A 47,277-nucleotide genomic window follows, 5' to 3' on the forward strand; every position below is an offset into this window, starting at 1 on the left:
GACGGCCGGCCTGTGGTGTGCGCCACTCACCCGATCCTCCTTCCTCCGGGTATCCGCCCGTACGCGTTGCGTGGTCGCGGGTCGGCGGCGCGGCCGGGCGGCTACGGCGCCGGGAGCCGGGCCCGCGAGACTGTCGGGGTGAACGACACGCCCGTGACCCCCGAGACCGATGTGACCGAGCCGCCCCCGGAGCCCTCCCGACTCCGGCGGGCCGCCCCCGCCCTGGCGGCCTTCGCGGCCGTCCGCCTGCTCGGCCTCGCCGTCCTCGCGGTCTGGGGGGCGGTGGCCGGCAGCAGTCCCCACACGCTGCTCTCGGCCCGCTGGGATTCGCTCTGGTACGCCCGGATCGCCGCCGAGGGCTACGGGTACGAGGTGGTCCTGCCGAGCGGGGCCGTCCATTCCAACCTGGCGTTCTTCCCTCTCCTGCCGTGGCTGGAGCGGCTGGTGGCGGCGGTCACGGGGCTCTCGTACGGGTCGGCGGGACTGGTCGTCTCGGTGGTGGCGGGGTTCGCCGCCGCCTGGGGGATCTTCGCGGTGGCCGACCTGCTCCTCGGGCGCCGCGCCGGGATCCTCGCGGTGGCGCTGTGGGCGGCGCTGCCCGTCGGCGTCGTGCAGTCCATGGCGTACAGCGAGGCCCTGTTCACGGCGCTGGCCGCGTGGGCGCTGTACGGGGTGCTGCGCGGGCACTGGATCACGGCCGGCCTGCTCGCGGCCGGGGCGGGACTGACCCGCCCGGTCGGCGCCGCCGTCGTCGCGGCGCTCTGGGTGGGGGCCGCCCTGGCGTGGCGGCGCGGCGAGGGTTCCCGGCGGACGGCCGTCGGGGTGCTGCTGGCTCCGCTGGGGGCGGCCGCGTACGTGCTGTGGGTGGGGCACCGGACCGGCGGCGGGCTGTTGGGGTACCTGGACGTACAGGCCGGCTGGGGCAACGGCTTCGACGGGGGCTGGGCCTTCGCCCGGTTCATCGGGGCGCGGCTCGCCTCCTCCGCCTTCCTCGCCGGTGCGGGCCTGATCGTCGGCGTGCTGCTGGTGCTGTGGCTGTACCGGCTGTGCGTCCGGCAGCGGCAGCCCGCCGCGCTGCTCGTGTACTGCGGGATCGTCGTGGCGCTGGCCCTGTGCGCCTCCGGGTACTTCGGTTCCAAGCCCCGGCTGCTGCTGCCGGCGTTCCCGCTGTTGCTGCCGGTGGCGGCGGCCCTGGGCCGGTGGGGGACGCGACGGGCGGCGGCGGTGCTGGGCGCGGTGGCCGTCGGATCGGCGGTGTACGGAGCCTTCTGGCTCAACGGGTCCGGACCTCCGTAGGACGGCCGCGGGACGGCCTCCGTACCGGTCAGGCGGACACGACCACGGAACGGATCATTCCAATCCATGATTGGGCAAAGGAATTGACCTGCGGCAATAAGTGTCGGGTAAGTATGCAGATAATTACGCCGCCGGGGTCGCGGGAGTTGAATCCCCGGAGTTCCAACCGGTGCCGCAATAACGGGAATTAAGTACTGCGTGAGACGCACTCCACATCACATGGTCATCACAAAGCCCGCGATTCGACCGGGCTGCCCTTCGACGCGCGGTAACGTCGATTGAGTGCGTACCGACCAATTGCTGACCCGGCTGGAGCCGGTGTTCGCCCGGCTGGACCGGGAACCGGAGCGACCGGCTCATCTGCAAACCCCGCGGATGAGCCGGCACCGCGTCGTGCTCCTCGCCTCGACCCTCGCGTTCTACCTCGCGATCGTCGTGGCCGTGCTGATGACGTCCTGGCTCGTCCGGCTGGACTGGCAGATCATGTTCTTCCGGCCCTACGAGCAGTGGCCGCAGTTGCACGCCTTCCTCGACTACCTCGTCGTACTGGGCCAGCGCGGTCCCACCGCGGTGATGGTCGCGGCCTGGCTCGGCTGGCGCTCCTGGCGCCAGCACACGCTGCGTCCGTTGATCACCCTCGGCGTGGCCCTGCTGCTGCTGAACATCACCGTCGGCGCCGTGAAGCTCGGCCTCGGCCGGCTCGGCCCCCACTACGCGACCAGGATCGGCTCCGCCGAGCTCTTCGCGGGCGGCGATATATTTCCTTCCGGCCACACCGCCAATGCCGTCGTGACCTGGGGAATCCTGGCCTACCTGGCATCCACCACGGTCACCCGGCGGGTGCTGTCCATCGTCTCCGCGGTGGTCTCCCTGAGCGTCGGCGCCACCACCGTGTACCTCGGCACGCACTGGGTGTCCGACGTCCTGCTCGGCTGGACGGCCGGTCTCCTGATCATGCTGGCGCTGCCCTGGTTCGAGCCGCTCATCGCCCGCGCCGAGGCCTACGTCTTCGAGCTGCGCGAGATGCTCCGGCGTCGGCTGGAGGAGGGGCGGATCTCCGAGCCCGTCGCGGCTGCGCTCACCCCGCTGCTCTCCGCGGGCGGCAAGTGGCAGCCCCGGCGCGCCACCGGGTCGGACTCCCCGGCCACCGCGCCGGTCACCTCCCCGGCCGCCACGCCGGCCGCCGCGCCGGTCGCCGCGGCGGCCGCGCACTCCCCCACGCTGCGCCCCGCGGCCCACACGTCGCCCCGGCCGCACCTGATCCGCTCCGAGCGCACTCCGGTCACCCCGGCCGGCAGCCGCCGACCGGCGCACACCGAGCGGGCGGGCAGCCGGGGCACCGCGGCCCGTCCGGCCACCGGGGGCTGAGAACACCGCGCGGGACGGTACGCACGCCCTCCCCGCGCCCACGAAGGCGGGCCGGTCACCTGACCGGCCCGCCTTCGTCGTTCATATACCCGGCCCGTCAGCCTCGCGCCCGGATGTTCCTCCGTACCGGGTCACGCTTGTGTCACGGGTTGTCGACGGTCGAATGCCCGCCGGGCGCGGCGCGCGATCCGCCCGCCGAGGCCGAGCGGCATTCTTTCCCGCCTCCCGCCCACCATCATCGGAACCCCTTTCGAATTCCGGTCGCGAGGCGCCGAATTACCCCCGCGCATTGGGCGGTGCCGCACCCTCGGAGACCCGACCTCCGCCCTCACCTTTTGTCCGTTACGCCTTCCAGGGAGCGGCCGAGAAGGTCCCGCGCGGACCTGATCCGATCGGTCAGCTCGACCGGCTCCACCACCTCGAACTCACAGCCGAGCAGCATCAGGTGAATCACCAGGACGTCGAGGCTGACCGCCCCGGTGCGCAGCAGACAGCTCCGCGCGTCGAGCGGCTCCAACGCCCCGTCCGCGGGGCCCACGAACCGGGCGGCCTCCTCGGCCGGGATCCGCAGCCGGACCAGGGCCTGGGCCGCCCAGGCCCGTTGTGAGACGCCCCGCGAGACGTACGCGGCCAGGTCCTCGGCGGGACCCGGCCGCGCGGGGAAACGCGGACCGTGCGGCGGGCGGGGTTCGATCCGGTCCGCCCGGAAGGTCCGCCAGTCCTCCCGGTCGACGTCCCAGGCGACGAGGTACCAGCGGCGCTCGGTGCACACCAGCCGGTGCGGCTCCACGGTGCGCCGGCTGACGTTCCCCTCGTGGTCGCGGTATCCGAAGCGCAGCCGCTCGGCGTCCCGGCACACGGCGGCCAGCTCGGTCAGCACCGACGGGTCGACGGTGGAGGGGGCGGGCCCGCGCAGCATCGACACGGTGAACTCGTTGAGGGCCGACACCCGCCGCCGCAGTCGCGCCGGCAGTACTTGTTCCAGCTTGGCCAGGGCCCGTACGGAGGCCTCCCCGATCCCCTCGACCCCGTTGCCCGCCGCCGTCCTCAGACCCACGGCCACCGCGACGGCCTCGTCGTCGTCGAGGAGCAGCGGCGGCAGTTCGGCCCCCGCCCCCAGCTGGTACCCGCCGCCGGTGCCGGGGCTGGCGTTCACCGGGTACCCGAGTTCGCGCAGCCGGTCCACGTCCCGACGGACGGTACGCGGCGTGACGCCGAGCCGGTCGGCCAGATCGGCCCCGGTCCATTCTCGGTGGGCCTGCAACAGGGACAGCAGACGCAGCAGTCGTGCGGAGGTCTCCAGCATCCCCGTAGTCTCGCCGACCACCGCGGCGACCCTGCCGGGCCCCCGCGGGGCGTACGGGGTCCGGGCTCGGCTCAGCGTCCCGGCGCGGGCGCGGGCGCGGGCGGCGTGGCGGGCGCGGGCGGTTTCGCGGGCGCGGCGGGGGTCGACACCGACGGCGCGGGAGCCGGGGTCGGGGCCGCGGTCGGGGCCGGGGTCGGCCGCGCGGCGGGCGGCGTCGCGGGCGGGAGGGCCAGCAGGGTGCCCACCGTCAGGTGCTGCGGCCGCTCGCCGAGCGCCGCCCGGTTCGCCTCGTGGAGCGCCCGCCAACCGCCCGGTACCCGGCGCTCGTTCGCGATGCCCGTCAGGGTGTCCCCCGGCCGCACCACGTGCATCCGCCCGGCCAGCCCGTACCGTTTCGCGCACACCGGCCAGGCCTCCCACCCCTGGGTGCCGAGGAGTTCCTCGGCGACCCGGATCTGTTGGGTGCGGGTGGCCAGGTCCGCGCGGGCCGCGTACGCGAGGCCGCCGTGGTCCTCCCAGGTCGGCTGCCAGAACTGCAACCCCCCGTAGAAGCCGTTGCCCGTGTTGACCGACCAGCGTCCGCCGCTCTCGCAGTCGGCGACGCAGTCCCAGGGCCACTCGCCGCCCGGTCCGCAGTCCCCCGGCCCCTGCCCGATCACCCCGGGCGAGCCGGGGTGCGCGGCGCCGGCGGGTCCGGGTGCGGGAGGTGGCGGTGCGAGGGAGCCGGGGGCGGGGACGGCCACCGCCGCGCCCGGCGGGAGGACGAGCACCAGCGCGGCGGCGGCGCGGGCCGCGGCCCACCGCATCCGAAGACGGAGGTCGGGCATCGGCACACGCTACGCAGCGCCCGTCGGCGGCCCGCCCCGCCACGCGGCGCGCCCGTCGGCCCCACCCGTACGGCGGACCGGCCGCCACCGCCGAAACGACCGGCGGCGGCCATCAACTGTGCACAACCGGGCAAGAGTTGACGCGAATGCGAAGCGGGCCTCGGACGGTTCACTCTTCCGGGTGTCAGGTTCGATTCCGTTCCCTCAAACGGCGTGACCCCGGCCGCCGCTCCCGCGTTGAGCCCGGCGAGCCGGGAGCCTCCCGGCCTCCGCACGAATGAGGAGCCACCCCGTGCCGCGCATGCTCGACGTCAGTCTTGAGGTACGTGCCGAGATCGGTGACGAAGAAGCCGACAGGCTGCTCACCGGCGACGACGCCCCGCGCAGTTACGACTGCACCTCCTGCCGTACCCCCGGCGACCCCGAGAGCGACCCCACCAGCACGGTGCTGTTCGTCGGCGAGGAGACCGCCGTCCTCGCGTTCGCCCACGCCAACTGCATCCCCTCGCAGGTGGTCACCGTCTCCGAGGAGCAGCTCCAGGGCGCGGTCCGCAGCATCACCGGGGACAGCCCGGCTCCCGCCCCGGCGCCCGAGGGCGAGGTCCCGCAGGCGGTGCCCGGCGGTCAGGCCGTCCTCGGCATCACCAGCGGTCTGGTCCTGATCAACGGTGACCTGCACCCGGCGCTGGTCGTCGAGCCGACCGCGCCGATCGCCCGCCCCGGCACCACCGGCCCCGGCGACGACTTCCTCCCGCTCCTCATCGAGCAGGGCTTCATCCCGGTCACCGACACCGCCGAGGTCCCCTCCGCGCTGAGCGGCTGGTCCGTGCTGCTCGCGGGCGGCCAGCTGCACGCCGTCCTCCAGCCGGGCGTCGACGGCGGGCCCCAGGTGGCCTGGTGGCAGGCGCACCAGGCGCTGAGCGTCACCGACGGCTGGCGGGCCGCCGTGAACAAGACCCAGCGCGTGCTGATCTACGCCGCCCCGGTCGGCTCCATCGGCCAGCAGCCCCGCGAGGACCTGCTCCGCGACGCCCTGGACAAGGCCGCGAGCAACGGCAAGCTGGTCGCCGCCTCCATGCCGCTGGCCGGTACGCCGGGCGCCTGACCCGCCCCCTCCCACCTTCCCCGCCGAAACGGCCGCCCGCCCCTCCCGCAGGGGCCGGGCGGCATGCGCCGGGGGTGCGCGGTCCGTCCCGCGCACCCCCGGCGATCTGCGTTTTCCGTCCCGTCACCCCGCATCCGCACGGCCTCGGGTTCGTTGGCTGATACGTGCATTCATACGACCCATCCCGCGCCCCGTCCTTTCCGAGCAGCGTCCCCCCGATGCGCCCTTCACGGGACCGGGAGAGCGCTCCGGCCGCCTCGCACACCCCGATCTACGACACGCTCTACTCGGAGTACCGGCGCGCCTTCCGGGCCCTGCCGGGTGACCGGTCGGGCGAGGAGCACCTCGGCTTCACGGCGTTCTCCCAGGGTGGCTCGTACAGCTCGTACGGCACCGGCGGATGGAGCGGCTCCGCCTGGCAGAGCGATCCCTGGCAGCCCGTCCACGCGCCGCTCCCGGTCCCGGCCACGCCCTCCCCGCAGGCCTCGTACGCCCACGCCGGAACCATCGGGTCCGGATATGCCGGCGGGCGGCAGCACCAGACCGGGACGCACCACGTCCCGGCGGCCCTGCCGCCCGCTCCGCGCCGGGGTTACTGACCCCGAGGTCGGCTACTTCTTCTTCTTGTACTGCGCTCCGCGCTTCTCGCGCACCCGCACCGAGATGTGGATCGGGGTGCCCTCGAAGCCGAACTCCTCGCGCAGGCGGCGCTCGATGAAGCGGCGGTAGCCGTGCTCCAGGAAGCCGGAGGCGAAGAGGACGAACCGCGGCGGCTTGCTGCCCGCCTGGGTGCCGAACAGGATGCGGGGCTGCTTGCCGCCGCGGATCGGGTGCGGGTGGGCCGCCACGACCTCACCGAGGAAGGCGTTCAGCCGGCCGGTGGGAATACGGGTCTCCCAGCCGGCGAGCGCGGTCTCGATCGCCGGGACCAGCTTCTCCATGTGGCGGCCGGTGAGCGCCGAGACGTTCACCCGGGGCGCCCAGGCGACCTGCTGCATCTCGGTCTCGATCTCGCGTTCGAGGTAGTAGCGGCGCTCCTCGTCGAGGTCGTCCCACTTGTTGTAGGCGATCACGATGGCGCGTCCGGCCTCGACGGCCATGGTGATGATGCGCTGGTCCTGGACGCTGATGTTCTCGGTCGTGTCGATCAGGATGACCGCGACCTCCGCCTTCTCGACGGCGGCGGCCGTGCGCAGGGAGGCGTAGTAGTCGGCGCCCTGCTGGAGGTGCACCTTCTTGCGGATGCCCGCGGTGTCGACGAACTTCCAGGTGACGCCGCCGAGCTCGATCAGCTCGTCGACCGGGTCGCGGGTGGTGCCGGCCAGCTCGTTGACGACGACCCGGTCCTCCTTGGCGACCTTGTTCAGGAGGGAGGACTTGCCGACGTTCGGGCGGCCGATCAGGGCGATGCGGCGGGGGCCGCCGACGGCGGTGCCGAAGGTCTGCGCGGGGGCCTCCGGCAGGGCTTCCAGTACGGCGTCGAGCATGTCACCCGTACCGCGGCCGTGCAGGGAGGACACCGGGTGCGGCTGGCCGAGGCCCAGCGACCACAGGGAGGCCGCGTCGGCCTCGCCGCTCTGGCCGTCGACCTTGTTGGCGCACAGCACGACGGGCTTGCCGGCGCGGCGCAGCAGCCGGACGACGGCCTCGTCGGTGTCGGTGGCGCCGACCTTGGCGTCGACGACGAAGACGACCGCGTCGGCGGCCTCGATGGCGTACTCGGCCTGGGCGGCGACGGAGGCGTCGAGGCCGAGGACGTCCTGCTCCCAGCCGCCGGTGTCGACGACCTTGAAGCGGCGCCCGGCCCACTCGGCCTCGTAGGTCACGCGGTCGCGGGTGACGCCCGGCTTGTCCTCGACGACCGCCTCGCGGCGGCCGATGATGCGGTTCACCAGGGTCGACTTGCCGACGTTCGGGCGGCCGACGACGGCGAGAACGGGGAGCGGGCCGTGGCCCGCCTCCTGGATCGCGCCCTCGACGTCCTCGACGTCGAAGCCTTCCTCCGCGGCGAGCTCCATGAACTCCGCGTACTCGGCGTCGCCAAGTGCTCCGTGGTCGTGCTGGTCGTTCATGAAGTCCGTTCCTCGTCGTTCGTGGTGATCGGTGGCACCCGCGCAGCGCGGTTCCACTACTGGTTCAAGTCTCGCTCAGCGCCCGGTGAGGCGCTTGGCGTCGGCCAGGTGGGCGGTCAGCCGGTCCTGGATGCGTACGGTGGCCGCGTCCAGCGCGGTCCGCGTGCGGCGGCCCGTGCCGTCCCCGGCGTCGAAGGCGGAGCCGAAGACGACGTCGACCCGGCTCCGCAGTGGTGGCAGTCCCTTGACGACGCGGCCCTTGGCCTCGGTGCTGCCCAGGACGGCGACGGGCACTATCGGGGCGCCGCTGCGGACCGCGAAGTACGCGAGGCCGGCGCGCAGGGACGCGAAGTCGCCTTCGCCCCGGCTGCCCTCGGGGAAGATCCCCAGGGCGCCGCCGCCGTCGAGCACGCCGAGCGCGCGGGTGATGGCGGTCCGGTCCGCGCCGCCGCGGTCCACCTTCACCTGCCCGATGCCGTCGAGGAAGGGGCCCAGCGGCCCCACGTACGCTTCCTTCTTGATCAGGAAGTGCAGGGGGCGCGGGGCGGTGCCCATGACCATGGGCCCGTCGATGTTGTGGGCGTGGTTCACCGCGAGGATGACGGGGCCGGAGATGGGCACCTTCCAGGCCCCCAGCACGCGCGGCTTCCACAGCCCGTACATGAGTCCGATGCCGATGCGCCTGCCGACCGCCGCCCCCTTGAAGGAGGGTGTTGCCCTCACCTGGCGCGCCGCTCTTCGACCAGGGTCACGACGCACTCGATGACCTGGTCGAGGGTGAGCTCGGTGGTGTCGACCTCGACGGCGTCGTCGGCCTTGGCCAGCGGGGACGTCTTGCGGCCGGAGTCGGCCGCGTCCCGCTTGATCAGGGCTTCCCGGGTGGCCGCGAGGTCCGTGGCATCCTTGCCGCGCAGTTCGCCGCTGCGGCGGGCGGCGCGCGCCTCGGCCGAGGCGGTCAGGAAGACCTTGAGGTCGGCGGCGGGCAGCACGGTGGTGCCGATGTCCCGGCCCTCGACGACGATCCCCTCGCCCGCGTCGGCCGCCTCGGCGGCGATGGTGCGCTGGAGGTCGGTGATCAGGGTGCGCACCTCGGGTACGGCGCTGACGGCGCTGACCTTGGAGGTGACCTCCCGGGTGCGGATGGGGGCGGCGGCGTCCAGGCCGTCCACGGTGATCGTGGGGGCGGCCGGATCCGTACCGGACACGAGGGTGGGCTTGCCCGCGGCGACGGCGATGGCCTGCGGGTCGTCGGTGTCGACGCCGTTGGTGATCATCCACCAGGTGATGGCCCGGTACTGGGCGCCGGTGTCCAGGTAGCGGAGTCCGAGCTTGGCGGCCACGGCCTTGGAGGTGCTGGACTTGCCCGTGCCGGAGGGACCGTCGATGGCGACGATCACGGCGGACGGAGCTGCGGTTTCCACGGTGCGGGCACCTTCCTGGTTGCGCGTACGTGTCCGGGCGCGCCAAAAAGCGCCCCTCCCCCAGGTTACCGGGCCCCGGCACCCGCCGGCTCCGCCCGTGACGGAGGCTCCCTCGGGGCCCCCGCGGCCGGTCCGGTGCGGGGCTACTGCTGGCGCAGGGCCCAGCCCCGCTCGCGCAGCTCCGCCTCCAGGCCGGGGACGGCGCGGGGCTCCACCATCAGCTGGACCAGGCCCGCCTGCTGGCCGGTGGCGTGCTCGATGCGCACGTCCTCGATGTTGACGCCGGCCCGGCCCGCGTCCGCGAAGATCCGGGCCAGCTCGCCGGGGCGGTCGCTGATGAAGACCCCGACCGTTTCGTACGCGGTGGGGGCCGCGCCGTGCTTGCCGGGGACCCGGACGCGGCCGGCGTTGCCGCGGCGCAGGACGTCCTCGATGCCGGCGGCGCCGCCGCGGCGCTTGGCCTCGTCGGCGGACTGGAGTCCGCGCAGGGCCTCCACGGTCTCCTCCAGGTCGGCGGCGATCCCGGAGAGGACGTCGGCGACGGGTCCGGGGTTCGCGGAGAGGATCTCCACCCACATCCGGGGGTCGGACGCCGCGATCCGGGTCACGTCCCGGATGCCCTGACCGCACAGCCGGACCGCGGTCTCGTCGGCCTCCTCCAGCCGGGCCGCGACCATGCTCGACACGAGCTGCGGAGTGTGCGAGACGAGGGCCACCGCCCGGTCGTGGGCGTCCGCGTCCATCACGACGGGGACGGCCCGGCACAGCGCGACCAGCTCCAGCGCCAGGTTCAACACCTCGTGGTCGGTGTCGCGGGTGGGGGTCAGCACCCAGGGGCGGCCCTCGAAGAGGTCGGCCGTCGCGGCCAGCGGCCCGGAGCGCTCCTTGCCCGCCATCGGGTGGGTGCCGATGTACGCGGTGGCGTCGACGCCCAGCGCGGCGAGCTCCCGGCGCGGTCCGCCCTTGACGCTGGCTACGTCCACGTACGCCCGGGCGAGGCCGCGGCCGATCGCGTCGGCGAGGGCGGCCGCCACGTGCGCCGGGGGGACGGCCACGATCGCCAGGTCGACGCGGTTCTCGGGGGCCTCGTCGGTGCCGGCGCCGAGGGCGGCGGCCGTCCGGGCCTGGGAGGGGTCGTGGTCGACGAGGTGGACGGTGATGCCGCGGGCGGTCAGCGCGAGCGCCGCGGAGGTGCCGATCAGTCCGGTTCCGATGACGACGGCGGTTCTCACGGGTGCTCCAGGGTGATCGCGGACGGCGGGCCCCACTCAGGGTAGCCGGCCGGCACGGCTCGAGGGCCCGGCGGTCACCCCGTGGACGGCCGCCGGGCCCAGCTCGTGCTGCCGCCTACAGCTTCTGCTGCTTGATGATGTCCTCCAGCGAGCCCGACGGGAGGGAGCCCTGCGGGGTCAGCTTGTCCACCGCCGTGGGCAGTGCCTGGGCGATCTGGTCGGCGGCCTGCTCCGGGCTGACGCCCGCCTGCTGGGCGACCTTCTGGAGGGCCTCGTCCGGCAGGGCCTGGGCGATCTCCGCCCCGCTGACGGCCTTGTTCTCGCCGGTGCCGACCCAGGACTGGGCCTGGTCGACCAGGCCTGACTTGGTCAGCATGTCCAGCAGCCCGCCCAGCGGGTTGCCGCCGCCGCCCGCGGCCTGGGCCCCCTGGCCGCCGCCGGCGCCGCCGAGGGCTCCGAGCAGTGCGCCGAGGATGTTGCCCGCGCCGCCGCCCTGGCCGCCTTGACCGCCGCCGCCGCCGAGGAGGGAGCCGAGCAGGGAGCCGAGGTCATTACCCGCCATGGTCACGCCTTTCGAAGAGGGACCGGGCGCTCACCCAGTGGAGGGCCCGGCATCAAGACACGGACAATGTCACCCGAATCGCCCCTCCCCGCCACTTGTCGTACACGCCCCCCGGGTCGTACGGGCTTCCCGCGCCGTCATCCCGCGCCGTGCGGTAGAACGACCGGCATGATCTTCCACATCGTTGCGCTCGCCGACTGGACCACCGCGCCGGAACTCCCGTACGCCCCCGCCTCGCTCGCCTCCGAGGGGTTCGTCCACTGCTCCGCGGACCGCCCCACCCTGCTGGCCATCGCGGAGGCCCACTACCGGGAGACGCCCGGCACCCTGCTCGCCGTGGAGCTGGACGAGGCGGCGCTGACGGCCGAGGTCCGCCGCTCGGGTGAATCGGACGGCCGTTACCCCCACGTCCACGGTCCGTTGAACCGGAACGCGGTGGCCCGCGTGTGGGAAGTCGTACGAGCCCCCGGCCGCCCGGCGGAACTCACGCCGTGGCAGCCGGTGGGATGAACCGGTGTGGCGGGCTTCACCTGGGGCCCGCCACGCGCCAGGATGCTCCACGCCATCCCGGCACCCCAGCGAGGAGATCACATGAGCGACCCCACGCAGACCGCCCGGCGCACCGTACTCGCGGCCGGCGCCGCCGCCCTGGCGGCCGGCACGATCACCGCCTGCGGCGGCGGCTCGGAGAAGCCGGCGAGCGAGCCGGGCAGCGCCTCCACCGGGGAGCCGGGCGGGTCCTCCGCCGCCCCCGCGGCGAAGGCCCTGCTCAAGTCCTCCGAGGTACCGGTCGGCGGCGGCAAGGTCCTGAAGGAGGAGAAGGTGGTGGTCACCCAGCCGACCGCCGGGTCCTTCCGCTGCTTCTCGGCCGTGTGCACGCACCAGGGCTGCCTCGTCGACAAGGTCCGGGACGGGCAGATCGACTGCCCCTGCCACGGCAGTACGTTCAGCGTGACGGACGGCGCGGCCACCAAGGGCCCGGCCACCCGCCCGCTGCCCGAGAAGAAGATCACAGTGGCGGCGGACGGCAGTATCTCGCTCGCCTAGCGGGCGCCGCCCCGCCTAACCTCCCGGGATGGACGACCTCACCCTGGTACGGGACCACACGATCTACAGCTGCGTCATGGGCTCCCGTGCCTTCGGTCTGGCGACGGAGGCGAGCGACACCGACGTGCGCGGTGTCTTCCTCGCCCCCACGCCGCTGTTCTGGCGGTTCGAGAAGCCGCCGACGCATGTCGACGGGCCCCGGGAGGAGGAGTTTTCCTGGGAGTTGGAACGCTTCTGCGAGCTCGCCCTGCGGTCCAATCCGAACGTCCTGGAGTGCCTGCACTCCCCCCTGGTCGAGCGGGTCACCCCGGTGGGGGAGGAACTCCTCGCCCTGCGCGGGGCCTTCCTCTCCCGCCGGGCCCACACCAGCTTCACCCAGTACGCGAAGTCCCAGCACGGCAAGCTGCTCGCCGACGTCCGCGTCCACGGCGCCCCGCGCTGGAAGCACGCCATGCACCTGCTGCGGCTCCTCGGCTCCTGCCGCGACCTGCTCCGTACGGGACGCCTCACGATCGACGCGGGCCCCGACCGCGAACGCCTCCTCGCGGTCAGGCGGGGCGAGGTCGGCTGGGACGAGGTCGACTCCTGGATGAACCGCCTCGCGGCGGAGTCCGACGCCGCCCTCACCACCGGCCCGCTCCCCGCCGAGCCGGACCGGGCCCGCGTCGAGGACTTCCTGCGGCGCACCCGCCGCGCCTCGGCCGCGGCCGCGTAGCGCGGGCGGGACGGCCGGGCCCCGGCGGGGCGGGGCCGCCTACGCGCCGCGCGCGCGGACGACGAACGCGTCGAGCGCGTCGAACGCGCTCCCCCGCTCGGGCAGGGCCGTCGCGGCCTGCGCCGCGTCCAGTACCTCGTGCAGCGCCTCGTATGCGGCCGTCGGCGGCTCTCCGGCGTACCCGCCGTGCTCCGCCGCCACCTTCGCCGCCACCAGGTCGGCCAGGTGCGCCGGTGCCTCGGGAACCTCGCCGAGCAGGGTCGGCAGGTGCGCCTGGACCTCGCCGGAGCGCATCAGGTGGATGCCGGTGAGCAGGGCGCGGAACGCGTAGAGCAGCGGCTTGAGTTCACCGCTCCTGCCGAACAGCCGCCACTGGGTGCCGGCGAACCCCCGGTAGTGGTGGGCGTGGTGGGAGGTCAGTACGCCCGGGGCGAGCGCCACGAGTTCCTCGTGCGCCGGCGTGGTGTGCACCACGAGCGGCGACAACAGCTGTTCCAGCACGTAGCCGTTGGGGCGCAGCATGAGACCGGCGAACTTGCGCAGGTCGTGGGTGACGAGGTCCATCTCCACCCCGTCGTCGTCCCACATCCGGGTCCGGGTGAGCTCGGGATCCCGCAGGCCGAGCAGCTCCCGCGCGGGGAGCAGGTGCACGCCGCGCAGGTCGACGTCGGAGTCCCGGGAGGGGAAGCCGTACAGGTGGGCGCCCGAGACGGTGGCGAACAGCAGCGGGTCGGGCTCGCGGGCCACGACGGGGCCCAGGTCGAGGGTCATCGCGTCGAGCACGGCTCACGCCTCCCAGAGGGCGCCGAAGGCGAGGAGCTCGTCGCGGTACTCGATGCGGCCCTCCCAGTCGCGGGGCCAGAGGTCGGCGCCGAGGTGGGCGCCCGCGAAGGCGCCGGCGAGGCAGGCGATCGAGTCGGAGTCGCCGGAGGTGCAGGCGGCGCGGCGCAGGGCGAGGAGCGGTTCCTCCGGGAAGAGCAGGAAGCACTGCAGGGCGGTGGCCAGGGCCTCTTCGGCGATCCAGCCCTCGCCGGTGGTCAGGCAGGGGTCGGTCTCCGGGGAGGGCGTGCGCAGGGCGGCGGTGAGGCGGTCCAGGACCGCGAGGCACTCGTCCCAACCGCGGGCGATGAAGGACTCCGGCGTGGCGTCCGAGGTGGCGCGCGTCCAGAGGTCGCCGAGCCAGCGCTCGTGGTAGCGGGTGCGGTTCTCCAGGGCGTACGAGCGCAACTGCCCGACCAGTCCGGTGACTTCGGTGCCGCGGGCCAGCAGGTGGACGGCTCGGGCGGTGAGGTCGGAGGCGGCGAGGGCCGTCGGGTGGCCGTGGGTGAGGGCGGACTGGAGCTGTGCGGCGCCCGCGCGTTCCTCCTCGGTCCAGCCGGGGACGAGGCCGACGGGCGCCACGCGCATGTTCGCGCCGCAGCCCTTGGAGCCGATCTGACTGGCGTCCCGCCAGTCGCGCTCCGGCGTCCGCAGCAGGTGGCAGGCCTTCAAGCAGGTGTTGCCCGGCGCCCGGTTGTTCTCCGGGGACTGGTACCAGTCGACGAACTCCTCCCGGACCGGGCGGGCGAGCCGCATCGGGGCGATCCGGCCGCGTTCGCCGGCGGTGCGTATGCCGCGGGCCAGGGCGAGCGTCATCTGGGTGTCGTCGGTGACGATGGCCGGGCGGGGCAGGGCCATCCGCCGCCAGGGGCCGGTCTTGGCCAGGATCCCGGGGACGTCGTTGAACTCGGTGGGGAAGCCGAGGGCGTCGCCGAGGGCGAGGCCGATGAGCGCGCCGGTGGCGGGGCGCTTGCCGGTCGGCTCGCCGGCGGCGTGGGTCGTCGCGTTCGTCGCGTTCGTCGTCATCGCGCGGGGCCTTCCGTCGGGCGCAGCAGGGGTGGGTGGAGGGCGGTCGCGGGTCCCGCCCGGTAGAGCGCGGCGGGTTTGCCGCGGCCGCCGGTGAGTCGGGCGGCGCCGGGTACGGCTTCGACGAAGCCGGGCGTCGCGAGTACCTTGCGTCGGAAGTTGGGCCGGTCCAGGGGGGTTCCCCAGACCGTCTCGTAGACGGCCTGCAGCTCCCCGAGGGTGAAGTCGGGCGGGCAGAAGGCGGTGGCCAGGCAGGTGTACTCCAGCTTGGAACGCACCCGCTCCCGGGCGTCGGCGAGGATCAGCGCGTGGTCGAAGGCCAGGTCCGCGGCGTCCCCGACCGGGACCCAGCGGGCCCGGTCGGCGTCGCCGCCGCCCTCCGCCGCGGGCTCGGGCATGTCCGGGACCAGCGCGGTGAAGGCCACCGACACCACCCGCATGCGGGGGTCCCGGTCCGGTTCGCTGTAGGTGCGCAGCTGTTCCAGGTGCAGGTCCGCGACGAGGGAGCCGTCCAGTCCGGTCTCCTCGGCCAGTTCGCGGCGCGCGGCCGTCCCGGCGGACTCCCGGGGCAGGACGAACCCGCCGGGCAGCGCCCAGGATCCCGCGTACGGGTCCTGGCCGCGCCGGATCAGCAGGACGTGGAGGGCGCCGCCGCGGACGGTGAGGACGGCGAGGTCGACGGTCACCGCGAACGGCTCGAAGGCGCGGGGGTCGTAGCCGGTCGGGTCCTGGTCGCCGCCGCGCGGCCCGGGCCCGTTCACCGGTTCTCCGGGAGCGGGTCCGCGAAGCGGCGGCCCTCGGCGAGCAGGGCGTCCACGGCCGTGACGGCGGTCGCGAGGCGGGTCGCCCGGTCGCCGCGCAGGGTCAGGAAGGGTCTACCGGTCGCGGTCAGCTCCTCGCGGAACCGACCGGTCATCCAGGGCCTCAACTGCGGGCCGTCGCGCAGGCCGTCGTCCTCGAAGGGGACGTCGGCGTCGTCGGTCAGCAGGTACAGGTCCCGGCGGGTCAGCGCCGCGGTCTTCTCGACCTCGGCGTTGCGTCCGCCCATGTAGCGCTCGTGCCAGATGCCGGTCGCGAAGGAGTCGGTGTCGCAGAAGAGCACGGGCGAGCCGAGTCGGGCCGCCCGCTCCTCCGCCTCGTCCTGCCGGCGGGCGATCACCGGGAACTCCCGCGAGGCGAAGGTGACGTCGGACCAGGAGGCGGCCGGGTCGGCCGCCCGGGCCGCGGCGAGCTTCTCCTCGCTGTACTCGCGCCCGTACTCGGCGACCCAGCCCGTCCCCGCCCACACCCCGCCCCGCGCCCGGTAGTGCGCGGCGAGGTCCCGGGAAAGGGTGGTGGTCCCGGTGGACTCGGCGCCGAGCACGACGACCCGGCGGGTCAGGGCGGCCCGGACGGCCGGACCCAGGAACTCCCAGCAGGCCACCGGGTCGGCCCGGACGGCCGTGCCGGAGACGGGGAACAGCGTCCGATCCGGATCGACGCAGACCTCCCGCGCCCCGAACCGCCGGGCGAGCTCGGCGCCGTAGGCCTCCGAGGTGAAGACGGCGTCGACGGGCCGGCCCACCGCGCTCCGGAAGATCGCCATGTGCGCCTCCCAGACCGCCGGGTCGTGCAGGTCGACGGGGATGTCGTCGACGGCTCCGACCACGTCCACCCCGGGGTGCGCCTCGCGCATCCAGGCGACCCGGTCGGCGAGCGGGACCGACTCCACCGAGGCGGCGCACACCAGTACGGTCAGCCGCTCGCACCGGTCCTGGGCGGTGCGCACCAGGTGGTGGTGGCCGGCGTGCGGCGGGTAGAACTTGCCCAGCACCAGCCCGTGTCCGAAGCGCTCGTCGCCGCTCACGCCGGCACCCCGGCGCTCTCCCGGAGGTTCGGCGCGGGGAGCGTGCGGCGCCAGCCGATCAGCCCGGCCACGCACAGGGCGAGGAAGCCCACGTACAGGACCGAGGTCAGGTACAGCCCCTTGTAGGCGTAGAGCGGGATGTAGACGAGGTCGGCGGCGATCCACAGCCACCAGGATTCGAGGCGCTTGCGGCACTGCCCGTAGGTGGCCATGAGCGAGAGGCCGGTGGTCAGCGCGTCCCAGAACGGCACGGTGGAGTCGGTGGCGCGGTCCAGCAGCAGGGTCAGCGCGGCGGTCCCCACCGCCCCCGCCACGAGCAGCCAGGCCCACTCGGCGCGCGTGGTGCGGCGCACCGGCAGGGCCCCCGCGGTTCCTGGTCCACCCCCGTGGGTCCAGGACCACCAGCCGTAGGCGGCGAGGGCGATGAAGACGATCTGGAGTCCGGCGTCGGCGTAGAGGCCGGCCTGGGTGAACAGCACGATGAAGAAGACGTTGTTGGCGATGCCGACGGGCCAGTTCGCGATGTGCTGCCGGGCCACCAACCAGACGCACACCGCCCCGGTGGCGAACCCGAGGACCTCGGTCCAGCTCGTACTCCAGCCCATGACGGCCCCCGCGCGTTCGAAGTTACCGACCTTTAATGGTCAGGTTGACTATAAACAGGGAGCGGGGTGGCGGGCAAGCGAAAAGCCCGCGGCGCCTCGGGCGTCGCGGGCTTTTCGGGTGGGCGTGGGGCCTACAGGCCGACCTCGCGCATCAGCATGCCGACCTCGGTGTTGGTCAGGCGGCGCAGCCAGCCGGACTTCTGGTCACCGAGCTCGATCGGACCGAAGGAGGTCCGGACGAGCTTCTCGACCGGGAAGCCGGCCTCCGCCATCATGCGGCGCACGATGTGCTTGCGGCCCTCGTGGAGGGTCACCTCGACCAGGTAGTTCTTGCCGACCTGGTCGACGACGCGGAAGTGGTCGGCGCGGGCGTAGCCGTCCTCCAGCTCGATGCCGTCCTTGAGGCGCTTGCCGATCTCACGCGGCAGCGGGCCGGTGATCGCGGCGACGTAGGTCTTCTTCACGCCGTACTTCGGGTGCGTGAGGCGGTGGGCCAGCTCACCGTGGTTGGTGAGCAGGATGATGCCCTCGGTCTCGGTGTCGAGCCGGCCGACGTGGAAGAGACGCGTCTCACGGTTGGTGACGTAGTCGCCGAGGCACTGGCGGCCGTCCGGGTCCTCCATGGTGGAGACGACACCGGCGGGCTTGTTCAGCGCGAAGAACAGGTACGACTGGGTGGCGACGGTCAGGCCGTCCACCTTGATCTCGTCCTTCGGCTGGACGCGCTTGCCCTGCTCCAGCACGATCTCGCCGTTGACCTCGACACGGGCCTGCTCGATGAGCTCCTCGCAGGCGCGGCGCGATCCCATGCCGGCGCGGGCGAGGACCTTCTGCAGGCGCTCGCCCTCCTCCTCGGCACCCGGGAAGGTCTTCGGGGTCTTGATCTCGGGCTTGTCGGCGTACCGGTCGCGCACGCGCTCCTCGATCCGCGCCTCCAGCTCGCGCGGCTTGGACTGGCCGCTGCGGCTGCCGGGGCCGCGACGCGGGCCGCCGGCCCCGCCGATGGCCGGGGTCCTGGAGGTCTTGGGGCCGCCCTTGGCGCCACCACGGGCCGCCGCGCCACGGGCGCCGCCGCCGCGGTTGCCGTCGGCCGCGCCGCGGGCACCGCCGCCGCCCGCCTTGGCTCCGCCGCGGCCGTTGCGCTCGCCCTCGGGGCCGACGTCGTAGCGGCGCTCCTCGGGGCGGGGGTTGCGGATGCGGGGCGCCGGCTGGTCGCGGTCACGCGAGTCGGAGCCGCCCTGGTAGCCGCCGGAGCTACCACCGCTGGAGGAGCCGCCGCGGTACCCGCCCGAGCTACCACCGCTGGAAGACCCGCCGCGGTACCCGCCCGAGCTACCACCGCTGGAGGAGCCGCCGCGGTACCCGCCCGAGCTACCACCGCTGGAGGAGCCGCCGCGGTATCCGCCGGAGCTACCACCGCTGGAAGACCCGCCGCGGTATCCGCCCGAGCTACCACCACTGGAGGACCCGCCGCGGGAGCCGCCGGAGCCGCCGCTGGAGCCGCCCCGGTATCCGCCCGAGCTGCCGCCGCTGGAGCCGCCGCGGGATCCGCCGCCGCCCGAGCCGGAGCCGCCACCGCGGTAGCCACCGCCCGATCCGGAGCCACCGCCGCGGGAGCTGCCGCCGCGTGCGCCGCCACCGCCGCCGCTGCTGTTCCTGTTGCCGCCGCCGTTGCCGTTACCGTTGCCGCTGCTTCGCATCAAAGTTCCGTCGTCTTGTCGTCTTCTGAGGTATCCGGTGCATCCGGATCGAACGACGGAACACCCTCTTGCGTCTCGGCTTCGATCGCGTCCGCCTCGGGGAGGAAGGGCGCGAGCTCCGGGAGCTCGTCCAGGCCGCGCAGGCCCATCCGCTCCAGAAAGTAGTTCGTCGTCCTGTACAGGATCGCACCTGTTTCGGGTTCCGTGCCCGCCTCGGTCACCAGACCCCTTTGCAGGAGGGTCCGCATGACCCCGTCGCAGTTGACTCCGCGGACCGCCGAAACCCGCGACCGGCTGACCGGCTGGCGGTACGCGACGACCGCCAGGGTCTCCAGGGCCGCCTGGGTGAGGCGGGCCTGCTGGCCGTCCAGGACGAAGGCCTCGACGGCCTCCGCGTACTCGGGCCGGGTGTAGAACCGCCAGCCGCCCGCGACCGTGCGCAGCTCGAAGCCCCTGCGCTGCGCGGTGTACTCGTCGGCGAGCTCGCCGAGGGCGTCGGCCACCTCCCGCGGGGTGCGGCCCAGCACCTTGGCGAGGTGGTCCGTCGTCGCGGGTTCGTCCACGACCATCAGGACGGCCTCCAGTGCGCCCTTCAGCGCCGGCCCGTCCGCGTACCGGCCGCCCGTCGCCCCGTCCCCGTCCTTCTGCTGGGTCCGTGTCATTCGCCCGCCTCCACGACCTGATCGAATTCGTCGGTGACCTTCGGCATTCCGTCGCCGTCCCCGCCGCTCCAGCGCACGGTGAGCGTCCGCAGGGCCTCCTCCTGATCGAGGACGACGGCCTTCTCCCGGTAGAGCTCCAGCAGCGCCAGGAACCGCGCGACGACGGTCAGGGTGTCCGGGGCGTCCTCGGTCAGCTCCTGGAACGTGGCCTCGCCCCGCGCCTTGAGCAGACGTACGACGTGTCCCGCCTGCTCCCGCACGCTGACGAGCGGGGCGTGGATGTGGTCGACGTACACCTCGGGCTTCGCCTTGGGCTGCATGGCCCGCACCGCCAGCCGGGCGAGGCCCTCGGCGCCGATGCTGATGACCACCTCGGGCAGCAGGTCGGCGTGGTGCGGCTCCAGGCCGACCGTCCGGGGGTGGCGCTTGCCCTCGTCCTCGGCCCGCAGCTCGAAGATCTCGGCGATCCGCTTGTACGCCCGGTACTGCAGGAGCCGTGCGAAGAGCAGGTCCCGGGCCTCCAGCAGGGCGAGGTCCGCCTCGTCCTCGACCTCGGCGGCGGGCAGCAGCCGGGCGGCCTTCAGGTCGAGCAGGGTGGCCGCGACCACCAGGAACTCGGTGGTCTGGTCGAGGTCCCAGTCCGGGCCCATCGCACGGATGTGCGCCATGAACTCGTCGGTGACCTTGGACAGGGCCACCTCGGTGACGTCGAGCTTGTGCCGGGAGATCAGCTGGAGCAGCAGGTCGAAGGGGCCCTCGAAGTTGGCGAGCCGCAGCGTGAACCGCCCGTCACCGACGGTTCCGCCCTGCTGGGCGACCTCCGGCGCGGGTTCCGGGGCCGATTCGCGTACGGATTCCCGTTCCGGCTCCCGCACGGTTTCCGGGGCCGGTTCGCGTCCCGACTCCCCCACGGGCTGCCGCGCCGTCCGGCGCGCGGGCTCGTGGCGGGGCTCGGCGGGGGTGTCAGCGCCCCGGGGGGCCTCGCGGGCCCCCTCGACCGGCGCGCGCGGCGACGGGCCCGCCTGGGGCTCCTCGGCCGTTCCCGGCCCGCGGCCCAGGCTCCGGCGGGTCGGGCGGGCGGGGAGGTCGTTCGGGGGCATCGCGGTCCAGGGGTGGTGCGGAGGGTACGGCTTACGGCCGGGCGGGCTCGGCCCGCCCCCGGACGCAGCCTAAGCCCCGGACCGGGGCGGAAGCCGGATCAGCGGCCGCGCAGGCGGCGTACGAGGATGCTGGCGTCCCCGCGGGACTCCAGGTCCGCCAGGACCACGGCGACCGCCTCGCGGACGATGCGCCCCCGGTCGACGGCCAGCCCGTGCTCGCCGCGGAGCACCAGTCGGGCGTGCTCCAGGTCCATGAGCTCCTCGGCGGAGACGTAGACCGTGATCTTCTCGTCGTGCCGCTCGCGGCCGCTGGGCCGCCGGTTCGCGCCCCGGCCCTGCCCCTTGCCGGACCGGGGCGAGGACGCCCCGGCGGCAGAGGCAGAACCTTCCTGCGGCCTGCGCTGCGCGCCGACCCCAGGATCGCCGGCCTCACGAACGCGGCTGTCCCCCGTGGTCCGCGCCGTGCCGTCCGCCGGAGCGGCCGCGTGTTCCGTACCGCCGGCCGGCGCCTCGTCGGCGCCCCGCCTCGGCGAGGACGACTGGAGGGCCATCCCCCCGGTCGTGCGGAACAGTTCGTCGGCTCCGGGCAGACTCACTCGGCGGGACACCGGGCGAGCACCTCCCTGGCCAGCTGGCGGTAGGCGGCGGCGCCGACGGAGTTCGACGCGTACGTGGTGATCGGCTCACCGGCGACCGTGGTCTCCGGGAAGCGCACCGTACGGCCGATGACCGTGTGGTAGACGTGGTCGTCGAAGGCTTCGACGACGCGCGCCAGGACCTCGCGGCTGTGCACCGTGCGGGAGTCGTACATCGTGGCGAGGATGCCGTCGAGCTCCAGCTCCGGGTTGAGCCGCTCCTGCACCTTCTCGATGGTCTCGGTCAGCAGCGCCACGCCGCGCAGCGCGAAGAACTCGCACTCCAGCGGGACGATGACCTTGTGAGCCGCCGTCAGGGCGTTCACGGTCAGCAGGCCGAGCGAGGGCTGACAGTCGATCACGATGTAGTCGTAGTCGGCCATCAGGGGCTTGAGGGCCCGCTGGAGCGTGGACTCGCGCGCGACCTCGCTGACCAACTGCACTTCCGCGGCCGAGAGGTCGATGTTGCTCGGCAGCAGGTCCATGTTGGGGACCGCGGTCTTGAGCAGCACCTCGTCGGCCGACATGCCCCGCTCCATGAGCAGGTTGTAGACCGTCAGGTCGAGTTCCATCGGGTTCACGCCGAGCCCCACGGACAGGGCGCCCTGCGGGTCGAAGTCGACGAGCAGCACCCGCCGCCCGTACTCGGCGAGTGCGGCGCCCAGGTTGATGGTCGACGTGGTCTTGCCCACGCCGCCCTTCTGGTTGCACATCGCGATGATCGTCGCCGGACCGTGTTCGGCCAGCGGACCCGGGATCGGGAAGTACGGAAGCGGGCGTCCGGTCGGGCCGATCCGCTCACGGCGCTGACGGGCAGCGTCGGGGGCGAGGGTGGCCGCGTACTCGGGGTCCGGTTCGTACTCCGCGTCGGGGTCGTAGAAGTGCCCCTCGGGCACGTTTGCGTAGTCGGCGAAACCCACGGGCTTGTCGCCGCTCGGGTCGCCGGCCCTGGAGTTCACGTCTAGGCCGTCCATGCTGTTTCGGGGCGTCGTCATGTGCTGGTGGTTTGCGAAGGTGCGGACCGCGACGGAGCCGACAGCTTCGAGCCCGGCAGGACCCTGGCCCCGCTCAGGCGTCCCTGCTCGACCACCTCCAGGAGCAAATGTCGACTCATTCACAAGTCGTCTTACCTCCTCGGACGTGACCAGGACACTTATCGATAGGTCAGCGTTGCACCATGCCGACGGTTGGCGACTCTATGGCGTGTCACCGCTCAGCGGCAACACAATCCACCGGACCCGACGCGTTGTGTCGGCAACCGAACACCACTCTGTCAAGGGCGTGCGAGCTGTCACTGCGAAGTTTCGCGGGTGTGCGAAAGGGTTAAAGGGTTACGTTCGAGGCGAGTTGAGCCGGGTCCGCGGGCACCCCGCAAACACGTCCGGCCGGACCTTGCGAGCAAGGTCCGGCCGGATACGTGAGATTGACGTCAGTCGTTGACGGATCAGCCGAGCAGCGTGCTCAGCTCAAGGGTCTCGAGGCCGTGGGCCTCGGCGACGGGACCGTAAACGACCTGCCCGTCATGGGTGTTGAGGCCCAGCGCGAGCGCCTGGTCGCGACGGAGCGCCTCGGCCCAGCCGAGGTTCGCGAGCTGCACGATGTAGGGCAGGGTCGCGTTCGTCAGCGCGTAGGTGGAGGTGTTCGGCACCGCGCCCGGCATGTTGGCGACGCAGTAGAAGACCGAGTTGTGGACCATGAAGGTCGGCTCGGCGTGGGTGGTCGGACGGGAGTCCTCGAAGCAGCCGCCCTGGTCGATCGCAATGTCGACAAGGACACTTCCGGGCTTCATCCGGGAGACCAGCTCGTTGGTGACCAGCTTCGGGGCCTTCGCACCCGGGATCAGCACCGCGCCGATGACGAGGTCGGCCGCGAGGACGGCCTTCTCGAGCTCGTAGGCGTTGGAGACGATCGTCTGGATCTTCGTGCCGAAGATCTTGTCGGCCTCGCGGAGCTTGTTGATGTCGCGGTCGAGCAGCGTCACGTGGAAGCCCATGCCGATGGCGATCTGCGCGGCGTTCCAGCCGGAGACGCCACCGCCGATGACGACGGCCTCGCCCGCGGAGGTACCGGGCACGCCGCCCGGCAGCACGCCGCGGCCGCCGGCCGAGCGCATCAGGTGGTAGGCGCCGACCTGCGGGGCCAGCCGGCCCGCGACCTCGGACATCGGGGCGAGCAGCGGGAGCGCGCGGTTCGCGAGCTCGACCGTCTCGTACGCGATGGCGGTGGTGCCGGACTCCAGCAGGGCGTCCGTGCACTCGCGGGAGGCGGCGAGGTGCAGGTAGGTGAAGAGCGTCTGGTCCTTGCGGAGGCGGTGGTACTCCTCCGCGATGGGCTCCTTGACCTTCAGGAGCAGGTCCGCGGTCGCCCAGACCTCGTCCGCCGTACCGAGGATCTCGGCGCCGGCCGAGACGTACTCGGCGTCCGTGATCGAGGAGCCCACACCGGCGTTCTGCTCGATGAAGACCTGGTGGCCGTTGCGGACCAGCTCATGCACGCCGGCGGGCGTGATGGCGACCCGGAACTCGTTGTTCTTGACCTCGCGGGGGATGCCGACCTTCATCGTCGATCACGGTCCTTGGCTCAGGGGAAAATACGGGCTACTTCCATACATACCCGCCCACAAGAACGCGCAACGGGATGCACCACGGGATGCCGCGGTGAACCCAGTCTAATGAAGGATGAGTCGCTGTCTAGCCTTGCAAACGAATAATCTCAGTCGGAAGTACTGCGGATTTCGCAGGCTGCGGGGTCATCTCCCAGCAATCTGTCGGCTGCGGAGCGGTGCAGCCTGGCAGCCGCGGGGTCGCCGAGCCGGTCCAGCGTGTCGGCCAACCGGACCTGCAAGGCGGCCTGAAGTCGCAGGTCCTCGGCCCTGCGCGCCAGCTCGATCGCCTCGCGGCAGGTGTGCAGGGATTCCTCGGGCCGGCCCGCGTACTCCTGGACCCGCGCCATCTCGCTCAACGCCTTTGCCTGGCCCGGGAGATCGGCGAGCTTGCGGTAGCCCGCGGCGGCGGCCCGCCAACTGCGCAGCGCCTCCCCGTAGCGACCCGCGTAGGTGTGCACGTTGCCCAGCCGCCCGTACAGCCTGGCCTCGTCCCCGCGCTCGCCGCGGGCGAGGGACTGGGACAGGGCGCGGCCGAACCAGTCGGAGGCCCGCTGCCAGTCCGCCAGCTCCTGGTAGGCGCCGCCTACGGATTCCATCGCGCGGCCGGTGGCGTACGGGTCCTTCGCGGCCTTTCCGGCGTCGAGAGCGGCCCGGTAGCGCTCCAGGGCCTCCTGGGTGCGGCCCGTCTCCGCGTCCAGATCGGCCAGGTTCAGCAGTGCGGCGGCCTGCTCGCGGTGCAGCTGACGCCGCTCGGCGACGCCCAGGACCAGGCGGTGCAGCCCGTACAGCTCGGGGGCGGCGGCCTCGGTGCCGCGGTGCTCGGCGAGCGCCCTGACCAGGGCGGACACCAGCCGACGGGCCAGGGTGTCCAGGTCCCCGTCGGCGACGGCCAGGGTGGCGGCGGCCGTCAGCGCGGGCAGCCGGGTGTCGAGCCAGACGGCGGCCGCCCGCCGGTCGGGGAAGCGCAGCGGGCGGGGCATCCCGTCGAGCCGCTCCCGCAGCAGGTCCTCGTCCTCTTCGGCCATGGCGCGGCAGGAGGTGAGCAGCCGTACGGTCCGCTCCAGCATCCGGGCCCGGGCGAGCTGGACCTCGGCGGGCCGCTCCTTGGCCTCCAGCAGGGACTGGAGCAGCGGGGCGAGGCAGCCGGGCAGCAGGAACAGGCCGTCGGGGGCGTGCCGTACGAGGCCCAGCCCGGCGAAGTCCTCCAGCGTGGACTGGGCGGCGGCCACCGAGCACCCGGCGAGGGCGGAGGCGGTGTGCGAGTCGAGCATTCCGGCGGGCGCGAGCGGCAGCAGCCGCAGGGTGCGCTGGGCGGGCTGCGGGAGGGATTCGTAGACGAGCCGGAAGGAGCGGGCGAGCGGGCCGCTGGTGCCCGGGGGCATGTCGTGGAGCTGCTTGGCGAGATCGGCGACGGCCGCCTTGGGGTGGGCGGCGAGCCAGCCGCCGGCCAGCGCGAGCGCGGCGGGCTGGCCCCCGCACTCCTCGGCGAGGGTCTCGGCGGCGCGCGGGTCGACGGTCACGCGGGTGTCGCCGATGTGCTGGGCGAGCATCTCGACGGCGGAGGGCGTGTCCAGGCCGCCGAGGGTGCAGGGGCGGACGTCCGGGATCCCGGTGAGGGGTCCCTGCGCGGTGACGACGACCAAGCACTCGGGGGTGTCCGGCAGCAGCGCGTCGACCTGTTGCGGGTCGGCGGCGTCGTCGAGCAGGAGGATCGCCCGCCGGCCGGCGAGCGCCTCGCGCAGCGCGGCGCTCAGGTCGTCCTCGCCCGCACCGGGCGGGGTGGGTCTGCCGAGGCCCTCCAGGACGGTGCGGACGGCCCGTTCGGTGGCCACCGCCTCCCCGCCGGGGGTGGTGAGACGGACCGTGAACTGTCCGTCGGGGTACTGGTCCGCGACCTCGCGCACGAACGCCTCGGCGAGGGCGGTCCGGCCGGAGCCGGGCCGTCCGGCGACCAGCAGGACCCGCGCGCGGGGCGCCTTGGCCTTGCGACCGGAGAGGGTGTCGAGCCCGGTCCGCGCGATGTCCTCGCGCAGCTCCTTGAGCTCACGCCGCCGCCCGACGAAATCCGTCACGGATCCGCTCCTCTCCCTGCCTCGGGTTGCCGAGCGTAGTTCACGCAGAGCGACGGACCGGGTGGAGCGCGGCGGGTAGATCCCCCAATCGGATCAGCGGATGGTCCGCTTAATCGCGTGCCGCGCGTACGCCACGCTCCCGCAGCCGGTCCCCGGGCCCCGTCACGAGCCCGCCCCCGGCCCGGCGCAGGCCGGAACGGGGGCGGGAACGGGGACGGGAACGGGGACGCCGGACCGCGGGGGTCAGGCCCTGCGGCATCGGCCCGTGGCTCCGGGCGCGGCGCCTCGCCCGGAGCGGTCCGGCGGTGACCGCCCGGCGACCGCCCGGTGACTACGCTTCGTACGGGCGCGCCGGCCAGGGCGCCAGCGCCGGTCGCAGGCCCTCGGGGCCCTCCGGGGAGGCCTGGGCGGCGGCCAGCGCCAGGACGCCCGTCACCAGGCCCGGGTTCGCCAGCTCGCCCGCGAGGACGCCGCGCACCAGCTCGGCCAGCGGCACCCGGGCCACCTCCATGTCGGCCTCCTCCGAGTCGGACTCCTCGTACCGCTCCCCCTCGGCTTCGGAGACGTCCCGCGCCAGGAAGATCCGGATCGCCTCGTCGGAGCCGCCGGGCGAGGCGAAGAAGTCGGCCAGCACCCGCCAGTCCTCGGCCTTGACGTGGGCCTCCTCGTACAGCTCGCGCTGCGCCGCGCGCAGCGGGTTCTCCCCGGGCACGTCGAGCAGGCCGGCGGGCAGTTCCCACAGCCGGTGCCGTACGGGGTGGCGGTACTGACGGATCACCAGGACCCGGTCCTGCGCGTCGAGCGCCAGGACGCACACCGAGCCGGGGTGGACCTGGTAGTCGCGGCGGACCACCGACCGGTCCGGCATCCGCACCATGTCCGAGGCGACCGCCGTCTTGGCGCCCTCGAAGGGCCGCCTCGACGACAGGGTTTCCCAGGTTTCCGACGTATCGCTGATCCCCATGGCCCAAGCCTCCACACAACGCGCGACAGCCGGGGTACGGATCTTTCCGTACCCCGGCTGTCTACGTTATGCGGTCAGGCGCTCACTTCGCGGACTGCTGCCGCTCCACGGCGGCCTTGACCAGGCCCGCGAAGAGCGGGTGCGGCCGGGTCGGGCGGGAGCGCAGCTCCGGGTGGGCCTGGGTGGCCACCAGGTAGGGGTGCACCTCGCGCGGGTACTCGACGTACTCGACGAGCTTGTTGTCCGGGGAGGTGCCGGAGAAGACCAGGCCGGCCTTCTGTTCCAGCTCACCGCGGTAGGCGTTGTTGACCTCGTAGCGGTGGCGGTGGCGCTCGTCCACGTACGCCTGGTCACCGTAGACCTCGCGCACGATGGAACCCTCGGCGAGCTTCGCCGGGTACATGCCCAGGCGCATGGTGCCGCCCAGGTCGCCCGCGCCTTCGACGAAGGCCAGCTGCTCCTCCATGGTCGAGATGACCGGGTGCGGGGTGGAGGCGTCGAACTCGGTGGAGTTCGCGTCCTGGATGCCCGCGAGGTTGCGCGCCGCCTCGATGACCACGCACTGCAGACCCAGGCACAGGCCGAGCAGCGGGATCCTGTTCTCGCGGGCGTAGGTGATCGCGCCGACCTTGCCGTTGACACCGCGGTCGCCGAATCCGCCGGGAACGCAGATCGCGTCCACGTCGGCCAGCTGCGCCGCGGCGTCCTCGGGGGTCTTGCAGTCGTCGGAGGTGACCCACTTGATCTGGACGCGGGCCCGGTTCGCGAAACCGCCGGCGCGCAGCGCCTCGGTCACCGACAGGTAGGCGTCGGGCAGGTCGATGTACTTGCCGACGAGCGCGACCTTGACCTCGTGGTCGGGGTTGTGGACCCGGTCCAGCAGGTCCTCCCACACCGTCCAGTTGACGTCGCGGAAGGGCAGGTCGAGCTTGCGGACGACGTAGGCGTCCAGGCCCTCGGTGTGCAGCACCTTGGGAATGTCGTAGATCGACTTGGCGTCGATCGCGGCGACCACGGCGGCCTCGTCCACGTCGCACATCAGCGAGATCTTGCGCTTGATGGAGGTGGGGACCTCACGGTCGGCGCGCAGCACGATCGCGTCGGGCTGGATGCCGATGTTGCGCAGGGCCGCGACGGAGTGCTGGGTGGGCTTGGTCTTCAGCTCGCCGGAGGGGCCGATGTAGGGCAGCAGCGAGATGTGCACGACGAAGACGTTGTCGCGGCCGACCTCGTGGCGGACCTGGCGGACGGTCTCCAGGAACGGCAGGGACTCGATGTCGCCGACGGTGCCGCCGACCTCGGTGATCACCACGTCGACGTCCGCGGTCGCCATGCGGCGGATGCGGTGCTTGATCTCGTTGGTGATGTGCGGGATGACCTGCACGGTGTCACCGAGGTACTCGCCGCGCCGCTCCTTGGCGATGACCGTCGAGTAGACCTGGCCGGTGGTGACGTTGGCCGAGCCGTCGAGGTCGACGTCGAGGAACCGCTCGTAGTGGCCGATGTCCAGGTCGGTCTCGGCGCCGTCGTTGGTGACGAACACCTCACCGTGCTGGAAGGGGTTCATCGTGCCGGGGTCGACGTTCAGGTACGGGTCGAGCTTCTGCATCGTGACCCGCAGGCCGCGCGCCTTCAGCAGCGCACCCAGGCTGGAGGCGGTCAGCCCCTTGCCGAGGGACGAAGCGACACCCCCGGTGACGAAGATGTGCTTGGTCGTCATGGATTTGGGCGGCATCGCCAAGAGGGGGCTCCCGTGGTCGCGAGGTGAGGTGCGTCCGGCGCCGTTCCGCGAAGATCCGGATCGGGTCTCAGGGGGCGCCGAAGCTGCGGTTTCGGGGCTCCTGATTCGCACAGGCAGACCACCGGTCCACGGGGTACCAGCCTATCAGCGCCCGGGAGGGTCTGCCTCCGGGCGCGCGGCGGGCCGCCCGCGCCGTACCGTCGTGGAGCAGCCCGACAGGGCCGTTCGCGCAGGTCACCCGTTCAGTCGAGCCACATTCCCCCGGGACTTCAGGAGATCACTAGGGTGCCCGTCATACCCTGCTCGGATACTGCTGTTACATCGCCGCCGAGCAGGCCGGAATTCGGCGTCACCGCGCCACGTCCGGCAGTCTGGAGCTCGACGCGGGAATCGTCCCGCGCAGCAGGACCGCGCATCCGCGCAATGCAAGCGCCCTCAGGGGCGGACGTGGCCGTTCGACTGGAGATGCAACGTGTCCGGGCGCATCGAGGATTACGCACTGATCGGGGACATGCAGACCGCGGCGCTGGTCTGCCGGGACGGGGCGGTGGATTGGTTGTGTCTGCCCCGTTTCGATTCCCCTGCCGCCTTCGCGAGCATTCTCGGTACCGAGGAGCACGGGTTCTGGCGGGTCGGTCCCGCGGTCCCGCCCGGGACCGAGCCGCCGCGTGCCGACCGTCGCCGCTACCGCGGTGAATCGCTCGTGCTGGAGTCGGAGTGGGACACCCCGCGGGGGACCGTCCGCGTCATCGACTTCATGCCGCCGCGCGAGGACCACGCGCCGCAGCTGATCCGCATCGTGGAGGGTGTCAGCGGGCGCGTCCCGATGCGCTCGTCGCTGCGCATGCGCTTCAGCTACGGACGGATCGTGCCCTGGGTGCACAAGGTGGACGGCCGTACGGTGGCCGTCGCCGGTCCGGACTCGGTGTGGGTGGACACCGACGCGGAGACCTACGGCAAGAACCTGACGACGTACTCCGACTTCACCGTCGGCCCCGGGGACCGCGTCGCCTTCGCCATCAGCTGGCAGGCCTCGCACCGCAGCGCCCCCGAGCGCCCCGACGCCGAGGGCGCGCTGGAGGCCACCACCGACTTCTGGCGGGACTGGGTCGCGCACTGTACGTACCACGGGCCCTACCGGGAGGCCGTGGTGCGCTCCCTGATCACCCTCAAGGCCCTGACGTACGCGCCCACGGGCGGGATCGTCGCCGCGCCGACCACCTCCCTCCCGGAGGAGATCGGCGGGGTCCGCAACTGGGACTACCGCTACACCTGGCTGCGGGACGCCGCCATCACCCTGTCGTCGCTGCTGCGCACCGGCTACCGGGAGGAGGCATCGGCCTGGCGGGACTGGCTGCTGCGCGCGGTCGCCGGCGACCCGGAGAACCTGCAGATCATGTACGGGATCGCCGGAGAGCGGGAACTGGGCGAGACGGAGTTGGACTGGCTGCCCGGCTACGAGAACTCCGGCCCGGTCCGGGTCGGCAACGGCGCGGCCCACCAGCTCCAGCTCGACGTGTACGGCGAGGTCACCGAGGCCCTGCACCTGGGCCACATGACGGGCCTGGCCCGCAACGACTACGCGTCGGTGCTCCAGCTGAAGTTGATCCGCTACCTGGAGACGCACTGGAGCGAGCCGGACGAGGGCATCTGGGAGGTACGGGGCCCGCGCCGCCACTTCGTGCACTCCAAGGTGATGGCCTGGGTGGCCGTGGACCGCACGATCAAGCTGATCGAGGGCGGGGACGCGGACGGTCCGCTGGACCGCTGGCGGGAGCTGCGCGACGAGATCCACGCGGACGTCTGCGAGAAGGGCTACGACAAGGAACGCAACACGTTCACGCAGTCGTACGGGTCCCGCGAGTTGGACGCCTCGCTGCTGCTGATCCCGCAGATGGGCTTCCTGCCGCCGGACGACAAGCGGGTCATCGGGACCATCGAGGCGATCCAGCGCGAGCTGTCGACCCCGGACGGTTTCATCCTGCGCTACCCGACGGCCGGCGAGGACGCCGGCGTGGACGGGCTCCAGGGTGACGAGGGGGCCTTCCTCGCCTGCTCGTTCTGGATGGCCGACGACCTGGCGATGATCGGCCGGGTCGACGAGGCCCGGCGGCTCTTCGAGAAGCTCCTCGCCCTGCGCAACGACCTGGGGCTGCTGGCCGAGGAGTGGGACCCCAAGCTCCAGCGGCAGGTCGGGAACTTCCCGCAGGCCTTCAGCCACGTCCCGCTGATCGACACGGCGCTGCGGCTGACGGCGAGCGGGGCGTACGGGGGCTGACGCAGGCGGTCGTTCCGGGCGGGCCGCCCCCACGCGCGCGCACCACGCGCGCGCGGGGGCGGCCCGCCCGCAGCCCGTTCCCGGGATGCCCCGGGCCGGTGGCGCGCCTAGCCTGGAGTGGTCCTTTGCCCTTCTCGGAAGGGGGCCGGTCATGGCTTCCCCATCGAAGGCGACCTCGGCCCTGGCCGCGCTCCGCGAGGACCTCTCGGGCCCCGTCCTCACCCCGGAGGACAGCGGCTACGACGAGGCCAGGGCGGTCTTCAACGCCATGATCGACCGGCGTCCGGCGGTGATCGCCCAGTGCGAGAGCGAGGCGGACGTGGTCACGGCCGTCCGCTTCGGCCGCGAGACGGACCTGCCGATCGCGGTCCGCGGCGGCGGCCACAGCGTGGCGGGCATGGCGCTGGGCGACGGCGCGCTCGTGGTGGACCTGCGCCGGATGGACGAGGTGACGGTGCATCCGGGGGCCAGGTCCGTACGGGTGGGCGGCGGCGCGACCATGAGCCGGTTGGACCGGGCCTGCCAGCCGCACGGCCTGGCGACGACCGGCGGCCGGGCCTCCACCACCGGGGTCGGCGGTTTCGTGCTGGGCGGCGGATCGGGCTGGCTGGACCGGAAGTTCGGGCTGGCCGTCGACAACCTGCTGGGCGTGGACCTGGTGACCGCGGGCGGCGAGACGGTCACCGCGACCGCCGAGGACCGTCCGGAGCTCTTCTGGGCGCTGCACGGCGGCGGCGGGAACTTCGGGATCGCCACGTCGATGACGCTCCGGTTGCACGAGCTGCCCGCCATGTCGATCGCGTTCCTGCTGTACCTCCCCGAGTACGGGCCCGAGGTGGTGCGTACGTTCCGGGCCGTGGTGGAGGCGGGCCCGCGCGAGGCGAGCGGGGCGGCCCTCTACCTCACCGGCCCGCCGGAGGAGTTCGTACCGGCGCACCTGGTGGGGCGGCTGATGGCGGGCGCGCTGCTGACCTACGCCGGCCCCGAGGACGAGATGCGCCGGCTGGCCGAGCCGCTGCTGGCGCTGCCGCACGAATCGGAGATCGTGACGGCCATTCCGTACGCCGATCTCCAGTGCATGATCGACGACCCGCCGGGGCTGCGGAACTACTGGTCGGCGGAGTACCTGACGGGCATTCCGGACCCCTTCGTGGACGTGTTCTGCGCGCGGGGCGACACGATGCCCGTGCCGACGGGCACGCAGCACCTCGTGTTCCCGCAGGGCGGCGCGATCGCCGACGGGCCGGCCGACTACCCGGTGCCGTACCGGGACGCGGCCTGGGCGGTCCACCCGTTCGCGATCTGGGAGGATCCGGCGGACGACGAGCTGTGCCGCCAGTGGGTCAAGGACGTACGGGCCGACGTGGCGCCCTGGTCCACCGGCGCGGTCTACCTCAACTTCACCGGTCACGAGGGTTCGGGGCGCATCGTGGCCGGGCTCGGCGCGCAGAACATGCGCCGACTGGGGGCGGTGAAGCAGGAGTACGACCCGGACAACGTCTTCCGGTTCAACCACAACATCGCTCCCGCGTGACCCCCTGGTAGCGTCCGGCGACATGGACAATCAGGGCGGGATCACGGTTCAGCGGGCGCTGGAGCTGCCGGGGCTGCGCAGCGGCCTGCCGGAGGTGGTGGCCTGCGCCGACCGGCTCGGCCGGACCGTCCGCTGGGTGCACGCGGGCGAGGTCCCCAACATCGCCTCACTGCTCAAGGGCGGTGAGCTGCTGCTGACCACGGGTCTGGGCCTGGGCACCCGCCCCGCCGAGCAGCGGGCCTTCGTGCGCCGTCTCGCGGACCGGGGCATCGCCGCGCTGGTCGTCGAGCTGGGTCCGCGCTTCACCCGGCTGCCGGCGACCCTGGTGGAGACGGCCCGCGCGGCCGGCCTGCCGCTGGTGCAGCTGCACCGGGAGGTGCCGTTCGTCGCGGTCACCGAGGAGGTCCACACCGAGATCGTCAACGGCCACTACGCCCTGCTCCAGCGGGCCGAGGAGGTCCACCGGCGATGTACGCAGGCCCTGCTGGGCGGTGGTGGGATCCCGCAGGTGCTGCGCATCCTGGCCGACTTCACGGCCAACCCGGTCTTCCTGGAGACCCCCGACGGGCAGTTGCTGTACGCGGCCGGCCCGGTCGCCGGGGACGCGGCGGCTGACCCGCTCCAGGTCTGGGAGGGGCTGCGCGGCCAGCGCGAGGTCGAGCCCTCGGGGAACGCGGTGGTGATCGACGTGCCCGGCGGCGGTCACGGCACGGGCTCGGTCCGGGCCCGGCTGGTCCTGGCCGGGGTGTCGGCTCCCCTGCTGCCGGTGCACCGGATGGCGGCGGAGCGGACGGCCGGGGTGCTGGCCGTGGTCCTGATGCAGGCCCGGCAGGAGGAGGAGCTGGCGGCGCGCGGCCGCGGCGACTTCCTGACGGACCTGGCGGAGGGCCGCATCTCGGCGGAGGACGCCCCGGCGCAGGCCCGCGTGCTGGGCTTCAGGCCGGGCACGGGACCGCTGCTGCCGATCGTGATGCGGCTCTCCTCCGACCTGGGGGCCTCGGGGAACTGGGCCGTCCTGGCCCGCGCGGTGCTGGAGGAGCTGGCGTCGGTCGGGGTCCCGGTGCTGCTGGGCGTCCGTCCGGTGGAGGGACGGGTGCCGCTGCTGGTGTCGCTGCGCGCCGAGTCCGAGCGCACGACGGTCGCCGACCGGGTCGCGGCCGCGCTGCGGGCGGGCGTCGAGCGGGCCGGCCTGGACCGGGCCGGGGCGCCCCCGGCGGTGGTCGTCGGGGTCTCCGGCAGTTGGGCGGCCGCCTCGGCGGGGCTGCGGCACGCCGCCGAGACGGCGACGGCGGCGCACGGGCTCCCGCCCCGGCCCTGGTACGACGCCCGCCGCCTGGACATCGACCTGCTGCTGTGGCGGTTGCGCGAGCAGCCCGACCTGGCGGCCTTCGTGGACCGGGCGATCGGGGCGCTGCGCGTCCACGACGCCGCTTCCCGGCCGCCGCTGCTGCCCACCCTGGAGACGTACCTGGCGCACGCGGGGCGCAAGGCGGAGACGGCCCGGGAGCTGCACCTGAACCGCCAGACCCTGTACAACCGCCTCGCGCGGATCTCCGAGTTGCTGGGCGCGGACCTGGACGACCCGGAGACGGTGCTCTCCCTCAGCCTGGCCCTGCGCGCCCGCCGGCACGTGGTGGCCTCCTGAGGGAACCGGGGCCGGTCGCCGTCAGCGCTGCCGTTCCATCAGCTCGTCGTACACCGACAGGACCTGCGCGACCGTGTCGTCCTCGGACGGCCACGTCGCGGCCTGGGCCCGCCCCGCCTCCGCGAGGCCGGCGCGCCGGCCGGGGTCGCCGAGCAGCGCGGCCACGGCGCCCGCCAGCGCGCCCGGGTCCCCGTACGGGACCAGCACGGCCGCGTCGCCGACCAGCTCGGGCACTCCGCCGACCTCGGTGGCCACCAGGGCCACCCCGGCCCGCAGGGCCTCCTGGGCCAGCAGGGAGCGTCCTTCCCAGCGGCTGGGCAGCACCGCGATGTCGGCGGCGGCCAGCAGCCGGTCGGCGTCGCGGCGCCGGCCCAGCAGCCGTACCGGCAGGCCCTCCTCCTCGATGCGCCGGGACAACTCGGCGCGCAGCGGCCCCTCCCCCGCGATGACGAGCAGCGGTACCGGGTCCAGGGCCCGCCAGGCACGCGCCGCGTCCAGCAGGACGGAGTACCCGCGCCGGGCCACCAGGCTGCCGATCGCGATGACCAACGGCCTTTCCACGACGCCCAGTTCGGCCCGGGTCTTGTCCGCGTCGAGACCGGGTTCCGCCCCGTCGGGCGCGCCCGCCGGTACCGCCACGGCCGCGAGCCGGGCGTCGCGCGCCCCGCGCAGCCGGGCGAGGTCCACCTGGTCGGAGGAGGCGCCCAGCACCACCGCCGCGGTCCGCGCGACGTGCCGCTCCAGCAGCCGGCCGAGGCGCCCGAACGGGCCGGGGGCCTCGGGGGCGCCGCCGTGCCAGGTCACCACCAGCGGCACCCGCCGGCCGCGCAGGGCCAGGGCGGCCCGCATGCCGGCGCGCACCCCGTGCGCGTGCACCAGGTCCGCCCCGGCGCAGGCGGCCCGCAGCGCGCTCGCGGCGTCCGGCGTGAACTCCGCGCCGGCGCCGGTGAAGTCGTACTCCCCCTCCGCGGCGACGGGGGCGCAGACCGTCACGCGCACCCCGCGCGCGGCCAGACCGGTCGTCAGGGACCGTACGTGGGCGCTGCTGCCCGCGCCCGCACCGCCGAGGATCTGGACGGTACGCAGCGGGGGCCGCCCGTACGGTTGTGCGGGGGCGGGGAACGAAACCGGGGAGCTGCTCACGGGCCGAAGCTCCAGGGGGAGGAGTCAGAGACGTCGCCCAGGATGCCAGTCCGCACGCGCGTTCCGGGACCATACGGGTGCGGATCCCGTACGGGATACCGCGCGCTGCCCGCCGGCCTCACCCACACGGGCTACCGCGACGTCACCCCGGAGCCGTCCGGAGCCCCGTCCCCGACGTGCCGGAGGGGCCCGGGACGGACGTCGTCCCGGGCCCCTCCGGCCGCGTCAGGCGTCGGCGCGGGCCGCGTCGAGCAGTTCCTCGGCGTGGGCGCGCGCGGTCTGCGAGTCCTCCTGCCCGGCCAGCATCCGGGACAGTTCGCGGATCCGGTCCTCGCCCTCCAGCACGGTCACGCCCGAGCGGGTCACGGACCCGTCGACGGTCTTCTCCACCAGCAGCTGCCGGTCGGCGAAGGCCGCCACCTGCGGAAGGTGGGTGACGACCACGACCTGCGCGGACTTGGCCAGCTTCGCGAGCCGCCGTCCGACCTCGACGGCCGCCTTGCCGCCGACGCCCGCGTCGACCTCGTCGAAGAGGTAGGTGGGCACCGGGTCGGACCCGGCGAACACGACCTCCACCGCCAGCATGACCCGGGACAGCTCACCGCCGGAGGCGCCCTTGGCGATCGGCCGCGGCTGGGCGCCCGGGTGCGGGGCCAGCAGCAGTTCGACCTCGTCGGCGCCCGAGGGTCCGTACGCGACCGTGCGACCGCCGACCTCGACGCCCTCGGCGTCCTCGGCCTGCCGGATGTCGATCGTCACGCGCGCGTGCGGCATGGCCAGGGAGGCCAGTTCCGCGGTCACGGCGGAGGCGAACCGTTCGGCGGCCTCGCCCCGCGCGTCCGTCAACGCCTGTGCCAACAGGGAGAGTTCGTCGCGCAGTGCGTCCCGCTCGGCGGTCAGCTCGGCGATCCGCTCGTCGTCCCCGTCCAGCTCCAGCAGCCGGGCGGAGCCCTGCTGGGCCCATTGGAGTACGGAGTCGATGGAGTCGCCGTACTTGCGGGTGAGCTGCGTCAGCGCCGCCCGGCGCTCCTCCACCGCGGCGAGCCGCAGCGGATCGGCGTCGAGGTCGTCGGCGTACCCCGCGAGTTCGCCGGCCACGTCGGTGAGCAGGATGCCGAGCTCCCCGATCCGCTCGGCGAGCGCTCCCAGGACCGGGTCGTGGGAGCGTACGGATTCCAGGGCCCGGTGCGCGCCCGCGACGAGCGTGTTCGCGTCGATGCCCTCCGGGTCCTCGGGGTTGCCCGCGAGGGCCGCGTGGGCGACCTGCGCGGCCGACGCGAGCGATTCGGCGTGTCCGAGCCGCTCGGCCTCCGCCGCCAGCTCGGCGTCCTCGCCGGGCAGCGGTTCCACGGCGGCGACCTCCTCGAGGCCGAAGCGCAGCAGGTCCGCCTCCTGGGCCCGCTCCCGGGCCCGGGTGGTGAGGGTGTCCAGCTCGACGGCGACGGCGCGCAACCTGCGGTAGGCGCCGGCGTACTTCTCCAGGGGGACGGCGACCGCGTCCCCGGCGTACCGGTCGAGGGCCTGGCGCTGCCGGGCGGGCCTCAGGAGGCCCTGCTGGTCGGTCTGGCCGTGGACGGCGATCAGTTCGTCGGCGAGCTCGCCGAGCAGGCCGACGGGCACCGAGCGGCCGCCGACGTGGGCGCGCGAGCGCCCCTCGGCGGACACGGTCCGGCTGATCAGCAGGACGCCCTCGTCGAGCTCCGCCCCGGCCTCCTCGGCGCGCAGGGCGGCGGGCGAGTCCGGGCGCAGGACGATGCGTCCCTCGACCACCGCGGCCTTGGCCCCGATCCGTACCAGGGCCGGGTCGGCGCGACCGCCGAGCAGCAGGCCGAGGCTGGTGACGACCATCGTCTTGCCCGCGCCGGTCTCGCCGGTCACCGCGGTGAATCCGGGCGACAGCTCGACCACCGCGTCGTCGATGACCCCGAGCGACCGTATCCGCATCTCCTCAAGCACGGGACGACGATACCGAGGTTTCACCGGTGCCATGGGACAGCGCCCACGCGAGCGTTTCGAACGCGTGTACCAATACCGACTTATGGGACGGCACCCGAGGGTGGCTTCCGGCGGCTTCCGACGCCGTCCGCCTAGTGGGGTGCGCCGCGCCAGCCCGAGACCGGCAGCGCGAACTTCGCGACGAGCCGGTCCGTGAAGGACGCGTGGTGCAGCCGGGCGAGCCGCACCGGCACCGTGCCCCGGCGGACCTCCACCCGGGCCCCGGACGGCAGCTCCAGCATCCGCCGCCCGTCGCACCACAGCACGCCGTGCGGGGTGCCCGTCTGCACCTCGACCGCCAGCACCGAGTCCGGCGAGGTCACCAGGGGCTTCGCGAACAGCGCGTGCGCGCTGATCGGCACCATCAGCAGCGCCTCGACCTCCGGCCACACCACCGGTCCGCCCGCCGAGAAGGCGTACGCCGTCGAGCCGGTCGGCGTCGCGCAGACGATCCCGTCACACCCGAAGCCGGTCACCGGGCGCCCGTCGATCTCCAGGACCACCTCCAGCATCCGCTCCGGGGACACCTTCTGGACGGCGGCCTCGTTCAGCGCCCAGTCCCGGTGGACCACGTCACCGTTCGTCCGTACGAGGACGTCGAGGGTCATCCGCTCCTCGACCTCGTACTCCCGGGTGACGACCCGGTCCACGACCCGGTCCAGGTCGTCGCGCTCGGCCTCGGCGAGGAACCCGACCCGGCCCAGGTTGACGCCGAGCATCGGAACGCCCGAGCCGCGCGCGAACTCCGCCCCGCGCAGCAGGGTCCCGTCGCCGCCCAGCACGATCAGCAGCTCACACCCCTCGAGCACCGTGGGCGTGCACTCCGCGACGAGTTCCACCTCGGGCGGCAGCGGCAGGTCCGCCGCCTCGTGCTCCAGGACGCGGACCCCGAGGCCCGATTTCAGGAGGCCCTGCACGACCAGTTCCGCACTGCGGATGGCCGCGGGCCGCCCGGTGTGCGCGACCAGGAAGACGGTGCGCGGCGCCGCCGGATCCGGTTCCCCCGGACCCGTCGGAAATGCCGAACCCGCTGACGCCGATGAATCTGTCACTGAGGCCCCTCCGCCACTGCACGATCCACATCCCCCGGGTCGAGTGCCGGTGCCCCCGCCCGCAGCCACAAAAAGTACTCGACGTTCCCCGACGGACCGGGCAGCGGGCTCGCCGTCACCCCGACCACGCCCAGCCCCAGCTTCCAGGCCTGCGCCGCGACGTCGCGCACCGCTTCCGCGCGCAGCTCGGGGCTGCGCACCACGCCGCCGCTGCCGAGGCGGTCCTTGCCCACCTCGAACTGCGGCTTCACCATCAGCACCAGGTCCGCGCCGGCTGCCGTGCACCGTACGAGCGCGGGCAGCACCAGCCCGATCGAGATGAACGACAGGTCCCCGACGACCAGGTCCACCGGGATCCCGTCGATCAGCTCGACGGTCAGCTCGCGGACGTTGGTGCGGTCCTTCACCGTGACCCGGTCGTCGCTCTGCAGGGACCAGGCGAGCTGCCCGTACCCGACGTCGACGGCGACGACGTGGTCCACGCCCGCCCGCAGCAGCACGTCGGTGAAGCCGCCGGTGGAGGCTCCGGCGTCGAGCGCCCGCCGACCCTCGACGACCAGGCCCCGCGGCCCGAACGCCGCGAGGGCGCCGGCCAGCTTGTGGCCGCCCCGGGAGACGTAGTCGGGGTCGCTGTCGTCCTTCAGCACGACGAGGGCCGCGCTGGTCTCGACCTGGGTGGCCGGCTTGGTCGCGGTGGTACCGCCCACCGTCACCCGGCCGGCGGCGATCAGCTGGGCCGCGTGCTCCCGCGAGCGGGCCATGCTGCGGCGTACCAGTTCGGCGTCCAGGCGGCGGCGTGCCACTCCTGCCACGATCGGTTCAGCTCCTGTTTTCGTAAGGTCCGGGGACGGTCGGTGCGTCCAGCGCGGTCAGCGCCTCGCGCAGTCCCCTGTGCACATCCTCGTACACCTCGACGTGTCCGTCCGCCGCGAGCCGGTCCGCGTCCGCCAGCCGCTCCAGGTGGCCGTCGACGGCGGCGTGGCCGGTGGGGGTGCGTACGACGCCCAGCGGAGCGGGCGCGGCCGGTTCGGCGGACTCCGCCGCGAGGTCCTCGCCGGACGCCGTCCCGGGCCCCTCGGAGTGGTCGGCGGCGCTCTCCGGTCGTTCGTCGGTCATGGTTCGACGCTACCGCGAAGCGGGTCGACGGCCGCGCACGGCTCTGCGGTACGGTCGTGATCACCATGGCTACGATCGAGGAGTGCCGCGAAGCACTCGACCGACTCTCCGACAACCTGGCGCGGGCCGAGGGCGACGTGCGCGGCGCGACCGCCCTGGACCGCTCCCTGAGCTGTCACATCACCGACCTCGACCGGACCTTCACCGGCCGCCTCGACGACGGCCGGATCCGGGTGGACGCGGTCGAGCCCGGCCCGCCCCGCGCGAAGGCCGAGATCAGGCTCGCGATGACCGGCGACGACCTGCTCGCGCTGGTCGCGGGCGAGCTGAAGTTCCCCAAGGCCTGGGCCTCGGGCCGGGTCCGGCTGGAGGCGGGCTTCCGCGATCTGCTGCGCCTGAAGTCCCTGCTGTAGGACGGGACCCGGCGGACTCGTCCGCGCGGTGGTCCAGTGGTTCAGAGCGCTGCGGCAGCCGCGCGCGTACGGGCCGAGCGGCCCGCCGGCACCACCAGGGGCGTGCCCGTCTCCGGGTCCTCGATGATCTGGCAGCGGACCCCGAAGACCTCCTCCACCAGCCCGGCGGTGACCACCTCGGCGGGCGGGCCCTCCGCGACGACGACTCCCCCGCGCAGCGCGATCAGGTGGGTGGCGTAGCGGGCGGCGTGGTTGAGGTCGTGGAGCACCGCCACCAGGGTCCGGCCCTGTTCCTCGTGCAGCTCCGCGCACAGGTCGAGGACGTCGAGCTGGTGCTGGATGTCCAGATAGGTCGTCGGCTCGTCGAGCAGCAGCAGCGGGGTCTGCTGGGCGAGCGCCATCGCGATCCACACCCGCTGGCGCTGACCGCCCGACAGCTCGTCCACGGACCGGTCGGCGAGCTCGGCGACGCCGGTGGCGGCCATCGACTCGTTCACGATCCGCTCGTCCTGCGGCGACCACTGGCGCAGCAGTCCCTGGTGCGGGTACCGGCCGCGCGAGACGAGGTCGGCGACGGTGATGCCGTCGGGGGCGATCGAGGACTGCGGGAGCAGGCCCAGCGTCCTGGCCACCTTCTTGGCGGGCATCGACGCGATGGCCTGCCCGTCCAGCAGCACCCGCCCCGTGGACGGCTTCAGCATCCGCGACAGGGCCCGCAGCAGTGTCGACTTCCCGCAGGCGTTGGGGCCCACGATCACCGTGAAGGAGTGGTCGGGTATCTCCACCGACAGGTTCTCCGCGATGATCCGCTGGTCGTAGCCGAGCGTGACGTTCTCCGCGGTCAGCCGCTGCACGTGCGTACTCCTCGTATGGCCGGACTGGTTGCCGGGCTCGTTTCCGGGCTCGTTTCCGGACCGATTTCCGATGCGGGACTTCTTGCCGGATTCCTTGCCGGAATCCTTCCCGGGGCGCTCCCGCCGGCCGGCGTCCTCATATGCGTCCCGCCTTGCGCTCCGCGACGAGCAGCCAGAGCAGGTAGAGGCCGCCGACGAGCCCGGTCACCACGCCCACCGGCAGCTGGTCCGCGCCGAACGCCCGCTGCGAGGCCAGGTCGGAGGCCAGCAGCAGGACGGCGCCCATCAGCGCGCCGGTCAGCAGGTTCGAGCCGGTCGAGCGGCTCAGCCGTCGCGCCAGTTGGGGCGCGGCCAGCGCGACGAAGCTGATCGGCCCGGCGGCCGCGGCCGCCGCGGTGGTCAGGACGATCGCCGCCGGCATCAGCACCATGCGGGTGCGTTCCACCCGCACGCCCAGCGCGTACGCCGCGTCGTCACCCATCTCGATCGTGCGCAGCGCCCGGCTCTGCCCGAGGACCAGCGGGAACAGTACGGCGCAGGTCGCCAGCAGCGGCCACACCTGCGCCCAGTCCCGGCCGGCCAGCGAACCCGTCAGCCAGACCATCGCCCGGGTGGCCTCGACGACCTGGGCCTTGGTCATCAGGTACTGGATCACGGCGACGAGCACGGCGGAGGAGCCGATGCCGACGAGCACCAGCCGGTACCCCTGGATCCCCTGTTTGTACGCGAGCAGGTAGACGGCGGCGCCCGTGAGCAGACCGCCGATCAGCGCGCCCAGCGCCACCTCGCCGGCGCCGCCCTTGAAGACGACGATGACGACGAGCGCGCCCACGGACGCGCCGTGCCCGAAGCCCAACAGGTCGGGCGAGCCCAGCGGGTTGCGGGAGACGGACTGGAAGACCGCGCCGGACATCCCGAGGGCCGCGCCGACCAGGACGGCGACGAGGACCCGGGGCAGCCGCAGGTCGTTGACGATGAAGTCGTGGGCGGGGCTGCCGTTGCCCAGCAGGGTCCGTACGACGTCCGCGGGCGCGATCTCGAAGTCGCCGGTGCCGATGAGCACGACGGCGAGCACCACGGTCGCGACGGCCAGCACCACTCCGGTGACCAGCGCGCGGGGCTCCACGCGCAGCGAGGTCCGCCCGGGCCCGCGCAGCGCCCGCAGCCGGGCCTTCGGCGCGGTGGAGACGGCGCCGGCCGCGGTCTTCGTACCGTTCGCGCTCACAGTTGGGCCATCCTCTTGCGCCGGACCAGGTGGATGAAGACCGGCCCGCCGATCAGCGCCGTGACGATCCCGACCTGCAGTTCGGCGGGCCGGGTGACGACCCGTCCGATGACGTCGGCGCCCAGCAGCAGGACCGGCGCCAGCACCGCCGAGTACACCAGCACCCAGCGCATGTCCGGCCCGGTCAAGGCCCGCACCAGGTGCGGGATCATCAGCCCGACGAACACGATCGGTCCGCACGCCGCGGTCGCCGCCCCGCACAGCAGGGTGATGGCGACCATCGCCGCGATCCGGGTCCGCGTCAGGTGGGCGCCCAGGGCCCGCGCGGTGTCGTCGCCCATGGCCATGGCGTTGAGCGGGCGTCCCAGCAACAGCGCGAGGGCCGCGCCGGCCAGCAGGAACGGCGCCACCTGTTGGACGGTGTCCATGGTCGCGGAGGACAGCGACCCGACCGTCCAGAAACGCAGCTTGTCCAGCGCCTTGGAGTCCATGAGCTGCACGGCGTTGATGTAGCCGACGAGCGCGGCGCTGGCCGCCGTACCGGCGAGCGCGAGGCGCACCGGCGTCGCGCTGCGGCTGCCGCCGAGCACGTAGACGACGACCGAGACGACTCCCGCCCCGAGGAAGGCCCACCACACGAACTCGGTCAGCGAGGCGGCCCCGAAGAAGCTGATCGCCGATACGACGGCGGCCGCGGCGCCCGCGTTCACACCGAGGATGCCGGGCTCGGCCAGCGGGTTGCGGGTCAGGGCCTGCATCACCGCGCCGGACAGGCCGAGGCCCAGCCCGACGAGCACCCCGAGGAGGGTGCGCGGGACCCGCAGGTCCCGCACCACCACGTCGTTCGGGGTTCCGGCGTACGAGAACAGGCCGTGCCAGACGTCGTCGAGGGACATCGGCTTGGCCCCGACGGCGATGCTCGCCACCATGATCAGGACCAGTACGGCGACCGCGCCGAGCAGCCCGGCCGCGCGCGCCGCGTGGCGCGGACGGGCGGCGGGCACCGGCGCGGTGCTCCGTTCGGATTCGGGGGGACTGTCGATTAATACGAAGGTTAGGCTAACCTAGCTTGCCGACAATGCGTTCATCCGAACGACCGAGGCGAGCGCCCCGGAGGGAGCGCCTCCGGATGAACGCCCGGCTCACAGCCCCAGCTTGGCCAGCGCCTTCTCCACGTCGTGCGCATAGGAGCCGTCCCCGGCCGCCGACCAGGCGACCGCGCACAGCGCCCGCAGCCCGTCGATCGGATCCGCGTCCACCGACGACGGTGTCCCGTCGGCCTCCGGGACCGGCGAGACGTCCAGGTAGGTGCCCGTGTCCACGGCGCTCCAGCCGCCGCACCGCCAGGTGCCGGCCCGCTCCGTCGGTTCCGGCTGCCCGGTCAACAGCCCGCGCAGGTCACGGTCCACGTAGGTCGGCCGGTGCTTCGGCTCGGCCCGCAGCAGCTGCGCGGCGTCCGTCACCCCGGTCAGCACGAGCAGCGAGTCGACGTCCCCGTTGTGGGCGCCCTCGATGTCGGTGTCCAGCCGGTCCCCGACCACCAACGGCCGCTTCGCCCCGGTCCGCAGGACCGTCTCCCGGTGCATCGGGGGCAGCGGCTTCCCCGCCACCTGCGGCTCCGCGCCCGTGGCGATCCGTACGACCTCCACGGCCGCGCCGTTGCCCGGCGCGATCCCGCGCGCGCCCGGAATCGTCAGGTCCGTGTTCGACGCGTACCAGGGCACCCCCCGGTTGATCGCGTACGAGGCCTCCGCGAACCGCCCCCACGCCAGGTCCGGTCCCCCGTACCCCTGGACGACCGCCGCGAGCCCCTCCTCCTCGGCCGAGTCCACCGGCACCAACCCGCGCTCGCGCAACGCGACCCGCAGCCCCTCGCCACCGATCACCAGCACCTTCGCACCGGCCTCCACCTGGTCCGCGATCAGCCGGGCCACCGCCTGCGCCGAGGTGATCACCTCGGCCGCGTCCGTCGGGATCCCGAGCTCGCCGAGGTGCTCCGCCACCGCCTCCGGCGTCCGCAGCGCGTTGTTCGTGACGTAGGCGAGGTGCATCCCCTCCTCCCGGGCCACCGCGAGGGAGTCCACGGCGTGCGCGATGGCACGGCCCCCCGCGTACACCACCCCGTCGAGGTCCAGCAGGGCCGTGTCGTACGCCTGGTGCAGACTCCGCTCACTGCCCGCGGGACTGGTCCTGCTCTGCCGGGTCATCCGGTCCGCTCCTCACATGATCGAACTTGTCCGATATTGCGCTACCCCATTACTCCCCCGATCATCCCGCATCGCGAGACGCGTCTTACGATGCACCAATGACCACACCTGGCAACGCGGAGCACGGGCTGCGCCTGATCCCCTTCCACGGACTGCGTTACGTCCCGGAACGCGTCGGCAGCCTGTCCGCCGTCACCTCGCCGCCGTACGACGTGGTCGTACGACCCGACGGAGTCGACTACCTCGAATCCGCGGACCCGCACAACATCGTCCGGCTGATCCTGCCGCAGGCCGAAACCCCGGCCGCCCGCAACGAGCAGGCCGCCCGCACCCTCCACGACTGGCTGGCCGAGGGCGTCCTCAGCGCCGACCCCGACGCCGCCCTCTACGTCTACGAGCAGCGCAAGGGCTCCCTCCTGCAACGCGGCGTCGTCGGCGCCCTGGCCCTGTCGACCGCGGACGCCGGCATCGTCCTGCCGCACGAGGACGTCATGCCGGACGTCGTCACCGACCGCGCCGGCCTGATGCGCGCGACGTCGGCGAACCTGGAACCGCTGCTGCTCACCTACCGCGGTGACGGACCGGGTACCGGGGCCGCAGCCGTCGTGGAGGCCGCCGCCACCCGCACCCCCCTCCTGTCGACCGTCACCGAGGACGGGTTCCTGCACCGGCTGTGGGCCGTCACCGATCCGGCCGAGCTGGCCGCCGTCGCCGCCGACCTCGGCCACCGCCAGGCCCTCATCGCCGACGGCCACCACCGCTGGGCGACGTACCTGCGCCTCCAGGAGGAGCACGGCTCCCCCACCCCGTGGGACTTCGGCCTGGTCCTCCTCGTCGACACGGCCCGCTACCCGCTCCAGGTCCGCGCCATCCACCGGATGCTGCGCCGCCTGCCCCTCGCCGACGCGCTCGCCGCGCTCGAAGGGAACTTCCGCGTCCGCCCCGTCGACGGGCCCCTGCCGCTCGCCCTGGAAGTCCTCGCGGACGCCTCGGAACGCGGCAACGCCTTCCTGCTCACCGGGGACGGCACCTTCCACCTGGTCACCGACCCCGACCCGGAGCTGATCGCCCGGACCGTGCGCCGCGACCGCCCCGAGGCCTGGCGCCGGCTCGACGCGACCGTGCTGCACGCCTCCCTGCTGGACACCCTGTGGCAGGTGCCGGACGCCCCGGACCACATCACGTACATCCACGACGCCCCCGCGACCGTCGCCATGGCCGAACGCCACGGCGGCACCGCCGTCCTGCTGCACCCCGTACGCGAGGACGTGGTGCGGGACCTGGCCCGCCAGGGCGTCACCATGCCCCGCAAGTCCACCTCCTTCGGCCCGAAGCCGGCGACGGGCCTGGTGCTGCGCAGCCTCGACTGACCGGGCCCCGAACGCGCGAAAGGGCGGTACCCCCGGTGGGGTACCGCCCTTTCGTCACGTCAGTCCGACTGCTCAGACCCGGTCGTCGCGCTCATCGCGCTCGTCCCGGTCATCGCGCTCGTCGCGCTCGTCGTCGCGCTCGTCGTCCTCGATGACCACGATCTCGTCGGTGGCGTCGACGTCGGAGTCCTCGACGGGCTCGTACTCGTCGTCGTCCTCGTCGTAGTACTCGGCCTGGTCGCCCGCGCGCTCGGCGGCGGCGACTTCGGCTTCGTCCTGGTCGTCGTCCTGGTCGTCGTCCTCGTCATCGAAGTCGGCGTCCGCGTCGTCGTTCGCGTTCTCCGCGAGGGTCGCGGCGTCCACGAACTCGACGCCGTCGATCTCGGCGAGGCGGTCGGAGGCGTCGGTCGCCCCGTCCTTGTCCGCTTCGAGGGTCTTGGCGAACCACTCGCGCGCCTCGTCCTCACGACCGGCCGCCAGCAGGGCGTCGGCGTACGCGTACCGCAGGCGCGCGGTCCACGGCTGCACGGCGCTGGAGGCCAGTTCCGGACTCTGGAGGGTGACGATGGCGGCGTCGAGCTCGCCCATGTCACGGCGGGCACCGGCGGCGACCAGACGCATCTCGACCTGGCCGGCCTTGTCCAGCTTCTGCACCTCGGGCTCGCCGGCCATGGCCAGCGCCCGCTCCGGACGGCCGAGGCCGCGCTCGCAGTCGGCCATCACGGGCCACAACTCGACGGAACCGGTCATCCGCTTCGCGGCACGGAACTCGGCGAGAGCCTCGCTGTACTTCTGCGTGGCGTACGCCGCGAAGCCGGCGGCCTCGCGGACGGCGGCGACGCGGGAGGCCAGACGCAGGGCGATGCGGGCGTACGCGTACGACTGCTCCGGGTCCTCGTCGATCAGCCGGGCCACCATCACCAGGTTGCGCGAAACCTCCTCGGCCAGGCCCTTGGGCAGGCTCAGGAGCTCCTGACGCACATCGGCGTCGATCTCGTGGCCGGTGATGTCGTCGTCGATCGGAAGCCGCTTGACCGGGTCCCGGTCGCGGTCGGCACGGAAGTCACGGTCGCCACCCCGGTCGTCACGCCCGCGGTAGCCACCACGGTCGCCGCCCCGGTCATCGCGTCCGCCACGGAACCCACCACGGTCCCCGCCGCGGTCGTCGTCGCGACGCGGGTACGAGGGACGGTCCCCACCCCGGTCGTCGCGGCGCGGGAAGGACGGACGGTCCCCACCACGGTCATCACGACCACCACGGAACCCACCACGGTCATCGTCACGACGCGGGTACGACGGACGGTCCCCACCCCGGTCATCACGACGCGGGAAGGACGGACGGTCCCCACCACGGTCATCACGACCACCACGGAACCCACCACGGTCGTCATCACGACGCGGGTACGACGGACGGTCGCTACCGCCACGGTCATCGCGACGCGGGAAGGACGGACGGTCGCTGCCGCCACGGTCGTCACGACGGAAACCGCCGCCACCACCCGAGGGACGCCCACCACGGTCGTCATCACGGCGCGGGTACGACGGACGGTCCCCACCACGGTCGTCACGACGGAAACCGCCGCCACCACCCGAGGGACGCCCACCACGGTCGTCATCACGGCGCGGGTACGACGGACGGTCGCTACCGCCACGGTCATCGCGACGCGGGAAGGACGGACGGTCGCTGCCGCCACGGTCGTCACGACGGAAACCGCCGCA

At 73.4% G+C, this 47,277-nt stretch carries 43 protein-coding genes and 1 pseudogene; 13 read left to right on the plus strand and 31 right to left on the minus strand.

The window, feature by feature from the left end; all coding sequences use genetic code 11:
- The first annotated feature begins 153 nt into the window (after nucleotides 1-153).
- Both ACFY0I_RS35205 and ACFY0I_RS35210 read left to right on the plus strand, forming a co-directional pair.
- Entirely contained in the window at nucleotides 154-1,296 is a 1,143-nt protein-coding gene (locus tag ACFY0I_RS35205; protein ID WP_388903608.1) for a glycosyltransferase family 39 protein, read from the plus strand.
- A gap of 282 nt (nucleotides 1,297-1,578) precedes the next feature.
- A complete protein-coding gene (locus tag ACFY0I_RS35210; RefSeq protein WP_388903504.1) occupies nucleotides 1,579-2,664 on the plus strand; it encodes a phosphatase PAP2 family protein in 1,086 nt (361 codons plus the stop codon).
- 328 nt (nucleotides 2,665-2,992) lie between these two features.
- Here ACFY0I_RS35210 and ACFY0I_RS35215 read toward each other — a convergent pair whose 3' ends face one another.
- Together ACFY0I_RS35215 and ACFY0I_RS35220 are read right to left on the minus strand one after the other, a co-directional pair.
- The gene (locus tag ACFY0I_RS35215; protein ID WP_388903506.1) at nucleotides 2,993-3,970 is read right to left on the minus strand and encodes a helix-turn-helix transcriptional regulator; all 978 of its coding nucleotides are present in this window, start codon (nucleotides 3,968-3,970) and stop codon (nucleotides 2,993-2,995) included.
- A 71-nt stretch (nucleotides 3,971-4,041) separates the two neighbouring features.
- A complete protein-coding gene (locus ACFY0I_RS35220; protein WP_388903508.1) occupies nucleotides 4,042-4,797 on the minus strand; it encodes a transglycosylase family protein in 756 nt (251 codons plus the stop codon).
- Between the two features lie 292 nt (nucleotides 4,798-5,089).
- On the opposite strand from ACFY0I_RS35220, the gene ACFY0I_RS35225 reads away from it, so the two are divergent.
- Both ACFY0I_RS35225 and ACFY0I_RS35230 read left to right on the plus strand, forming a co-directional pair.
- A complete protein-coding gene (locus tag ACFY0I_RS35225; protein WP_388903510.1) occupies nucleotides 5,090-5,902 on the plus strand; it encodes a hypothetical protein in 813 nt (270 codons plus the stop codon).
- 218 nt (nucleotides 5,903-6,120) lie between these two features.
- Nucleotides 6,121-6,501: a hypothetical protein gene (locus tag ACFY0I_RS35230; RefSeq protein ID WP_388903512.1), complete on the plus strand. Its 381-nt coding sequence runs from the start codon at nucleotides 6,121-6,123 to the stop codon at nucleotides 6,499-6,501.
- A gap of 12 nt (nucleotides 6,502-6,513) precedes the next feature.
- Here ACFY0I_RS35230 and der read toward each other — a convergent pair whose 3' ends face one another.
- The 5 genes from der to ACFY0I_RS35255 form a co-directional block, all read right to left on the minus strand.
- Nucleotides 6,514-7,974, minus strand: a complete 1,461-nt coding sequence (der, locus tag ACFY0I_RS35235) for a ribosome biogenesis GTPase Der (RefSeq protein ID WP_388903515.1) — start codon at nucleotides 7,972-7,974, stop codon at nucleotides 6,514-6,516.
- Between the two features lie 75 nt (nucleotides 7,975-8,049).
- Entirely contained in the window at nucleotides 8,050-8,733 is a 684-nt protein-coding gene (locus ACFY0I_RS35240; RefSeq protein ID WP_388903517.1) for a lysophospholipid acyltransferase family protein, read from the minus strand.
- The gene (gene cmk, locus ACFY0I_RS35245; protein WP_388903518.1) at nucleotides 8,694-9,395 is read right to left on the minus strand and encodes a (d)CMP kinase; all 702 of its coding nucleotides are present in this window, start codon (nucleotides 9,393-9,395) and stop codon (nucleotides 8,694-8,696) included. The genes ACFY0I_RS35240 and cmk overlap by 40 nt, the downstream gene beginning before the upstream one ends.
- A 143-nt stretch (nucleotides 9,396-9,538) precedes the next feature.
- Nucleotides 9,539-10,627 carry a prephenate dehydrogenase gene (locus ACFY0I_RS35250; RefSeq protein ID WP_388903520.1) on the minus strand — a complete coding sequence of 363 codons (1,089 nt, stop codon included), beginning with the start codon at nucleotides 10,625-10,627 and terminating at the stop codon, nucleotides 9,539-9,541.
- 115 nt (nucleotides 10,628-10,742) lie between these two features.
- A complete protein-coding gene (locus ACFY0I_RS35255; RefSeq protein WP_388903522.1) occupies nucleotides 10,743-11,189 on the minus strand; it encodes a YidB family protein in 447 nt (148 codons plus the stop codon).
- 168 nt (nucleotides 11,190-11,357) lie between these two features.
- Between ACFY0I_RS35255 and ACFY0I_RS35260 the strand changes: the two genes are divergently transcribed.
- The 3 genes from ACFY0I_RS35260 (at nucleotide 11,358) to ACFY0I_RS35270 (ending at nucleotide 12,951) form a co-directional block, all read left to right on the plus strand.
- The gene (locus tag ACFY0I_RS35260; protein ID WP_388903524.1) at nucleotides 11,358-11,699 is read left to right on the plus strand and encodes a DUF952 domain-containing protein; all 342 of its coding nucleotides are present in this window, start codon (nucleotides 11,358-11,360) and stop codon (nucleotides 11,697-11,699) included.
- A gap of 81 nt (nucleotides 11,700-11,780) precedes the next feature.
- A complete protein-coding gene (locus ACFY0I_RS35265) occupies nucleotides 11,781-12,236 on the plus strand; it encodes a Rieske (2Fe-2S) protein (protein WP_388903526.1) in 456 nt (151 codons plus the stop codon).
- Between the two features lie 28 nt (nucleotides 12,237-12,264).
- Nucleotides 12,265-12,951 (plus strand): DNA polymerase beta superfamily protein, encoded by a 687-nt coding sequence (locus ACFY0I_RS35270; protein WP_388903528.1) that lies wholly within the window; start codon nucleotides 12,265-12,267, stop codon nucleotides 12,949-12,951.
- Nucleotides 12,952-12,990: 39 nt separating this feature from the next.
- On the opposite strand, the gene ACFY0I_RS35275 is transcribed toward ACFY0I_RS35270, so the two are convergent.
- From ACFY0I_RS35275 to ACFY0I_RS35340, 14 genes are all read right to left on the minus strand, one after another.
- Nucleotides 12,991-13,722, minus strand: coding sequence for a DNA polymerase beta superfamily protein (locus ACFY0I_RS35275; protein ID WP_388903610.1), 732 nt, complete (start codon nucleotides 13,720-13,722; stop codon nucleotides 12,991-12,993).
- 15 nt (nucleotides 13,723-13,737) lie between these two features.
- A complete protein-coding gene (locus ACFY0I_RS35280) occupies nucleotides 13,738-14,796 on the minus strand; it encodes an ADP-ribosylglycohydrolase family protein (RefSeq protein WP_388903530.1) in 1,059 nt (352 codons plus the stop codon).
- On the minus strand, nucleotides 14,793-15,557 hold the full coding sequence (locus ACFY0I_RS35285) for an NUDIX domain-containing protein (protein ID WP_388903533.1): 765 nt from the start codon (nucleotides 15,555-15,557) through the stop codon (nucleotides 14,793-14,795). The genes ACFY0I_RS35280 and ACFY0I_RS35285 overlap by 4 nt, the downstream gene beginning before the upstream one ends.
- Nucleotides 15,554-16,642, minus strand: a complete 1,089-nt coding sequence (locus ACFY0I_RS35290; RefSeq protein ID WP_388903535.1) for an AAA family ATPase — start codon at nucleotides 16,640-16,642, stop codon at nucleotides 15,554-15,556. Before ACFY0I_RS35290 ends, ACFY0I_RS35285 begins: the two co-directional genes overlap by 4 nt.
- Nucleotides 16,639-17,247 (minus strand): nicotinamide riboside transporter PnuC, encoded by a 609-nt coding sequence (pnuC, locus tag ACFY0I_RS35295; protein ID WP_388903537.1) that lies wholly within the window; start codon nucleotides 17,245-17,247, stop codon nucleotides 16,639-16,641. Before pnuC ends, ACFY0I_RS35290 begins: the two co-directional genes overlap by 4 nt.
- Nucleotides 17,248-17,378: 131 nt before the next feature.
- A complete protein-coding gene (locus tag ACFY0I_RS35300; protein ID WP_388903540.1) occupies nucleotides 17,379-18,947 on the minus strand; it encodes a pseudouridine synthase in 1,569 nt (522 codons plus the stop codon).
- Nucleotides 18,947-19,609: an SMC-Scp complex subunit ScpB gene (gene scpB / locus ACFY0I_RS35305; RefSeq protein ID WP_388903542.1), complete on the minus strand. Its 663-nt coding sequence runs from the start codon at nucleotides 19,607-19,609 to the stop codon at nucleotides 18,947-18,949. Before scpB ends, ACFY0I_RS35300 begins: the two co-directional genes overlap by 1 nt.
- Entirely contained in the window at nucleotides 19,606-20,709 is a 1,104-nt protein-coding gene (locus tag ACFY0I_RS35310) for a segregation/condensation protein A (protein ID WP_388903544.1), read from the minus strand. Before ACFY0I_RS35310 ends, scpB begins: the two co-directional genes overlap by 4 nt.
- A 98-nt stretch (nucleotides 20,710-20,807) precedes the next feature.
- A complete protein-coding gene (locus ACFY0I_RS35315; protein ID WP_388903546.1) occupies nucleotides 20,808-21,317 on the minus strand; it encodes a hypothetical protein in 510 nt (169 codons plus the stop codon).
- Nucleotides 21,302-22,462: a ParA family protein gene (locus ACFY0I_RS35320; RefSeq protein WP_388903549.1), complete on the minus strand. Its 1,161-nt coding sequence runs from the start codon at nucleotides 22,460-22,462 to the stop codon at nucleotides 21,302-21,304. The genes ACFY0I_RS35315 and ACFY0I_RS35320 overlap by 16 nt, the downstream gene beginning before the upstream one ends.
- Before the next feature lie 326 nt (nucleotides 22,463-22,788).
- The gene (gene ald / locus ACFY0I_RS35325) at nucleotides 22,789-23,904 is read right to left on the minus strand and encodes an alanine dehydrogenase (protein WP_388903552.1); all 1,116 of its coding nucleotides are present in this window, start codon (nucleotides 23,902-23,904) and stop codon (nucleotides 22,789-22,791) included.
- Between the two features lie 152 nt (nucleotides 23,905-24,056).
- Nucleotides 24,057-26,021, minus strand: a complete 1,965-nt coding sequence (locus tag ACFY0I_RS35330; RefSeq protein WP_388903554.1) for a tetratricopeptide repeat protein — start codon at nucleotides 26,019-26,021, stop codon at nucleotides 24,057-24,059.
- Between the two features lie 331 nt (nucleotides 26,022-26,352).
- Nucleotides 26,353-26,985 (minus strand): NUDIX domain-containing protein, encoded by a 633-nt coding sequence (locus tag ACFY0I_RS35335; RefSeq protein ID WP_388903555.1) that lies wholly within the window; start codon nucleotides 26,983-26,985, stop codon nucleotides 26,353-26,355.
- 82 nt (nucleotides 26,986-27,067) lie between these two features.
- Nucleotides 27,068-28,720, minus strand: coding sequence for a CTP synthase (locus ACFY0I_RS35340; protein ID WP_388903557.1), 1,653 nt, complete (start codon nucleotides 28,718-28,720; stop codon nucleotides 27,068-27,070).
- A 478-nt stretch (nucleotides 28,721-29,198) separates the two neighbouring features.
- Here ACFY0I_RS35340 and ACFY0I_RS35345 point away from each other — a divergent pair, with 478 nt between their 5' ends.
- From ACFY0I_RS35345 to ACFY0I_RS35355, 3 genes are all read left to right on the plus strand, one after another.
- Nucleotides 29,199-31,004, plus strand: a complete 1,806-nt coding sequence (locus tag ACFY0I_RS35345) for a glycoside hydrolase family 15 protein (protein WP_388903560.1) — start codon at nucleotides 29,199-29,201, stop codon at nucleotides 31,002-31,004.
- Between the two features lie 151 nt (nucleotides 31,005-31,155).
- Nucleotides 31,156-32,538: an FAD-binding protein gene (locus ACFY0I_RS35350; protein ID WP_388903562.1), complete on the plus strand. Its 1,383-nt coding sequence runs from the start codon at nucleotides 31,156-31,158 to the stop codon at nucleotides 32,536-32,538.
- Nucleotides 32,539-32,560: 22 nt separating this feature from the next.
- The gene (locus ACFY0I_RS35355; RefSeq protein WP_388903565.1) at nucleotides 32,561-34,183 is read left to right on the plus strand and encodes a PucR family transcriptional regulator; all 1,623 of its coding nucleotides are present in this window, start codon (nucleotides 32,561-32,563) and stop codon (nucleotides 34,181-34,183) included.
- Nucleotides 34,184-34,204: 21 nt separating this feature from the next.
- On the opposite strand, the gene ACFY0I_RS35360 is transcribed toward ACFY0I_RS35355, so the two are convergent.
- The 5 genes from ACFY0I_RS35360 to ACFY0I_RS35380 all read right to left on the minus strand — a co-directional run bounded on the left by ACFY0I_RS35360 (nucleotide 34,205) and on the right by ACFY0I_RS35380 (nucleotide 39,489).
- Nucleotides 34,205-35,326: a glycosyltransferase family 4 protein gene (locus tag ACFY0I_RS35360; RefSeq protein ID WP_388903567.1), complete on the minus strand. Its 1,122-nt coding sequence runs from the start codon at nucleotides 35,324-35,326 to the stop codon at nucleotides 34,205-34,207.
- A gap of 225 nt (nucleotides 35,327-35,551) precedes the next feature.
- The gene (gene recN / locus ACFY0I_RS35365) at nucleotides 35,552-37,270 is read right to left on the minus strand and encodes a DNA repair protein RecN (protein WP_388903613.1); all 1,719 of its coding nucleotides are present in this window, start codon (nucleotides 37,268-37,270) and stop codon (nucleotides 35,552-35,554) included.
- 143 nt (nucleotides 37,271-37,413) lie between these two features.
- Nucleotides 37,414-38,373, minus strand: a complete 960-nt coding sequence (locus ACFY0I_RS35370) for an NAD kinase (protein ID WP_388903570.1) — start codon at nucleotides 38,371-38,373, stop codon at nucleotides 37,414-37,416.
- Nucleotides 38,370-39,185, minus strand: a complete 816-nt coding sequence (locus ACFY0I_RS35375) for a TlyA family RNA methyltransferase (RefSeq protein WP_388903572.1) — start codon at nucleotides 39,183-39,185, stop codon at nucleotides 38,370-38,372. The genes ACFY0I_RS35370 and ACFY0I_RS35375 overlap by 4 nt, the downstream gene beginning before the upstream one ends.
- Before the next feature lie 7 nt (nucleotides 39,186-39,192).
- On the minus strand, nucleotides 39,193-39,489 hold the full coding sequence (locus tag ACFY0I_RS35380) for a hypothetical protein (RefSeq protein WP_388903573.1): 297 nt from the start codon (nucleotides 39,487-39,489) through the stop codon (nucleotides 39,193-39,195).
- Nucleotides 39,490-39,554: 65 nt separating this feature from the next.
- Between ACFY0I_RS35380 and ACFY0I_RS35385 the strand changes: the two genes are divergently transcribed.
- A complete protein-coding gene (locus tag ACFY0I_RS35385) occupies nucleotides 39,555-39,902 on the plus strand; it encodes an SCP2 sterol-binding domain-containing protein (RefSeq protein WP_384004141.1) in 348 nt (115 codons plus the stop codon).
- Nucleotides 39,903-39,943: 41 nt separating this feature from the next.
- Here the strand turns inward: ACFY0I_RS35385 and ACFY0I_RS35390 are convergent, their stop codons facing one another.
- From ACFY0I_RS35390 to ACFY0I_RS35405, 4 genes are all read right to left on the minus strand, one after another.
- Nucleotides 39,944-40,756 carry an ABC transporter ATP-binding protein gene (locus ACFY0I_RS35390; protein WP_388903576.1) on the minus strand — a complete coding sequence of 271 codons (813 nt, stop codon included), beginning with the start codon at nucleotides 40,754-40,756 and terminating at the stop codon, nucleotides 39,944-39,946.
- Nucleotides 40,757-40,892: 136 nt separating this feature from the next.
- Complete coding sequence (locus ACFY0I_RS35395; protein WP_388903578.1) at nucleotides 40,893-41,981, minus strand: FecCD family ABC transporter permease; 1,089 nt, start codon at nucleotides 41,979-41,981, stop codon at nucleotides 40,893-40,895.
- Complete coding sequence (locus tag ACFY0I_RS35400; RefSeq protein ID WP_388903615.1) at nucleotides 41,978-42,910, minus strand: FecCD family ABC transporter permease; 933 nt, start codon at nucleotides 42,908-42,910, stop codon at nucleotides 41,978-41,980. Before ACFY0I_RS35400 ends, ACFY0I_RS35395 begins: the two co-directional genes overlap by 4 nt.
- 213 nt (nucleotides 42,911-43,123) lie before the next feature.
- Entirely contained in the window at nucleotides 43,124-44,188 is a 1,065-nt protein-coding gene (locus ACFY0I_RS35405; protein WP_388903581.1) for an HAD-IIA family hydrolase, read from the minus strand.
- Between the two features lie 98 nt (nucleotides 44,189-44,286).
- Between ACFY0I_RS35405 and ACFY0I_RS35410 the strand changes: the two genes are divergently transcribed.
- The gene (locus ACFY0I_RS35410) at nucleotides 44,287-45,558 is read left to right on the plus strand and encodes a DUF1015 family protein (protein WP_388903584.1); all 1,272 of its coding nucleotides are present in this window, start codon (nucleotides 44,287-44,289) and stop codon (nucleotides 45,556-45,558) included.
- 72 nt (nucleotides 45,559-45,630) lie between these two features.
- Here the strand turns inward: ACFY0I_RS35410 and ACFY0I_RS35415 are convergent, their stop codons facing one another.
- Nucleotides 45,631-46,539 carry a hypothetical protein gene (locus tag ACFY0I_RS35415; RefSeq protein ID WP_388903586.1) on the minus strand — a complete coding sequence of 303 codons (909 nt, stop codon included), beginning with the start codon at nucleotides 46,537-46,539 and terminating at the stop codon, nucleotides 45,631-45,633.
- Nucleotides 46,540-46,554: 15 nt separating this feature from the next.
- On the opposite strand from ACFY0I_RS35415, the pseudogene ACFY0I_RS35420 reads away from it, so the two are divergent.
- A pseudogene (locus tag ACFY0I_RS35420) lies at nucleotides 46,555-47,277 on the plus strand (hypothetical protein); the annotation flags it as partial.

The sequence above is a fragment of the Streptomyces sp. NPDC001568 genome, assembly GCF_042893755.1.
In the GTDB taxonomy this organism is placed as follows: domain Bacteria; phylum Actinomycetota; class Actinomycetes; order Streptomycetales; family Streptomycetaceae; genus Streptomyces.

What these genes read in the sequence shown, in the direction of transcription:
- scpB (WP_388903542.1), bottom strand. Translation starts at nt 19,609, where the DNA reads ATGACACGGACCCAGCAGAAGGACGGGGACGGGGCGACGGGCGGCCGG.
- der (WP_388903515.1), bottom strand. Translation starts at nt 7,974, where the DNA reads ATGAACGACCAGCACGACCACGGAGCACTTGGCGACGCCGAGTACGCG.
- ald (WP_388903552.1), bottom strand. Translation starts at nt 23,904, where the DNA reads ATGAAGGTCGGCATCCCCCGCGAGGTCAAGAACAACGAGTTCCGGGTC.
- ACFY0I_RS35410 (WP_388903584.1), top strand. Translation starts at nt 44,287, where the DNA reads ATGACCACACCTGGCAACGCGGAGCACGGGCTGCGCCTGATCCCCTTC.
- ACFY0I_RS35280 (WP_388903530.1), bottom strand. Translation starts at nt 14,796, where the DNA reads ATGACGACGAACGCGACGAACGCGACGACCCACGCCGCCGGCGAGCCG.
- ACFY0I_RS35380 (WP_388903573.1), bottom strand. Translation starts at nt 39,489, where the DNA reads ATGACCGACGAACGACCGGAGAGCGCCGCCGACCACTCCGAGGGGCCC.
- ACFY0I_RS35270 (WP_388903528.1), top strand. Translation starts at nt 12,265, where the DNA reads ATGGACGACCTCACCCTGGTACGGGACCACACGATCTACAGCTGCGTC.
- ACFY0I_RS35400 (WP_388903615.1), bottom strand. Translation starts at nt 42,910, where the DNA reads ATGGTGGCGAGCATCGCCGTCGGGGCCAAGCCGATGTCCCTCGACGAC.
- ACFY0I_RS35405 (WP_388903581.1), bottom strand. Translation starts at nt 44,188, where the DNA reads ATGACCCGGCAGAGCAGGACCAGTCCCGCGGGCAGTGAGCGGAGTCTG.
- ACFY0I_RS35260 (WP_388903524.1), top strand. Translation starts at nt 11,358, where the DNA reads ATGATCTTCCACATCGTTGCGCTCGCCGACTGGACCACCGCGCCGGAA.
- ACFY0I_RS35215 (WP_388903506.1), bottom strand. Translation starts at nt 3,970, where the DNA reads ATGCTGGAGACCTCCGCACGACTGCTGCGTCTGCTGTCCCTGTTGCAG.
- ACFY0I_RS35385 (WP_384004141.1), top strand. Translation starts at nt 39,555, where the DNA reads ATGGCTACGATCGAGGAGTGCCGCGAAGCACTCGACCGACTCTCCGAC.
- ACFY0I_RS35300 (WP_388903540.1), bottom strand. Translation starts at nt 18,947, where the DNA reads ATGCGAAGCAGCGGCAACGGTAACGGCAACGGCGGCGGCAACAGGAAC.
- recN (WP_388903613.1), bottom strand. Translation starts at nt 37,270, where the DNA reads ATGCGGATACGGTCGCTCGGGGTCATCGACGACGCGGTGGTCGAGCTG.
- pnuC (WP_388903537.1), bottom strand. Translation starts at nt 17,247, where the DNA reads ATGGGCTGGAGTACGAGCTGGACCGAGGTCCTCGGGTTCGCCACCGGG.
- ACFY0I_RS35220 (WP_388903508.1), bottom strand. Translation starts at nt 4,797, where the DNA reads ATGCCCGACCTCCGTCTTCGGATGCGGTGGGCCGCGGCCCGCGCCGCC.
- ACFY0I_RS35350 (WP_388903562.1), top strand. Translation starts at nt 31,156, where the DNA reads ATGGCTTCCCCATCGAAGGCGACCTCGGCCCTGGCCGCGCTCCGCGAG.
- ACFY0I_RS35335 (WP_388903555.1), bottom strand. Translation starts at nt 26,985, where the DNA reads ATGGGGATCAGCGATACGTCGGAAACCTGGGAAACCCTGTCGTCGAGG.
- ACFY0I_RS35355 (WP_388903565.1), top strand. Translation starts at nt 32,561, where the DNA reads ATGGACAATCAGGGCGGGATCACGGTTCAGCGGGCGCTGGAGCTGCCG.
- ACFY0I_RS35275 (WP_388903610.1), bottom strand. Translation starts at nt 13,722, where the DNA reads ATGACCCTCGACCTGGGCCCCGTCGTGGCCCGCGAGCCCGACCCGCTG.
- ACFY0I_RS35230 (WP_388903512.1), top strand. Translation starts at nt 6,121, where the DNA reads ATGCGCCCTTCACGGGACCGGGAGAGCGCTCCGGCCGCCTCGCACACC.
- ACFY0I_RS35265 (WP_388903526.1), top strand. Translation starts at nt 11,781, where the DNA reads ATGAGCGACCCCACGCAGACCGCCCGGCGCACCGTACTCGCGGCCGGC.
- ACFY0I_RS35340 (WP_388903557.1), bottom strand. Translation starts at nt 28,720, where the DNA reads ATGCCGCCCAAATCCATGACGACCAAGCACATCTTCGTCACCGGGGGT.
- ACFY0I_RS35255 (WP_388903522.1), bottom strand. Translation starts at nt 11,189, where the DNA reads ATGGCGGGTAATGACCTCGGCTCCCTGCTCGGCTCCCTCCTCGGCGGC.
- ACFY0I_RS35310 (WP_388903544.1), bottom strand. Translation starts at nt 20,709, where the DNA reads ATGCCCCCGAACGACCTCCCCGCCCGCCCGACCCGCCGGAGCCTGGGC.